The following is a 56,159-nucleotide window of genomic DNA, read 5'->3' as shown; positions in this document are numbered from 1 at the left end:
CGCAAACAGGACCCGGACCGGCCTCGTCCGTACCGGCTGCGCGGGGGCATGTTCTGGGCGCCCGTGGCCTTCATCGTCTCGAATCTGATCATCTACTGGGCGGGCTGGGACACCCTGTGGCGGCTCGGTGTGGCCATCGTGCTCGGCTATCTGCTGCTGGGCGGCTCCGCCCTGCTCAAGCTCAACCCGAGGGTTCCGCACATGGACTGGCGGTCCGCGCAGTGGCTGCCGGTCTACCTCGTGGGCATGGGTCTGATCTCCTGGCAGGGCGGTTTCTGCAGCACGGGCCCGGCATCGTCCGCTTCCTGCGGTGCGACCGACGCGCTTCCGCTGTGGTGGGACATCGTCCTCATCGCCGCCTTCAGTCTGGTGATCTACTTCTGGGCCCAGGCCGTCCGTCTCCCGGCCGAGGAGACCCAGGAATACATCGGCTCCGTCGAGGTGGTACCCGGCGGGTGACCCGGCCCCGCCGGTCTTCCGGCCGCGGCGCCGTCGCGGCCGGGCGGGGTCGCGACGCGGGGGCGTGTCAGGCGCTTTCGAAGACGCAGTCGCCGCACAGACCGCCCGCCGGGCAGCGGTAGTACAGGCAGCAACTGCGGCGGCGGAACGCCGTGTCGTGCGGGCCGCCGGTGTTCCGCAGGTCCGGGTGGTCGAACAGTTCGGCGACCAGCGCACGGGCCCGGCCCGACACGTCGGGACGGCCATGCTCACGGGCCCAGGCGACCAGTTCCCGCAGGGACCCTGCCAGCGCCGACCCGGCGTTGCCCCAGAGCAGCCGGTCCGACAGGGGGCCGTCCCGGTGGATCGCTTCGGCGAGGGGAACGAGATGGCCGTACTGAACCGCTTCCCGGATGTTCCCGGCCGTGGCGCGCAGCGTCGCGGCCGAGCTCAGCCACAGGTCGTCGGGAAAGGTGTGCCGCGGGTCCCAGAGCAGGGCATCGGGAGAAAGGGCGGGGAAGCGCCCGGTCAGGGCCGCCGGGCCGAGTGCGACGGACCAGAGGCGGGCGGCCAGCCCCAGGTGCGCGACGGAGACGGCGACCCTGCGCTCGGAGGTACCGAGCCGGTCTTCGACGGCGTCGATACGAGCCCTCAGCTGCGTGGACTCCCCCGCGTACAAGACGGCCAGCGGCCGATGCGCCCCGTCGGGCGGCGCGGACGTCCGGAGTGCGAAGAATCCGGCCGGCGAATCCGCCGCGGGCTCGTCCATCACGCTGCTCCTTCCCGGCTCCCCGCCGCCACCCCGATAACATCGCGGGCACCCGGATCGCCGCGCCCCGGCCCTCACCGTAACCCGTCGGGATGATCGCTCCGGGTCCCTCGGAGGGACGACTACCGTCGGGAGGAGGACACTGGGAGTGATTCCGTACTACCAAGGCAGTACGCCGGATCGCCGCCTCAAGGACGACGACGCAGCCACTTTGAAGAGACATCGTGGTGTACATGAGTTCCCTTGCGCTGTCCGTGCTTCTGTCATTGGTCTCCGCGGTCGCCTACGCGGCCGGGGCGATCGTCCAGGAGCACGTGGCCACGGCTGGAGACGGCCGCTCGTTCGCACCCCTGCGCAACCCCGTCTGGTGGGCCGCCGTGGCACTGAACGGCGTGGGGGCGGTGCTGCATGTCGTGGCGCTGGCCTACGGTCCGCTCAGCCTGGTCCAGCCGCTCGGTGCGCTGACCATCGTCTTCGCCCTGCCGATGGCGGCGCTCTTCGTACGCCGCCGGGCGGGGGCCACCGCCTGGCGCGGCGCGATCATGGCGGCCGTCGGTCTGGCGGGACTGCTCGCACTCACCGGGAACGCCGAGTCGCACACCCTGAACGGCACGGATCAGCTGATGCTCGCCGGAGTCACACTCGGTGTGGTCGCGGCGCTCTGCCTGATCGCCAAGGGCTCGCACCGACCGGTGGTGAGGAGCGTGATCCTGGCAGGTGGCGCGGGTGTGGCCTTCGGTATCGCCTCCGTGTTCACGAAGACGGTGGCGGTGCAGTGGGCCGCCGGTGCCGCGGGAGCCGGGATGCCGGCGTTGCTGGCGATCGGCGTGTTCGCGTCCGCCGGGCTGCTGCTCTCCCAGGCCGCGTACCGGGGTGCCGGGCTGACCGCGCCGCTGGCCACCGTGACCGTGGTGAACCCGGTGATAGCCGCGGCTGTCGGCATCACCCTGTTCGACGAGCGGTTCCGGCACGGTACGACGGGCACGATGCTCGCCCTCGCCTGCGGGGTGGTCGCCGCGGGTGGGCTGATACTGCTGACGACGGAACGGCTGGGCGCGGAGCAGCGCGCCGGGCGGCAGGCCGGGAGTGCGCACCCGGTCGCCCCGTGCGACCTGGCGGGCCTCGTCCCGGGCGACGTGACGTACCCGGAGGACTCGGGCGCGGCCCCCGGCACGAAGGGCGTCGTAGAGCCGACGGTTGGTCGGTCTCAGCCTGACCGGACGGTCGTGGCTCGTCATGAGCCCGCGCTGTCGACGCCCGCCTCGACCCTAGAAGTCGTCACCGAAAAGTCCTCGGCAGCCCCGGCCCTGCAGCTGACGATGCCGCTGAAGCATCGGCTCGGGCAGGTGGAGTTCACGACCGGCCGCACTTCGCGTTCCCGCTCCGCACGGCGGGCTGGCACGTCCGCGGGGTCCACCGCGCAGGTTGATCCGGACGGGCCCCGGAGCGCCGTTCAGACGCTGACGCCGCCCGCTCTGAGGTAGGCCAGCGGGTCGACGTCCGAGCCGTAGCCGGGACCGTTGCGGATTTCGAAGTGCAGGTGCGGACCGGTGACGTTCCCGGTGGAGCCCGAGCGCGCGATCCGCTGTCCGGCGGAGACGTGCCGGCCCTCACGGACGTGAAGCGCGGACAGATGCGCGTACTGGCTGTACTTGCCGTCGCTGTGCCGGATCACGATCTGGTACCCGTACGCCCCCGCCCAGCCTGCCGAGACGACTGTGCCGGAACCCACCGCCTTCACCGAGGTACCGGTCGGGACGGGGAAGTCCACACCGGTGTGGTAGCCGCTGGCCCAGGAACCGGATCGGTGGTACGGGGTGCCGATCCCCGCCGCGACCGGTGCGACGAGGCCGGAGTGCTTCTCCGCCCGCGCCGGTCCATGGACCTCGGCCCTCTTCGGCTTCGCGGTCTGGTGGTGCGGCTTCGCGGGCTCGTGCCGGGGCGTGGTCGCTTGCTGCTTCGGTGAGGCCGTCCGGCGCTGCGGCTTCGCCTTCTCGTGCGGTGCGGTCGTCGCCTGCTTCTTCGCTTTCGGCTTCGGGTTCGGCTTTGCCGCCGAGGCCGAACCCGCCTGGGAACCCTTCCTCGGTGCCCGGGACTCGTCCAGGCTCAGGCGCTGCCCTGGAAGGATGAGATCCGGATCGTCACCGACGACCTCCCGGTTCTTCGCGTACAGATGCAGCCAGCCGCCCCGGACGTGCTCGGTCTCCGCGATGACGGAGAGCGAGTCGCCACGGGCCACGGTGTACATCTCACGCTTGCCGGGCACGGTGGTCGGCGTGGCGGTCGTGGAGGTCCGCTTCGTCTCCGGCTTTCCGGCGGTGGCCTTGCCGGGCACCTTGGCGTGACCGGTCCGCTCCGACTGCGGGCTGATGTCGGGGGCATCCCCGCCGCTGGTCAGCCCCGCCCGGGTCGAGCAGCGCGGCCAGGCACCCGGCCCCTGCCCTTCGAGCACCTTCTCGGCGACCGCTATCTGCTGCCCCTTGGTGGCCAGATCGGCGCGCGGCGCGTAGACCGTGCCTCCGTAGGCCGCCCACGTCGACCGGGTGAACTGCAGGCCGCCGAAGTAGCCGTTGCCACTGTTGATGTGCCAGTCGCCGGTGGACTCGCAGGCGGCGACCTTCTCCCAGACGTCCGCCGAGGCGGCGCCTGCCGAGGCGGCCGCGATGAGTGGGAGCGCGATGCCCGCACCTCCGGCGGTTACCGTGAGCGAGGCACGGTTGAGCCGGCCGGGCTGGTATCTGCGGTGCCGTCCGTTCGCGGCCATGACTTGGCTCCCCCACTGGCAGTAGGACACGTCGCAAGCGCCCAACTTATGGGCAGACAAAGGCCGGTGACAAGGGAGCGAGGACAGTCCGTCCGTCACGGACGGCTCGTCCGAGGACGCGACGGGTGGGACGAGGGCTCCCGCCCCCGCCCCGCCGGTCGCGTCTCGGTGCTCCCCGGCTTCGCGTACGGCTCCGGGGCCGGCGCGAAGTCGCGACGAACCCGGGGCGGTCCCGCGCAGCCGAAGGCCGACCAGGCCTGACATCAAGTCAACTCAGTTCCGTCAAAGGTCAGTCGAGGACGGCGAGGCGGAGCCGTCGGAGGCGCACCGGGTCGGCGATCACCTCGTACGCGGCGATCCTGTCGTTCTCGACGGTGAAGGTGAGCGCGAACAAAAGCCGTCCGCGCGGGGCCACGACGACACCCACCGCACCGTCGACCAGCGCGAGTTCCGCGAGCCGGGACCGTTGCGCCAGTGCGGCGGTGCCCTCCGCCACGGCCCGTGCGCCGCGGACCACGGTCGCTCCGCCCGGCGGCAGGGCGGCGGGATCGGCGCGGCGCACCACGTCGGGGTCCAGCACGGCGAGGATCGCGCCGAGATCACCGGCCCGCGCGGCGGCGAGGAACGCCGAGACGACCTGCCGGTTCCGGGCGAGCTCGGACGCCGGGACCACCGGCCTGCCCCGCACCTTGTGGCGCGCGCGGCTGGCGAGCTTCTTCGTGGCGACCGGTGTGCGCTCCACGATCGGCGCGATCTCGTCGAACGGCACGGCGTACATGTCGTGGAGCACGAACGCGACCCGTTCGGCGGGGCCGAGTGCGTCCAGCACGACGAGCAGGGCTCGGCTCACCGAGTCGGTCAGCACTGCCTCGTCCTCCGGATCTTCCCGGGGGTTCGCCCGCGCGGGGTTCGCGACGTGGTCGAGCGTCTCCTGCGCGGTCAGGTCCTCCCGCCGCGAGCTGCGGGAGCGCAGCATGTCGAGGCAGATGCGGGTCACCACGGTCCGGAGCCAGCCGCCCAGGTTGTCCACTTCGCCGGCGTCGATCCGACCGAGCCGCAGCCATGCCTCCTGCACGGCGTCATCGGCCTCGTCCAACGATCCGAGCATCCGGTGGGCGACTGCGCGCAGTCTGCCGCGCTGCGTCTCGAATCGTTCCGCCAGCCCGTCGCGCTCGTCCACCGGTCACCTTTCTCCGTCCCGCCCCGTCAGCTCCCATGACGAACGCAACGTAGCCGAAGTGACAGGAGAAGTGATGACGTCCTTGCTGCACCTGGATTCCAGCGCCAATCGTTCCGGTGAGTCCCTCAGCAGACAGCTGACCTCGCTGTTCGCGGACACTTGGCGGTCCGTGCACGGCACGGCCGGCTACCGGTACCGGGATCTGACCGTCGACCCGGTGCCGCCGCTGGGCACCGCCTACTGCTCGCTCGGGCGACGCGTGGAGCGACACGGCCTCGTCCCGCCGCCGGAAGTCGACGCCCTGGTCGAGGGCCCGGCCGAGAAACGGGAGTGGGCACTGACCCGACCGCTCGTCTCCGAACTGCTGGCGGCCGACACCCTGCTGGTCGGTGCCCCGATGTACAACTACTCGGTGGCCGCCTCGCTGAAGGCGTGGATCGACCGGGTGGGCTTTCCCGGGGCCTTCACCGACCCGGACACCGGGGAGAGCCTGCTACGCGCTACGCAGGTGGTGGTGATCACCACGCAGGGCGGTTCCTACGGTCCGGGCACCCCACGCGAGGCATGGGACTTCCAAACGCCCTACCTGCGGACGTACTTCTGCGCGCGGGGCGTGGCGGACGAGAACCTGAGCTTCGTCGGCGTCGAGATGACCATGGCCGGACTCGTCCCGCACCTGGCCCGTTTCCGGCCGCTGGCGGAGAGTTCGCTGGCCGCGGCGCGGGCCGAGGTGACCGCACTGGCCACGGCCGCGCCCCGGCCGGCGATGGACGCGGTCGAGGGGACCACGCCGATGGCCGCAACCCGACCCGGGGCTCCGGGCTGATCCGGTCCGGCCGGCCCGCTCCGGCGCGACCCCGCCCGCGTCCGCGCCGCTCGCAGGCCGGAGCGTGCGGGAGCCCGCGGCCCCGGCACGTCCATACGGCCCATCCCTGGCAGGCCGTCGCCACGCCCCGTATCCATACTGGAGAACCCGGCATTCCCGACACAGATTGCAGAGCAGACAGATGAGCGGCACTGCACAGATCGGCGTCACAGGCCTCGCGGTCATGGGCCGCAACCTCGCTCGAAACTTCGCACGCAACGGCTTCACGGTCGCCGTGCACAACCGGACGACCGCGAAGACGGACGCACTGGTCGAGGAGTTCGGCGATGAGGGCTCCTTCGTGGCCGCGCGTACACCGGAGGAGTTCGTCGCGGCGCTGGAACGTCCGCGCCGGCTCGTCATCATGGTCAAGGCGGGCGGTCCGACGGACGCCGTGATCCAGGAGTTCGCCCCGCTCCTGGAGAAGGGCGACGTCATCATCGACGGTGGCAACGCGCACTTCGAGGACACCCGCCGCCGCGAGAAGCAGTTGCGCGGGCGCGGCATCCATTTCGTGGGCGTCGGCATCTCGGGCGGCGAGGAGGGTGCGCTGAACGGGCCGAGCATCATGCCGGGCGGCTCGGCCGAGTCGTACGCATCGCTGGGGCCGCTGCTGGAGAAGATCGCCGCCAAGGCGAAGGACGGCACCCCGTGCACCACCCACATCGGTCCCGACGGGGCCGGGCACTTCGTGAAGATGGTCCACAACGGCATCGAGTACGCGGACATGCAGCTGATCGCGGAGGCGTACGACCTGCTGCGCACCGTCGCCGGCTACTCCCCCGCGAAGATCGCCGAGACCTTCCGCGGTTGGAACACCGGCCGCCTCGACTCGTATCTGATCGAGATCACGGCGGAGGTCCTGGCCCATACCGACGCGGCCACCGGTCAGCCCTTCGTCGACATCGTGCAGGACCGGGCGGAGCAGAAGGGCACGGGCCGCTGGACGGTGCAGATCGCGCTGGACCTGGGAGTGCCCGTCTCCGGTATCGCGGAGGCCGTCTTCGCCCGCTCGCTGTCCGGCCACGCGGATCTGCGCGAGGCGGCGAAAGGTCTGGCGGGCCCGTCGGCCACGCCGCTCGGGGAGGCCGAGGCCGCCGCCTTCGCCGACCGGGTGGAGCAGGCGCTGTACGCGTCCAAGATCGTCTCGTACACGCAGGGGTTCCATCAGATCCGAGCGGGCAGCGAAGCGTACGACTGGAACATCGATCTCGGCGCGGTGGCGGCGATCTGGCGGGCCGGGTGCATCATCCGGGCTGCGTTCCTGGACCGGATCCGCGCGGCCTACGCCGCCCGCCCCGACCTGCTCAGCCTGCTCTCCGACGAGCAGTTCGCGGCGGAGATCGGTGCGGCGCAGGACGACTGGCGGACGGTGGTCGTCGAGGCCGTGCGGCAGGGCGTGCCGACACCCGGTTTCGCGGCCGCGCTCTCGTACTACGACGGACTGCGCGCGGACCGGCTGCCCGCGGCGCTCACCCAGGGGCAGCGCGACTTCTTCGGCGCGCACACGTATCGGCGCACCGACCGCGAGGGCTCCTTCCACACGCTCTGGGGCGGTGACCGCTCCGAGGTCGGGGCGGGCTGAGGCACGGGGCGCCGGCGCGCGCACGTCGGGTCCGGCCCGGTGCGCGACGGCCCTCCGAGTCCCTCCCCGTCCACGGGCCGGGGCATGAGCTGTCCCAGCGACGGGAGAGGGCGAGCGGCGTCACGCCCGCGCGCGCTTCCCGGACGCCGGAATCGCGGGCGCCGGAATCGCGGGTCGTCGGAATCGCGGGTCGTCGGGCTTCCGGGTGTCCGGGCTCGGGACTCGGGACCTTGACAGACCCGGCCGGGAGGTCGCCCGGTCGGGTCTCCCGGGGTGCGGCGTTGCCGTACGTGTGCGTAAGTGGCAACGGGGGCCTGTTGTCGCCCCCGCACCGCTCGCCGTTGTCGTTCCGTACCGCTCACGCCCCATGGAGCCCCCGTATGCCCGACGCCACGCCGGAGCCGGTCACGGCGCAGCCCGTCGTCACGCCGCTGACCAGTGCGGCCTTGATCCTGGTCGCCACGATCGAGCCCGGTGGCGAGGCCGTCGTGCGCGGGGTGTTGCCGGATCTTCCGGCGATCGCCCGCTCCATCGGATTCCGGTTCCCGGGCACCGAGCTGGTTTCCGTGACCGGTTTCGGCTCCCACGCCTGGGACCGGCTGTTCGCGGGCCCCCGGCCTGCGGGGCTCCACCCGTTCCAGGAACTGCACGGTGCCCGCCACCATGCTCCGGCGACCCCGGGAGACCTGCTGTTCCACATCCGGGCCGAGCGGATGGACGTGTGCTACGAGTGGGCGTCCCAGTTGCTCGACCGGCTGGGCGGGTCGGTGAAGGTCGTCGACGAGACGCAGGGGTTCCGCTACTTCGACCACCGGGATCTGCTCGGCTTCGTGGACGGCACCGAGAACCCCGTCGGGGCGGACGCGCGGTCGGCGGCCCTGATCGGCCCGGAGGATCCGCAGTTCGCGGGCGGCAGTTACGTCGTCGTGCAGAAGTATCTGCACGATCTCGCGTCCTGGAACGCGCTGAGCACCGAGGCACAGGAACGCGTCATCGGCCGTACGAAGTTCACCGACATCGAACTCGCCGACGACGTCAAGCCCGCCGACTCGCATGTCGCCCTCAACACCATCACCGACCCCGACGGCACGGAACGCGAGATCCTGCGGGCCAACATGCCGTTCGGCAGCTTCGAACAGGGCGAGTTCGGCACCTACTTCATCGGCTACGCCGCCGACCCGGGCGTGACCGAGCAGATGCTCCGCAACATGTTCCTCGGCGATCCGCCCGGCACGCACGACCGCATCCTCGACTTCTCGACAGCGGTCACCGGCACGCTCTTCTATGTCCCCGGCGCCGACTTCTTCGACGCCCCGCCGCCGTCGCCCGCGGTGACCGCCACCGAGACCCTGCCGGAGCCGGCGTCCGCCCCGGTGGCACGGCCCCCGGTCCCGGTCCGTTCGGACGACGGTTCGCTGCGCATCGGCAGCCTGCAAGGAAGCGCCCAGTGATGAACAACCTCCACCGCGAGCTCGCCCCTGTCACGGAAGCCGCCTGGGACCAGATCGAAGAAGAGGCCCGGCGCACCTTCAGCCGCCATCTGGCAAGCCGCCGTGTCGTCGACGTCACCGGTCCGGACGGCCCGGAACTGGCGGCCGTCGGCGACGGTCATCTGCGGGACATCGATCCTCCCACGCCGGATGTGCTCGCCAGGGCTCGTACCTCGATGCCCGTCATCGACTGGCGGGTGCCGTTCACCGTGACCCGGTCGGCCGTGGACGACGTCGAACGCGGTTCCGACGACAGCGACTGGCAGCCCGTCAAGGACGCGGCCCGTACCTGCGCGTTCGCCGAGGACATGGCGATCATCGACGGGTACGCGTCGGCGGGCATCACCGGACTCCGGGACGGCTCCTCGCACGCACCGCTGCCGTTGCCGGCCGACGCCCGCGACTACCCGGCCGCCGTCAGCCAGGCGCTGACCCAGCTGCGGCTGGCCGGTGTCGACGGGCCGTACCGGTTGTTGCTCGGTGCGGACGCCTTCACCGAGGCGACCGAGACCTCCGACCACGGGTACCCGGTGGCCACGCATCTGACCAGGCTGCTCGACGACCAGATCCTGTGGGCCCCTGCCGTCACGGGCGGTGTGCTGCTGTCCACCCGTGGCGGCGACTTCGAGCTGCGCCTGGGCCAGGACCTGTCGATCGGCTACCTGGACCACGACGCGACCAGCATCCGGCTCTACTTCCATCAGGCGTTCACGTTCCGGATGCTGACGCCCGAGGCCGTCATCCCGATCATCGCCTGAGCACCTGCTACCGGTGCCCGGTCGCCGCCACGCGCCAGGTGAGGGTCTCGGTGGCCAGGGCACGGACCGCGGGGTCGCGAATGGCGTCGGTGCGGTCCACCACCTCTGCGGTCACCTTGTGGCCGCGGCCGTCCGCGCGGACACCGAGCGAGGCCGGGGTGACGGAGGTACGGCCCCGGGCGACGACTCTTTCGACGCCGTCGACGTACCAGCGCAGATCGGTCCTGGCGAGTCCGGCGGCGTCGGGCCGGTGCGCGTGGGGCTTGGTACCGACAGCCCCGAGGTTCGCGAGGGTCACCGTGATACCGCGGCCCCGGCCCACGGCCGCCTCCGTGTCGACGGTGCTGCTCAGCGCGTTGCCCGCGCGGTAGAACCCCGCGATCATCGCCTCACGTCCGGGCAGGTTGAACTCGGTGTTGCTCAGCTCACGCATGATCGATGAGGCGGTCGGGCGCTGGATGCCGAACGGGTAGTAGGCGCTTCCCTCGTACGTGCCGACCGTGCCGCCGGACGGGTCGGTCCGCCCCAGCCAGCGGTACCACTTGGCGCGCTTCTCGATGAGCTGCGCCGGCGTGTACGTGGTGGAGTTGATGCCGCCCGGCTCGCCTCCGGTCCAGGTGCCGTACGCGTCGTACGTGTACTCGTCGTCGAGCAGACCCACCGAGTGCCCGATCTCATGAGCGGCGATCAGGCTCGACGAGGCGTGGTCGGAGGAGAGTGTGGAGACCCCGTCGAAGGGGTACCCCTCGGCCTGCAGTCCGGAGTATCCCGCGCCTCCGTACTTGGTGGAGTTGGCGATCACCACCACGAGGTCGGCCGCCGGGGCCTTCGCGGCGTACGCGGCCACCTTGTCGATGTCGGTGCAGATCAGTCGCTCGGTGTCCGCGCACCAGAAGTAGCTGCCGAGTGCGGTGTCCCGGGCGGTGTCCGTTCCGGGATCGCCGCTGATACCGGATTCACGCGAGACGGCGTCGACGGTCCAGACGTTGAACAGGCCCTGGTAGCTCCTGTACGGCTCCAGGGCGGTGATGTCGGCCCATTTGGCGGTGGCGTCCGCGTGGAAGTCGTCCTGCTGGTCCGCCGTGTAGCCGTCCCCGATGATCACGACGTCCAGTCGGTCGTCGGTGGGGCCGGTCACGGCCTGCCGGCCCACCGTGCCGTCGGCGGCGGCTCCGGCAGCGCTCAGCGGGGCGGCGGTACCGCCGCCCCGCTGGGCGGAGGTGGTCGTGGGGACCTCCACGGTCCTGCCCGGACCGCCGGGATCGGGGAAGTACTCGGCCTGGACGCGTCGGCCGCCGTCGCGGTCCGCGGCGGTGACCGACGCCGAGGCGGGTGCGGCGGCCACGGCCAGGAGGCCGACGAGAACGAATCCCGCCACCGTTCCCGTCGCTCGGCGCGCGTGGGTGCGTATGCGCATGGACAACTCCTCCAGGTCCTGGGGCACTTCGGACTACCCGTCGTCACGTAACCCATAAGTTAAGTCGAATTAAGTCGACGCTTAACATAGAAGCGCGCGGCGTTCCCAACAAGAGCGGAGAGCCTGTCGGTTGAGCCATCCAACCGGGCATTTACGATGCATGGGCCACATTTCGAGGCCGGGCGAGGCGGAAGGACGGGGCGCGATGAACGAGAAGCGCACAGCGGGACGAGGAGCCGGCACGTTCCCCGGAGACGGACCGCACGACGCCCACGCCCCGAACTCCTCGCACGGATCCGACAGCGATGCCGAAGCCATCGGGCGGCGCGTGCAACGACTTCGCGCCGAACGCGGCTTGACGCAACGTCAGCTCGCCGAGCCCGCGTACACCCCGGCCTACGTCTCCACTCTGGAGGCGGGCCGGGTACGCCCGTCGGAAGCGGCCGTGCGCCATCTCGCCGACCGGCTCGGCGTGACGTACGAGGAGCTGGCGACGGGGCGCCCCGCCCATCTCGCCACCGATCTGCGACTGAGACTCGTGGAAGCACAGCGGGCGCTGGCCACCGGCGCCGCCGAGGACGCCGCCGCCACCTACGCCCGACTGCTCGCCGAGGCCGAGGGGCTCGGTCTCGGCGAGGAACGCGCCACGGCACTCCTCGGGCTCGGCCAGTGCGCGCTGGAGACGGGTGATCTGCCCGTGGCCCGTGAGCACTTCGAGAGCGCGGAGCAATTCCTCCGGGACGCGCCACTCCCCCGGCGCGCCCCGGCCGTTCGCGGCCGGGCGGTCGCCCATCTCCTGGCGGGCGAACTCCGGTACGCCTGCTACCTGCTGGAGAGCGCCATCGACGAGCTGAACTCCTCCGGACTGCAGGACCCCGGCGCGCTGCTGCTGTTGTACACGGCCTCGATCGCCCCGTACATGGACATGGGCGCCCACGCCCGCGCCGCACAGGCAGGTGAGTCGGCCCTGGCTCTCGCACCGCAGGTGTCCGATCCCGAGCTGGTCGCCGGACTGCACCGAAGCGTCGCCCGCACACTGATCGCGGCGGGCCGCACCACGGAGGCCGACGCCTCCCTCGCGAAGGCTGCCGAGATCTACCAGCAGCTCCAGATCCGTACGGAGATGGCGCACTGCCACTGGATGCGTGGTTACGTGCGCGCACAGGACGGCGACCTGTCCGGCGCCGAGGCCGAACTGCGCGCCGCCCGCGACATGCTGGCGTCGAAGCGGGCCGCGCTGTACACGGCACAGGTCGAGGTGGAACTGGCGGACGTCCTGCGCCGAAGCGGCAGGACGGCCGAGGCCCGGGAACTGCTGCACCGACTCCTGGGCGAGCTGCACCCCGAACGGGGGTCGGTCCACGCCGGAGGCGCGCACCGGCTGCTCGGCCTCGTCCACGAGGACGAGGGGGACCTCGAAGCCGCCGAGGAACACTACGTCACGGCGCTGGCCCTGCTGGAACGGGCGGGCGCGGCGGGCGATCTCGCGGACACCTGCCGGCTGCTGGGAGATCTGTTGCGCCGCCTCGGCCGTACCGAGGCGGCGATGGACGCCTACCGGACCGGACTCGGGCACCGTGCCTCCCCCGGCAGCACCACGCTGGGACCGGCGCCGGTACGTCCGCCCACGGCCCGGGTTCCGTCCGACGGGGCCGGACCGTCGGCCCGCCACGCCCCCGCACCGGGCACGCCCCGACGGCCCGGGTGAGCGGACGGCGCCCGTAACACCGGAGGCGAGGGGCCACGTCCGGCCGGGCGGCCGGTCCGGATCCCTGGAACAGCAACGACGGCAAGGGCCGACAGCCCCGGAGGGCTTCAGCCGAATTTAATAGCCATGTACATAGTATCCATGTACATTAATTCTCATGAGCAGCACATCTGAGGGACCGACCCCCGGCTTCCTGGTCTGGCGCCTGTCCATGAAGTGGCGGGTGGCCGTGGACCGGGCGATCGGGCCGCTCGGCCTGACACACGCGCAGTACTCCCTACTGGGATCCCTGCTCGGCATGCAGCAGTCGGGGCTGCGGCCCAGTCAGCGCCGACTGGCGGACCACACCGGCCTCGAACCGCTCTACGTGTCGAAGCTCGCCCGTACCCTGGAGGCCGCCGGCCTCATCGAGCGCACGACCGACCCCGGCGACACCAGGGCGGTCCAGCTCTCGCTGACCGATGCGGGGTGCACGGTCACGCTCCGCGCGGTCGATGTCGTGCGCGACCTCCTCGATCGGCAACTGGCCCCGCTGGGCGGTCTGGACGGTGCGGACACCGAGGTGTTCATCCGCACCGTGACAGCTCTTCTCGACGTTCCGATTCCCTCAGTCCCGAGTCCATCGACCAAAGAGACCAAGGAGTAGTCATGTCTGCCGCACCGACCGTCAACGGCCAGATCATCGGCCAGGCCCATTACGCCACCCGGGCCGTCCTCGAACGACGGCTGGCCGCCACCGGAACCACGTTCCACCAGTCGGTGGCGCTGAACGCCACCGCGGACCACGGCGCGCCGACGGAGCGGGCAGGGCTCGTCGACCGTATGACCTTCACGCTGAAGACAGACGCGGAAGTCGCCGAGACGGTGCTGGCCGAACTGGCCGCCGCAGGGTTGATGGAAGAGGTCCCGGGTGACACTCCGCGCGTCGTGCTCACGGCCGCGGGTCGTGCCCGGCAGGAGGCGAACCGGGCCGGAATCGCCGAGATCACGGCCCGGCTGTACGGGGATCTGCCGGCCGAGGACCTGGCCGTGGCCGGCCGCGTGCTCGCCGAGGTCACCGCGCGGGCGAACGCGGCCCTGGCCGGGGTCTGAGACGCACCACTGGGGCGCGCCGGACCGGTTGGGCACACCCGGGCAGGTCATCCGGCCGGCTGGGGTGACGGCTGCGGCTCCGGTGTGGGCGGCTGCGGAATCGGATCCGGCGAGGGGCCGGGCGGAACGGGTCCGGGCGGCGGTGGCGGCGGCTCCGGAAGCGGTGACGGCGGCCCGGGCATCGGTCCGGGGGTGGGAGCCGGGGGTACGGGGTCGGGGTACGGATCGGACATCAGGGGCCTCCGAACGGTTCGGGGTGGATCTCCTTCCACCGTCTCCCGGAGCGGCTGCCCGCGCCCGGTGAGTCCATGCGTACGGGTTCGGGATGCTCCGCCCGGGTCTTTCCGCGCCCCGTTCGGCGCCTCAGCGCGCCGCCGCGACCGCCGCGGTCAGGCCCGGCCGGGGGCTGGAGAGCACCGGGATCCGGGTGACCGTCCGCGAAACCGCATCAGCCATGGACGCCTGCGCCAGCACGATCACATCGGCCTCCGTCACCGTGTCGGCCGCGGCCGCGACCAGGTCCAGATAGCCGTCGCGGTCACCGGCCTCGAAGCACGCCCAGGCCCCGTCGACCACAACGGTACGGGCCTCGACCGACCGCTCCCCCGCTTCCTCGGCCAGCAGTGCGAGCGTCGGTGCCAGAGTGCCGGTGATCGCGGCGAGAACCACCACGCGCCCCCGCCGCACGGCAGCAGCCGCCATCGGACGGTCGACACGCAGCACGGGCACGCCGATCACCGCCGAGGTCGACTCGGCGACCGCGCCGATCGTCGAACACGTGCAGAGCACGGCGGAGGCCCCCTCGGCGACAACGCCCGCGAGCAGCGCCCGGATCTTGCCCGACACCGCTTCGGGACCGGACTCCCTGGCCCGGAGCAGCAGGTCCTCGTCCACGAGATGGCGCAGGGCGAGTCCGGGATGGTCCGCGTCCCGAAGAGCGTCGAAGACGGGGACGTGGACAGGGGAGGTGTGCAGCAGCGCGAGTATCACGGCCCGAACGGTACAGCCCCCGCCCGCCGCCGATCAGTACAGCTCGGGCCGGGACGTGAGCCGCCTCTTCGCCTGCTCCACCAGTTCCGTCGGCGCCGCGGGAGCCTTGCCGGGGTGCCGCTCCGCCCACTTCGCGGCGTACGAGCAGAGCGGGACGACGGGCACGCCCTCACGTCCCGCCATGGCGTAGAACTCCTGGACGAGAGCGCCCGCGATGCCCTTGCCCTCGTGGCCTGGTTCGACGACGGTGTGCACGGCGACCAGCGCGGCCGGCTCACCGTCCATCACGAAGTACGCGATGATTCCGGCGGCCTTGCCGCTCTCGTAGGCGAGCAGATTTCCGCTCGCCCGGTCGTCGCGGATGTCGAGTTCGATCCGGCCGGTCCGTTCTGCCATGGCGGGTGCTCCCTCAGCGATCGAGCCGGGTCAGCGCGCCGGGACGACAGCGCGCGGGCTCCGTTCGGTGGCGGTGCCGGGCACGGGTTCGGACGCGTCGGCGCCGACCCCGACCATACGGTTGCCGGCGTCGACGTGCACGACGCGCGGGGTCAGCCGACGGGCCTCGGCGTCCTCGACCTGGGCGTAACTAATCAAAATAACCAGGTCACCGGGGTGGACGAGGTGGGCGGCGGCGCCGTTGATACCGATGACGCCGGAGCCGCGTTCCCCCTCGATGACGTACGTCTCCAGACGGGCACCGTTGTCGATGTCGACGATGTGCACCAGCTCGCCGGGCAGCAGATCCGCGGCCTCCATCAGCTCGGCATCGACGGTCACAGAACCGACGTAGTGCAGGTCGGCCTGGGTGACGGTGGCACGGTGGATCTTGGATTTGAACATGGTACGCAACATCGGGGCACTCCCACAAGTAGGCTCCCTGCCTGCATTTTTGCAGGTCAAGGGCTGTTTCTGCACCCTACAACGAGTCGCATGTCCGGGCAGCTCTCCCCAGGTTTTTCAGGACTCATGCTGACCACTTGCTGACTTTCTGACGCACTGTCAGACAATTGCAGGGGGCTTCGCCCGCTCTCCTGGACCCCATCGCAATGGCTTCACAAGCCTCCTCAGCACCGTTCGAAGGATGTCCGTGATCACCGTCGCTCCGGCGGTCTGGGCAGCTGTCAGGCGCGAAGGCGGTGGACCGGGAGTCGAGCCGCGCACCGTCAGGGGCCAGTCGACCCAGACCCTTCTGTTCCGCCTCAAAGGCGGAGGCGCCCATAGTTCAACAAGGAAACCGAGGGGCCGAAGCGGCTCGCCAACATAGCAGCGGATCGCCGGTTGGCGAACGACCGGCGCCCCGGCCTGGTGATGGCAGTCCGCGCCCCGTTGTTGCTCGTCGGCCGGCCGGCTCTGGCCCTGCTGGCCGACAAGCCGATCGCGCTGCTCTTCCTCGTGTTCGCGCAAGGTGCGCTGTTCGTTCGCGCCGGGCAGCGCGCTGATCACGCGAGTTCTGTACGAGGCGGCAGGAGCCCCTACCATGGGCGGCTCCTATGCGACTTGCCGCACTCGACGTCGGCAGGTCACCCAGACACCGACCCCGACCGGCCCCTCGTCCCCTTCCCTCTGGGCACACAGCAGTTCGGCCTCGCGCCGGACCGGACGAGGCCAAACCCTCAAACGTTTTCCGTGATCTTCTAGGCAGTGCAGGCGCGGGCGGTGTGGACGGTGGTGGCGGTGAGGTAGAAGGCGTCCGGGCGCCAGAGGATGCTGGTAGGGGCGTCGTCGTGCAGGAGGGCCTCCACGTCCCGCGGTCCTCGTCGTTCAGATGCTCACCGAAGTGATCGCGCTGCCGGGCGAGACGGGTGCGCAGGTACTCGCGAGCCGGGAGTCCGAGCGGGGCCGGCAAGTCCGTGAGAAAGGTGCGCGTGCCGGTGGGGACGAGACCGGCACGGGCCAGCATGGCGGGCCAGTCCTCAACCTCATCCACGCCCGGGAGTTCGGTGCGCATGGCGGTGAAGCCGTCCTCGTTGCCGGCGTCCAGGCGGGCCTGGAGTCCTGGGCGGCCCAGGCCGATGTCACGGGGAAGGAAGCGCACGGGCAGGCCCCTATCGGCCACGGCGAGCAGACCGCCGGGGCGCAGGGAGGCGGCGAGGGCGGTCAACGCTGCCTGCTGGTCCGGGAGATGATGGACGGCGTTGGCGGTCCAGATCAGATCGGCCGTGCCGAGCCGGCCGAACTTGTCCGGAAGATCGGCCTGTTGAGTGGCGATGCGGCCGGACGAGCGTGTACGGGCGCGTTCCAACAGGGCGGGCGACTGGTCGACGGCGACCACCTCGGCGCCCGGGAAGGCGTCCGCGAGCAGGCCGGCGACCACGCCCGGCCCACTGCCGACATCGAGTGCACGCCCCACGCCGGCGCCGCCCAGCAGATCGCGCAGCCAGGCCGTGGCCTGGGTGAGCGCGGGCGTATGCAGTTCGGCCTCGCGTTCCAGATGGGAGCAGAGGGCGCCCCAGTCGATGTCGTGGACGTGCCGCGCGTTCTGCCGGGCGTCGAACCGTGCGCCCTCGAGGGCGGCCGCGACGGCGCCGGCGTCCATGCCCTTCGCCCGGCGCCGTCCGACGCGGCGGCCGATGCGGGCGGGGTCGACCGGTTCCTGGGGGGGCGGCGTCCGGGCGGCCGGTGTCCCCGTCGAAGCCCACGGCCTGGACCCGCCCGGCGGGCTCGGGCGCGGCCACGGTGAGATGCCGTCCCACCGAGCGAGGACGCTGCCGTCGGCGGACCCCTCGAAGGGGCGATGAGGACGGCGTGGTCCCCGGCGGAAACGCCCTCTCGCGGAAACGACGAAGGGCCCGGCCTGCCGGGCTTGGGTTCTCTCGCTACCGCGCGCTGCGGGACTACTTCACGTCGACGAAGTCACCGGTGGCGTTGGCTGCGGGAGTCGAGGCCGTACCGGCGAAGCTCCAGCGCCAGTAGCCGTCCTCCACCGCCTTGACCGTGGTCTTCAGCGTGCCGGTGTTGGATCCCTTCACCGTTTTGACGGTGGTGTACGTGCTGCTGTTCTTCTTCCGGAACTGGAGTTTGACCGACTGGGACGCGTAGCCCGCGTACTTACGGGTGTCCCAGTTGGCCCGGTCCAGCTTGCCCGTGACCGTGATGGTGCTGCCTTTCTTCACGGGCTCCGGGGAGGCGTTGGCCGTCAGCCGTGACAGCCGCTGGAACCTGACCGAGGAGAACGTGTCGTTCTCGGTGAAGTTCCCGTCCTTGCCCCATGCGCCGGCGTAGACCCGCCAGGTCGTAGCGTTGGTGTTCCACAGGTATCCGGGATCGACCGTGATGGTGAGGGTGCAGGTCGAGGTTGTGGCGTTCGCGGCCTTGCACTTGGCCCTTTCCCCGTCCGGGTGGAACCCGAAGCCGTACAGGTTCGGGTTGCTGTCGCGACCCCTCCAGATGTAGGAGAGAGCGTCGTCGATGCCCGAGGAGTGGGACGCGGTGACGGAGACCGTCACCTTCTTGGTGGCGGTGGTACCGAGCACGATCGGCTTTCCACTGTTCACAACGACCTTGCTGATCACCGGGGCGGCGTCCGCCCGCGTCAGCGCGAACGAAGGGCTGCTCGCCTGAGAGGCCGGCACGGCGAGGGCGGACAGGGCCAGGGTGCCGGAGAGAGCGGCCACAGTGGCACGAATACGCATGTGTTCCCCAAGTCTGGTCTGTGGATCTACTGACCCGACAGACCAGACCTGGGGCGAACGTGAAAGGTTGTACACAAAGATGAAATCTTCGCGAAGATCGATTCGAGGCGGCCAACACCCGCTCCGCCCCGTCAGTCGAACCAGCGGTCCCTGGCCAGCTCCGCCGTCCGCGACGAATCTGCCGAGTGCTTGCCGTACCGCTCGATGTGGTCGTGGAGGACCCGGTGGTCGTCGGCGGCTCGGTTACGCCAGTCCAGGACCTGCTCCCGAGTGAGGTCCTGGAGGACCGACTCCTGGTCGCCGTCGACGGGCTCCGGCCCCGGCCCCGGTGCCGCGGCGGGGGCGGCCGGGCGCGACGGTCGACCTGCCGCGGTTGCGGACTTCACGTACAGGTGGTCGGAGGAGGCCACGCCCCGGGCGCGGCCTCCGCACTCGTGCGCCGGCCCGTCCGGGTCTCGGTGGTGAGCGAAGTGGCAGACCCGGTGCAGAGCTTCGTCGTCAGCCGGCCACCGCAGCCTCCGAGTAGCAGCCCGCACCAGAACGTGTCGCCTTCGTGCCGGTGGCGGAAGGCGTCCAACTCGATCGCCTCCAGGGGAAGCATCAGCGACTCCTCCGAGCCCGCGTCGCCGAGGACCGCCGTCCGAATCTGCCGCCAGTCACCCCGCGAAACAGCCCCCTCTTCGCTACCAGCGGCGCAACACGTCGTCCTGATCCAGCCGGACCACACACGCATGACACTCCTGGAGCGCCTCACGCAAAAGCTGATGCTCCTGAGCCAACTCACGCCCGGTACTGCTCACCGAAATTCCCCCTACGTGCGTGGCCTGGCACGACACTGCCCAGTCCCGCGTGGGGTGAAGCCATAAGTGGACCGAAGCTACTCGCCGCCACCAGGTCACGGCCGGATCTTCAGGGACGGTGGCCAGAAGCGACCGGGCACCTGGCTTTGTCGTGGTCTGCTGGGTGTCGCCGCCTCCACGGCCACTACGGGCGCAAGGCGGACGTCGTGCCGGTCGATTCCTGCACCGGGCGACACCGGACGGCGTTTCTACGGTGCAGAAGTCAGTACGCGACCCGTTGGTGAGCCGTCGCTCAGCTTGCCGCTGGGCGACGGCCGACAAGTCCGAGCAGCCGCTCCAGGGCGGGAGAGTCCGCGGAGATCTCGACCGCCGGGGCGAACGGAGTCCTTGCCCGGTCCTCGGACGGTGCTCCGGTCGGGATCTGCGCCGCGACCTTGAGTGAGTAGCGGACGAGGTCGGCGCCGGGATCGTAGGCAACGCCGATGGTCTGAGCGACGTCCCAACCGTGGACTACGCAGTCGAGCACGTGCATACCGAGCGCGACCCGGCCGGGAAAGAACCCGAACTCCCTGATCTGGAGCGAATGGTCCAGGACATCCTCGGCGAACGCCCTCGTCATGGCGTCGGCCGAGTCGAGGTACGCCTGGTAGGGATCCCCACCCAGGTGGCCCTGGTCCCAGGCCCAAAGGTCACCGGTGACGCCTGCTGCGGCGGCTGCGAAGCCGAGGTTCTCGCTCACTTGGTGGCGGAGCAGGCCGTGCAGTGTCCAGTCGGCACACGGCGTTGGAAGACGAAGCTGGTCCGGGCCAATCTGCGCGATCAGCGCTCCCAAGGTGGCGAGAGCACGGCTGTCCAGTTCCCTGATATCCACGGCCGCGACGTTAGCCGTGCCCCCGTCTTCGGGCCACTCGTTTCCGGAGGCGCCTCAGCCTGCCCCGATGCCTGTCGGGGGCGAACGTTGCCTGAAGCGCACCAAGTTGTGGCTAGTCGAGCACGGCAGCGACGGCTCCGGTCTCTACGGGCTGGTCGTCGCAGCCGAGCACGGTCACTCCGATCAGGGTGCTGGGGACGTCGTGGTTTCCGAACGACCGGCAACACCTGGACGGGTACGACCTGGTTCATCGAAGGTGATGTCTCCGACTGCTTCGGATCGATCGACCATCAAGTCGTCATCGAGACCCTGGCGGAGAGAATTCACGATGGCCGGTTTCTTCGGCTGGTGCGAAACATGTTTGAGGCCGGGTACATGGAGGACTTGCGGTGGCCGAGAGAGCCGGCGATGTTTCGTCGTCCATGGCCCCACCCTCGCCCACGGACCATGGACGGGGCATCCACCCGATGGCTGGTTCGCGTGCGGGAGACGACAGCCGTCTCATCCTTTCGGCGGATCGGCCGACCGGGACGTGCGCGGGCCCTGCGTGCTTCCGGGCCACGAATGACGAGCGCGGCCCGGACCCCTGCCACGACGCCTGATGCCGGCACATCACCCCGTCCATGACCTCACTCGCCGCACTGACCGCCATCCGTGCCCAGGAACTGTCAAAGGGGGCAGCAATCTTGAACGAACCCACCTGACCCCCCGGTCCGTCGCGGAGATCTGCCGCCTGATCGGACTGCTCCTCCATCCGCAGCTGTGCCATGGCCCCAACACGCTTGTTCCTCACCGGAATCCAGTGGATTTGTACTGGCTTCCACGGTCCGAGTGCACAATGCAGCCGGGTTCCGGACCACCTCGGCAGTGGGCCATCTGCAACGCGTCGACGACCGGACTCGCACAGTGCTGGTCGGCCATCGCCTGTGGGACGCGACGGTCATCGACCAGAAGTACCCGCACAAGCCCGACGTCGAGATCGACGCGGACATGCTGGCGTCCGACGGCAGGAACCGCCAGCAGTCCTTCGCGGAGGCTGTCGTAGAAGTCGATGGATTCTGATCGCATCGCTCAACTCGACGCGTGGGTTCAGGTCTGGCAGGCGCCCTCGCGGCTGGTCGCGGTCGCTTCCGACCGCTGAGGACCCACGGCACGGCGGCCACTCCCCGGCGCACACCGGACCGGTACGGGCCGGCCCCGCTGCAGTTCTCGAAGTACCGGCCGGCCACGCCTTCGACCGACGGCGAGCGGCGACCACGCGATGCGCCGCGGGTTGCTGCCAGGGCACCGTGCGGGCCGGTGCGAGGGCCTCGTACCCGGCCCCGAGCACCGCCAGGAGATCCTCATCCTGGACGGGGCGGCATGCTGGTCGAAGTCGCGCGGCCCGTCGGCCGGTAGTTAGCATGAAATCAAACGGTGTCACCGATGAGTCGCCTGTCGCGATGCGCGTGGCGGGTCGGCCGGGCGGTGTTCTTGTGAGCGACCGCGCACACCAACCGCCGGCTTCACGCCGTCGTGTGCCGTCGGGCCCTGGAGCCACTTCGACCTTCACAGGCTTCGACCTTCACAGGTTTCGATCGAGGTCGTACTCCCGCTGACCGTTGCGGCGATGTGCGTGGCTGCTGACTGCGTGGTGGGCAGGGCACGACTGCATCCCCGGCACCCTTCGACTTGCCTGTGCCGTGTCATCGAGCGAGCCCACGACGTCACCCCGGCCGGAACGGCATTCGCACACAGGGAGATTCTCATGACCGAGAGCCACGCACGCACCCCGGCAACCCCCAGCGCCCTCGTGGATCCGCTGCGTAACCGTGGGGTGGCCTTCACACAGGAGGAACGGGAGGCCCTCGGCCTGGCGGGACGCCTGCCCTCAGCGGTGCTGACACTTGAGGAGCAGTGCAGGCGGGCCTACCAGCAGACACAGGCTCAGGGGAGCGACCTGGCCAAGAACGTCTACCTGGAACAGCTGCACGACCGCAACGAAACCCTGTACTTCAAGGTTCTCGCCGAGCACCTCGCCGAGATGCTGCCGATCGTCTACGACCCCACCGTGGGCGAGGCGATCGAGCAGTACTCCCACGAGTACCGGCGCCCGCGCGGCGTCTTCCTGTCCATCGACCGGCCCGACGACATGGAAAAGGCGTTCGCCACGCTTCAACTCGGCCCCGAGGACGTCGACCTGATCGTGTGCACAGACGCGGAGGAGATTCTGGGCATCGGCGACTGGGGCGTGGGAGGAATCCAGATCTCGGTCGGCAAGCTCGCGGTGTACACGGCAGCCGCCGGCATCGACCCGCATCGCGTGGTTCCCGTGTCGCTGGACGTGGGCACGGACCGCGAGTCACTGCTGGAGGACCCTCTGTACCTGGGCAACCGGCACCCCCGCGTCCGCGGCGCGGAGTACGACGAGTTCATCGAGAGGTACCTGGAGACGGCATCGTCCACGTTCCCCGATGCGCTCCTGCACTTCGAGGACTTCGGCCCCAGCAACGCACGACGGATCCTGGAGCAGTACGGCGGCCGCTACCGGATCTTCAATGACGACATGCAGGGCACCGGAGCCATCACGCTGGCCGCCACGCTGTCCGCCGTCAAAGTCAGCGGAATGCGGATGCGGGACCAGAAGCTGATCGTCTTCGGCGCCGGGACCGCCGGGGTGGGCATCGCCGACCAGTTGCGCGGTGCGATGATCCGCGACGGCGCGGATCCGGAGCGGGCCACCGCCCAGGTATGGCTCGTGGACAAACAGGGACTGCTCACTCGGGACATGACCGACCTGCGCGACTTCCAGCACCCCTACACCCGCGATCCGGCCGAGGTCGCGGGCTGGGCGAGGGACGGCGGCGGGGCGATCCCGCTGCTGGAAGCGGTACGCCGGGCCGAGCCGACGATCCTGCTGGGTACCTCCACAGCGCATGGTGCGTTCACTCGCGAGGTCGTCGAAGCCATGTCGGAGGGCACCGAGCGGCCGATCATCCTCCCGATCTCCAACCCCACTTCCCGGATCGAGGCCATGCCCGCCGACGTCATCACGTGGTCAAGGGGAAAGGCGCTCGTCGCAACCGGCATCCCCGTCCCGCCCGTGGGGTACAACGGCGTGACCTACGAGATCGGGCAGGCCAACAACGCGCTGCTCTACCCGGGACTGGGCCTGGGCACGATCGTCTCCGGGGCGTCCCAGGTGACCCCTGGCATGCTGCTCGCGGCCGCACAGGCGGTCGCGGACCAGGTCGACCCGTCGGGGCCCGGCGCCTCTCTGCTGCCACGCGTGGAAGACCTTCGGAAGTCCTCCGCGATCACCGCGACCGCGGTGGTCGAGGCGGCGCTCGACGACGGCGTGGCCACCTCCAAGCCGGTCGACATCGGCGAGGCCGTCCGGGAGGCCATGTGGCAGCCGGTCTACACCGATGGAGCCGCAGCATGAACACGCGACACACCGTCGGCGGTCAGGACGAGGCCCCGAGGATCCGAGACATCCCCATCGGCCTGCACGCGACCGGCACCCGGCGGGAGACCGACTCCATGGGCGCCATCGACGTGCCCGCCGACCGCTACTGGGGTGCACAGACCCAACGGTCCCTGATCCACTTCTCCATCGGGGACGACCGGATGCCCAAGGCGGTCTACCACGCCTACGGCCACGTCAAGAAGGCCGCCGCCCTCGTCAACGGGCGCGCCGGACGGCTGCCGGCCTGGGCGGCCCACCTGATCCAGCGTGTGGCCGACGAGGTCGTCGCAGGCGAGCTGGACGACCACTTCCCCCTGTACGTGTGGCAGACGGGGTCCGGCACGCAGTCCAACATGAACACCAATGAGGTGATCAGCAACCGTGCCATCCAGCTGGTCGGCGGCGAGCTGGGCAGCAAGTCCCCGATCCATCCCAACGACCACGTCAACATGGGGCAGTCTTCCAACGACACCTTCCCCACCGCCATGCACATCGCCTCGGTCGAGGAGATCCACGAGCACCTGCTGCCAAGCGTGCGGGCGCTGCAGCACGCCATCGAGGCCAAGGCGCGGCAGTGGCAGGACGTGGTGAAGATCGGCCGCACCCATCTGGAGGACGCCGTCCCGCTCACTGTGGGGCAGGAATGGTCCGGCTACGCCCACCAGTTGCATCAAGCCGTCGACCGGGTCACCAGGTCTGCCGAGGACCTGTACGAGCTCGCGATGGGCGGCACCGCGGTGGGCACGGGTCTCAACGCCCCACCCGGATTCGGCGAGCAGGTGGCAGCCGAGATCGCCACCGCGACCGGCTACCCGTTCACCACCGCGCAGAACAAATTCGCCGCGCAGGGCGGCCTGGACGCCATGACCGGCGCCTCCGCCGGGCTGCGGGCCCTGGCTGTACCGCTGATGAAGATCGCCAACGACATCCGCTGGCTGGCCTCCGGGCCCCGCTGCGGCCTCGATGAACTCGTCCTCCCGGCGAACGAGCCCGGCTCGTCGATCATGCCCGGCAAGGTCAACCCGACCCAGTGCGAGGCGATGGTCATGGTCTGCATCCAGGTGCTGTCCGAGGGCGAAGCCATCGCCTTCGCCGGCACGCAGGGCAACTTCGAGCTCAACGCCATGCGCCCGGTCGTCATCAACGACTTCCTGCACTCGGCGACCATCCTCGCCGACGCCTGCACCAAGATGCGCGAGTACTGCATCGAGGGCGCCCAGCTGAACCGGGACCGGATCGACGACTACGTCGACCGGTCCCTGATGCTGGTCACCGCGCTCTCACCGGTGATCGGCTATGACAAGGCCTCCGCGATCGCCCACAAGGCCGACGACGAGGACACCACCCTGCGCGAGGCCGCGTTGGCGTCCGGCTACATAGGCGCCGAGGACTTCGACCGCATCGTCAGACCCGCCGACATGGTCGGCCGGACGTAGAGAACACAGCCGGGCCAGGACGGTCCGCGTGACGGGCGGCAGCGGTCGGAAGTCGGACGAGCGCGGGCAAGGAACTCCGTACTCGGCGGGGAGCCGTCGTCAGCCGCTGAAGACGTCAGGTGCTGGCGAAGCCGTGTGCCCTGAACCCCCGGGCGTCTGTGTCCCGGTCGCCGCTGCGGCAGTCACCAGGTCAGCTACGGGACAGCCCTTAGTCGGCCGATCAGGTGCCGATACCGCGATTATGCGTAGTCCTTCGAGTAATGAGTCACCCGTAAAGGACGAACCATGACAATGAGGGGCGGAGACGGAAGGAAGATCGACGGGAGAGTGGTGCATGCCTCTGCGGAGACGTAAGGCGCAGCTGACGGCCCGGGCCGGGCCGGCGGCGGTCAGTGGATACGGCGCGGTGGACGGGCGCCTGCCCGTCAGCGAGCTGGCCAGGCCATTGCTGCGCAAGGCCTTTCCCGACCACTGGTCCTTTCTCCTCGGCGAGATCGCCCTCTACTCCTTTGTGGTCCTGCTCCTTACCGGCGTGTATCTCACGTTGTTCTTCGACCCGAGCATGACGGAGAGCGTCTACACCGGTTCCTATGTGCCCTTACAGGGCGAGAGGATGACGCAGGCCTACACCAGCACCCTCGACATCAGCTTCGCCGTGCGCGGAGGCCTGCTGATGCGTCAGATCCACCACTGGGCGGCCCTGGTGTTCGTCGCCGCGATCGCCGCCCACATGCTGCGGATCTTCTTCACCGGTGCCTTCCGCAAGCCGCGGGAGGTCAACTGGATCGTGGGCGTGACACTGTTCGTACTCGCGCTCCTCGAAGGATTCGCGGGTTACTCGCTGCCCGACGACCTGTTGTCCGGTACGGGCCTGCGGACGGCGGCCACCATTGTGGGGTCGATCCCTGTCGTGGGAACGTATCTGGAGCTGTTCGTCTTCGGGGGACAGTTCCCGGGCCATGCCGTGATCCCCCGTCTGTACCCTGTGCATGTCCTGCTCGTACCCGGCCTGATTGTCGCGCTGATCACCGCTCATCTCATCCTGGTGGTTCATCTCAAACACACCCACTGGGCGGGTCAGGGGAGGACCAACGAAAACGCCGTCGGCTCACCGGCTTTTCCTCACTTCACCGCGAAGACCACAGGGTTCTTCCTCATGGTGTTCGGCGCACTGACCCTGCTGGGCGCGCTCGCTCAGATCAACCCCGTATGGAACTACGGCCCCTACCGCGCCAGCCAGGTCTCCGGTGACGCACAGCCGGACTGGTATGTCGGGTTCCTGGAGGGCGCGCTCCGGCTGATGCCGCCATGGGAAACGGACATCGCAGGCCGCACCATCATGTGGAATGTGTTCATTCCGGCGATCGTGCTGCCGGGCGTGGTCTTCACCATGCTGTTCCTCTATCCCTTCTTCGAGAAATGGGTGACGGGCGACCGCAGGGAACTCCATCTGTGCGACCGGCCACGCAACCGGCCGACCCGCACGGGCCTCGGCGTGGCGGCCATCGTCTTCTACGCCGTTCTCCTGGTCGCCGGTGGTAACGACGTGGTCGCCTACTCGTTCAGGGTTTCGGTCGAGGCCATGATCTGGATCCTCAGAACCGCGCTGATCGCCGCCCCACTCCTGGCCTTCGCGCTGACCAAACGCCTCTGCCTGGCCCTCCAGATGCGGGACCGCCGCCGACTGAACGAGGGCGAGGAGACCGGCCAGGTGACGCAGTCGGTGAACGGCGATCTCTCGGAGAGCCGCCGTGGCCTGAGCCCGACAGCCCGCTACCGCATCCTGATGCGTGATGTCCCGACGCCCCTGGAGTCCCCCGCGCAGGGCCCGATCTCGAGTCGGCGAAGGCTTCGGACCGTACTGAGCGGCTGGTACTACAGGGACGTCGTGGAACTGCCCGTCACGGAGGAGCAGCGGTCCCGGATCGCGGAGCGGATGACACCGCCGGAGCCGGTCCGCGAACGCGAGGACTGAGAACCGCCCTCAGTCCTGGACACGCACGTACTGGAAGACCATTCCGAACACCCCCGCCAGGACCAGGCCCAGCCCGATCAGGAACAGCCACAGACCGAACACCACACCGAGGACGAGCAGGGCCATCCCCGCGGCTGTCAGTGGCGGCCAGATGCTGTGCGGAGGAAAGAAGTCCACCGGGCCGGACCGCTCATGGATGTGCCCGTCCCCGCGGTCCTCGGGGCGCAGGCCCTTCCTCCGGTAGTTGGTGGCGAAGAAGAACGTGACCAGCGACGCCATGAGGAACGAGACGGTGAGAGCCGCCGTACCTGTCGGATCACGGGACCACACGGCGTAGAGGACATCGGTCACGAGGAAGAACCCCGCGACCCCGGCGAAGAGAATGGCCTCGGTCTTCATTCGCCCGACTCCTCTTCGGCGCCCGATGCGGAGCGCGACCCGCCTCGACCGAGGCTCGGCCTCTGCTTCTCGGTCGTGAGGGGGTGATGCAGGTCGAAGGCCGGCGAGTCGGAACGTACGCGGGGCAAAGCCCGGAAATTGTGCCTCGGGGGCGGACAGGAGGTCGCCCACTCCAAGGAACGGCCGAACCCCCACGGGTCGTCCACATCCACCTTGGGCGCGTAACGGTTGGTGTGCCACACGTTGTACAGGAACGGCAGTGTCGACAGGCCCAGCAGAAAGGAGCCGATGGACGCGATCGTGTTGAGCGAGGTGAAGCCGTCCGCCGCGAGATAGTCGGCGTAACGCCGGGGCATTCCGGCCTCCCCCAGCCAGTGCTGGACCAGGAAGGTCAGCTGAAATCCGATGAACAAGGTCCAGAAATGTATACGCCCGACGCGTTCGTCCAGCATGCGTCCGGTCAATTTGGGCCACCAGAAGTAGAAGCCGCCGAACATCGCGAAGACCACTGTTCCGAAGAGCACGTAATGGAGGTGGGCGACGATGAAGTACGAATCGGTGAGGTGGAAGTCCAGAGGGGGTGAGGCGATCAGCACTCCACTGAGGCCGCCGAGGAGAAAAGTCACGAGGAAGCCGATTGCCCAGAGCATGGGTGTCTCGAACGAGATACTGCCGTGCCACATGGTGCCGATCCAGTTGAAGAACTTGACACCGGTGGGCACGGCGATGATGAACGACATGGCGGAGAAGAAGGGCAGGAGAACGGCTCCTGTCGCGAACATGTGGTGGGCCCAGACAACCGCCGAGAGCATGGTGATGCTGATCGTGGCCATCACCATTCCGAAATACCCGAACATCGGCTTCCGGCTGAACGCGGGAATGATCTCGCTCACCACTCCGAAGAAGGGCAGCGCGACAATATAGACCTCGGGATGACCGAAGAACCAGAACAGGTGCTGCCACAGCAGCGCACCGCCGTTCGCGGCGTCGTAAACATGGGCCCCGAACTTCCGGTCGGCTTCGAGAGCGAGCAGTGCGGCGGCGAGCACCGGAAACGCGAGCAGCGCGAGGATCGAGGTGAACAGTACGTTCCAGGTGAAGATTGGCATCCGGAACATGGTCATTCCCGGCGCACGCAGACAGACGATCGTAGTGATGAAGTTGACCGATGCCAGGGTCGTACTGATCCCCGACAGCACGAGGCCCATGGTCCAGAGGTCTCCGCCTGCGCCGGGTGAGAAGACGGCACTGTTCAGCGGCGCGTAGGCGAACCAGCCGAAGTGCGCCGCGCCGCCGGGCACCACGAATCCGGACACCACGATGATTCCACCGAAGAGGAAGAGCCAGTAGGTGAGTGCGTTGAGGCGGGGGAAGGCGACGTCGGGCGCGCCGATCTGAAGCGGCATGATGGCGTTCGCGAAGCCGCCGAACATCGGCGTGGCGAACAGCAGCATCATGATGGTGCCGTGGATGGTGAACAGCTGGTTGTACTGTTCCGCGCTGACGATCTGCAGTCCTGGCCGGGCCAGCTCCGCTCGCATGAGCATGGCCAACACGCCGGCCAGCAGGAAGAACCCGAACGCGGTGACCATGTAGAGATTGCCGATGACCTTGTGGTCGGTGGTCGTCAGCCAGCCCATGAGTCTCACACCGGCGTTGATGCGCTTGTTGTCCACCGGCTCGGCCGGCGCGGCTTCCTGCAGGTCCTGCGCCATCGGTTCTCCGTCCCTCCCGGTTGACTCGATGGTGGAGCCTGCCACCGCGTACGGTCCGTACGACTGGCGGTGACACCTCGAAGTTCACCGGTTCACCGGTGCTCCGATCGGGTGTCCCAGAGGCCCGCCGTGTCCAGGATGCCCTGGGGGTCATGAGTCGGACAGCTGTCAGTTCTAGGGTTGGCGACCGGGACGACCGGTTGGGAGCGGGTCTGTTCGGGCGGGAACGCGCGACTTCGCTCCGGCCGCGGACCAGCCCTTACGGGGCCGCGGAAGCCGTACCGGCCAAGGGCACGGGCGTGAGCGTGGCCCTCCTCGCGGGGCAAGGCCCGAAGGCCCTCGTGGCTGATGTCGTCTACCACGCCCTCGGCGACCAGGAAGTCAGCCGGCTCGGCCAGGCTCCAGGTCGAGAAGGGCAGGCCGTGCTCGGCCGGCTTGGACTTGGCGACCTTCTTGATCTCGCGGCGTCCAGGCGCCGTGAAGGTCCTCGGACGGCCGCCCCGGTACTTCGGGGAGAGCGAGTCGAAACCGCCGTCGGTGAATTTGTGGAGCACATCTCGGACCCGGTCAGCGCTGGTGAACGTGACCTTGGCGATCTTCGCCACGGGCATACCCTGCGCGGACAACAGCACCATCTGAGCCCGCCGCCAGATCCACCGACCCGGTGCCCCTACGGACGATCCGCAGCAGCCACTGCCCCTCGCCGTCATCAATCTCCCGGACCCGCACCCGTTCAGCCACGTGATCATTCCGGACGTCCGGTCCCACCCAGCGCGCGACCGGACGACACGTCACAACAGGGCGGAAGTTGCCCGACGCGGCACTACCGCGTTGTCAGCCGCCGCGGCCTCCACTGCCAAAAGCCCCACCGCTGTCATCCTTGCGTGCGTCCCTTGGCGAAGAGGGCCGGTTGAGCTCATATGGGGTGAGACCTTCCCCGAAATCGTCTGCATCCCTCAGAGTCCGCCGGCTTCGGGAGGCACGCTCCACCCGTGGTCCCTGCTGTCGTGCGCGAGCCCGACGGCGCGTGTCCCACCACAGGAGGCCGATCAGAACAGCGACTACGACCACTATTATGCCGACGGGGAAAATCCAGCGCACCGCCGAGGCGGCCGCTGTGATGTCGCTGATGGGCACCTGGCTCACAAGGTGGCTCATCTGGCCCACGTCCTTCCGGAGGGGATTCCACCGCTCACGAAGCGAGGCAGGGGCTTCCGCTCATTGGAGAGAGCCCGCGATGGCCGGAACCGTGGGAAACACCAATCCCGCCGCCCTTGGCGGAATCAACCTCGCGGCACCCGCTTGAACTGGACATCTGGCAAGGCTCAAGCTCCCTGACAAGTCTACGGCGGGGAGCGTACGGAGGCCGCTCCCCGCCCGCCCGGACGGAGCCTCACGGTGACACACGCCCCCAAAAGTGCTCTGACTCAAAAAGTCATCCGGGCACCCGCGCCCGGAAGGTGCGCCGGACCGCCGGTCGAGTACGCACTCGCGAGCCCGGTATCCCATGCCACTCAAACCTCGCTGGCACAAACCTGATGATCGTCAAGGTTCGGTGGCACAGGACAGCATCAGTCGATCCATCGCACCGTCTGATCTGCACGGATGTGACGTAGATCGAACAGGTGATGCAATAGTTGTCATGCGGCGGCCTGCTTCCCCGAGTACCTGATCGCCACGCAGTGTGCCTGGGTCCGTACCTATCGGACCCTCGCCGATCCGGCCGCAATAGCGCTGACCTTGCCAGACGGGCAGGTGTTCTCTGGGGGGAGACCGTGTGTCGCGAGGTAAAGAGGGCGGAACCTGTTCAGCTCAGCGCCGGATTTGACTTCCACAGCCGGTGCAACAGGTGTAGGGCCAACGCTGGTTCGGGTGAAGATCCCCTCCTGCCGGGCGGTCAGGGGGCGACGGTCAGATCGCGAGCCTGCTTGGCGGCGGGCACCAGGTGGGGAACGACGCGGACGTAGGCGACCATGCCGAGGACCTCGACCAGGGTCTGGGTGACCACGACGACCGCGGCCACCGCGAGCGCGTCAGGCAGGGCAAGGGCGAGAGGCAGCACGACCAGGGAGTTCCGGGTCGCGCCGGTGAAGACGATCGCCCGCCCGGCGCCGGTGTCCAGGCGGAACAGACGGGCCACGGCCTTCCCGGCGTAGGCCATCACCAGCAGGAACACGGCGTGGAACGGGACGACTGCGGCGACGTCGGTGAGGCTGTCGCCGAGCTTGGGCACCTGGGAGGCGACGACCGTGAGCAGGGTCGCGGCCATCAGCGGCACCATCGTGGTGGTCGCCGTGTCGGAGACCGCCTCCCCGGCCGGGCGGCGTGCGGCCCACGCCTGCAGCGCCCAGGCGAGGGCGAGCGGGATGACGATCAGGAACGCGAAGGCTTCAAGGAATGGGCCGACCTCCACGATGTCGGCAAGCTCCGAGCCCATGAACAGGTACAGGAACAGCGGCAGCAACAGCATCTGGACGACAAGGAGCAGCGGAGTGGCGGCGAGCAGGCGGCGGCTGGAGCCGCCGGCCAGGCCGGAGAAGACGATCACGTAGTCCACGCACGGGCACAGCAGCACCAGCAGCACTCCGACCCGCACGGCCTGGTCGACGGGCAGGAACATGAACATCGCCGCGACCACCAGCGGCACCACCAGGAAGTTCACCACCAGAGCGGCGGCGAGGAACCGGCCGTCGCGCAGCGAGCGCACCAGCTCGGCGGCGGGGACCTGGAGGAAGGTGACGAACAGCAGGGCGCCGAGCACCGGGTTGATCGCGTGCTCCAACCCCGGCCCGGCTGCCGGGGCCAGCCGGCCCAGCACTGCGCCGACTCCCATCGCCGCGAGATAGATCGCGACCTGGTGGTGTTCCATCCGCTCGACCAGGCCCCGCGGTCCCTGCTGCGACACCCCGGCTGCTCCCTCATGATCGTACCGGCCGCCCGGCGGCGGCCGACTCCCCATCCTCGCAGGTCACGCGACCAGCCCGGACACCGCAGCGGGCTGTCTCAGCGCGACGACCCGCTGTCCTTCGGCGCCGGCCGGACGGTGGGCATGCCGAGATCGGCGCGCGCCGGGGTGGTGCGGCAGGCGGCTGCCCGGCGGCGCCGGGCCCGACAGCTGGTCGTGAACTCCGGCCAGGTGGGCGGAGAAGGCGCGCAGCTCGGCGATCCGGCCGTCGGTCTCCGCGATCCGGCCCGCGACCGGCGGCACCATCCGGTCCCGCACCGAGGCACAGACGCCTTCCTCACGGACGTCCAGCAGGTCGCGCTGGAGTTCGTCGATGTCGGCGGGGGCACCCAGGCCGGACTCGCGCCAGACCTGCTCCCCCCAGCGCTGCGGACGAGCGTTTCTCCAGTTGCTGGATGCGCGCGACCAGGGCTTGTCGCGAAAGCTGGTGGCCGAACTTCTGGGTAGCGTGGAATGCCCGGGCACACACGCAAGTTGACCACTTCATGACTCTAGGTCCAGCACCCCGGTCCCTGTCCGACGATGCCCTCTCCGAACTGCTGAGCACTCAGCAGTTCGGCGCCCTCGCCACCAATAAGCGCAGTGGCCATCCTCATCTGACCACCATGCTCTACAGCTGGGACGCCGAAGAGCGCATCGTCCGGTTCTCCACAACTGCCGACCGCGTCAAGGCCAAGCAACTCCGGCGTGACCCGCGCGCGGCCGTTCATGTTGCGGGCGGCGACGTGTGGTCATTCGCCGTGGCCGAGGGCGAGGCCGAGGTCTCCGAGATCACGACCATCCCGGGGGACGCGACCGGGCGAGAGCTGCTCGCGATGATTCCGGAGGCTGCGAAGCCACAGGACGAGGGCGCGTTTCTGGAGCAGTTGGTCGCCGAGCGCCGCGTGGTCATCCGACTGAAGGTATCTCGGCTGTACGGGACAGCACTCGACATCAACGGCTGACTGATCTCGCCATGATGACCTCTGCCTGGGCGAGGGTGATCACGGTCACGCTCGACCGGGAGCCGTCCTTGAGGTCCACGAAGACGTCGACGTCGTCCACGGACTCCAGGTCCTCGTCGGCGTTCGGCAGGAATGCGGCGTCGAAGTGCTCCGCGTGGACGCGGCACCAGGACCCGTCCCCGTTGCCCGGCGGTGTGCTGTGACTCATCGGGCGAGTGTGCCGAGCTGAACGGATCAGCTTCCCGTGGTGCTCCATGTTGCGCTTGGTTCGCAGACGGGCGGCTGCTGGCCGTCAACCCCGGCCCGGCCCGCGCGCTGGTGGTCGAGTCGGTCGCCTGCCCGGCGATCCGCAAGGTACGGGCCGGGTACCTCAAGGCGTGGGCACAGCTGATGGAGGTGCTGGTGGCCGAGCGCCGCCCCGACCGGCCGGTACCGCCGATGGCCGGTACCGCCGCAATCGGGGCGGTTGTGCATCTGCCGGCCGCCGCCATCGAGGAGGGCCGGGGCCTGTCCTCGATGGCGGCGTCCTGGCCGCCACCGCCTAACGCCTGCCGCCGGCCTGAGGGCCCGGCCTCACTTCAGGTGCCGCCCGAAGAACCGGTCCCCGTCCTCCACCTCGAACCACGGGGTACCGGTGTGCCCGCCCAGATTGGCGTGCAGCGTCTTCTCCTTGGTGCCGAAGGCGTCGAACAGGTCCAGGGCCCGCTGTCGGGGGTTCCCCTCGTCGTCCCACTGCAGCAGGAACAGCAGCGGAATGGTGACCTGCCGGGCCTCCTCGCGCTGGGCGCGGGGCACGTAACCCCCGGCGAAGAAACCGGCGGCCGCGATGCGCGGCTCGACCGCCGCCAGCCGAATGCCGACGGCGGTCCACCCCGAGTACCCGACCGGGCCGCCGATCTCGGGCAGCGAAAGAAGGGCGTCCAGGGTGGTCCGCCATTCCGGGACCGCCTTTTCGACCAGCGGGCCGATGAAGGACTCGAAGATCTCATCGACCGGCTCGCCGGCGTGCATCGCCCGGCGGATGTCGGCACGGGCCTGCTCGTCGGCGGCGGAACGGGGCCGTTCACCGCACCCGGGGGCGTCGATGGCGGCCACCGCGTAGCCGTACGCCGCGGATTGCCGGGCCCGGGCCACCAGCCGGGGTTCCCTCTTGGGCAGGCCGTTGTTGTGGGCCATAAGGATCAGCGGGGCCGGTGTGGAACCAGGCGTCCACAGGGTCCCGGGGATCTCACCCAGGGTGAATTCGCGTTCGAGGACGCCGTCGTCGAGGCGCTGTTCGGAAGTGAATTGCATGGTCGTGCCGTTCGGGAGTGCTCATGAACGGCGCTCCCGGACGACCTATCGCCCGACCGTGACCCCGGAGGGGAGCACCCATGTCGCTACTGCGTTCACGGGTACCGCCTCCTCGTTCTCTCGCACGGCCTCCGGAAAAGTAGCAGTGATCGCCGTGGTCCGCCAACGGGTTTTTGCGGAGGCTCCGCGGCCGGATGCAACGGAGCGTCTCGTCCAAGGGCCAAGGCCGTGCAGCAAGGGATTCGGGCCTGATGGGTTGCTCTGGCATCAGGGCCTGGCGCCGCCGGGGGCGTATCGGCCGCCAAGCGACGAGCTTGCCACGTCGCGCGGGGCAAGTACCCAGCGTGTGAGCGGGAACCGGCCCCGATCTGCCGGCCGGCCAGGCTAAGGGTTGTCCCGTGATCCGTCGTGGATCAGTGCGCGGCGTCGGATGCGGTGCATCGCAAGGCGGAGGGACGTCCGCATACTGGATGTATGCGGACGTTCCGACCACGCGGCGAGGTGCCGTGGCTGTCGTCGCGCGCCCGCCAGGGATTGCGGGACAACCCTCAGGGGCGGACGACCGCCTACCCGCACTGCCCTGAACAACGCCCGCGGCTTCCACCGGCGGCGGGCCGCCGGACGGTCCAGGCGCGGGCCGGGCAGTCATGGAAGATCCAGCCCCAGACGGCGGGCCGGCCCGCGATGCTGCACGGCGGGGGCTGCGCCCTGTTCAAGAGCGCGCCCGGGTTCCTCAACCGCGAAGAGACGATCATCGCCTTGGCGGAGCCGGACATCGAGCCGTGTCAGATCTGCGCGCCGCGGACGGGGCTGGAGCAGGCGTAGGCCGTACTGACCGCCCGACGCGCTGTGCCGGCTCGGGGCTTGCTGGGTCGGTCTGTGGAGTTCGCGATCGAAGTGGCGCCGGCCCGCGCGGTCCCGGCCCTGCCCGACGGGCCTGGCTGGTGGTGCGAACCCGGATTCGACGGTTCTCCAGACGCTCAGATGTGTCTCGCGTCGTTAATCACTTGCCTGGTACGACCTCACCGGTGAGGATCAGCGGGTGCTTACATCTGTACCGGACGGGCGCGCGGGAATCGACGCCGCCCTGGTGAAGCGGTTGATCACCGCCCAGTTCCCTCAGTGGAGCCGTCTGCCCGTGGTCCCGGTGGCGGTGGACGGCTGGGACAACCGCACCTACCGCCTCGGTGACGACATGACGGTCCGCCTGCCCACCGCAGCCGGCTACGCCCCTGCGGTCGACAAGGAATGCGACTGGCTGCCTCGCCTGGCCCCCGCGCTGCCGGTGGCTGTCCCCACCGTCCTGGCCAAGGGGGCCCCCGGCCCGGGATATCCCTACCCCTGGTCCGTGCGCGGCTGGCTGCCCGGCGAGACGGCTTCTCCTGAACGCATCGGCGACATGACCCAGTTCGCCACCACTGTCGCCGGGTTCGTCCTCGCTCTTCAGCGCTGTGACTCCAAGGGCGGTCCTCTCGCCGGGGCACACAGCGGGTATCGCGGCGCGTCACCCGCCCACTACGACGACGAGACGCGTCGCTGCATCACTGCCCTGAGCAGCCGGATCGACACCGTGAGGGCCACCGAGACCTGGCAAGCGGCACTCGAGGCCCAATGGCGCGGAACACCGGTGTGGTTCCACGGCGACATCGGCGGCAACAACCTGCTTGTCACCGGCGGCAAGCTGTCGGCCGTCATCGACTTCGGCACCTCGGGCATCGGCGACCCCGCCTGCGATCTCGTGATCGCCTGGACGATGTTCCGCGGGGAGAACCGCGAGGCATTCCGGCGCGCGGTCGGCCAGGATGACGGCACCTGGGCCAGGGCCAGGGGCTGGGCGCTGTGGAAGTCCCTGCTGACGTTGACCCAGTGCTCCGATCCCGGGGACGGGCGAGTCGCCATCCATCTCGATGTGATCGACGCGGTGCTGGCCGACCACGAACGCTTCGCGTAACCCCGGACCGACGCCGGCGCGCTCCCCCACCGCCCAACGACACCAGTCAGGTCACTTCGGTCTCATGAGACTCACCGAAGTCTGGAGAACGACGGTCACAGGACTGTGCTGCGCCGTATCGACGACACCGTGTTCTTGCCCGCCCGGTCCGGTCGGATCGTCACCCGGCACTGGATGGACCCGTCCGTGGACGGAATGGGGCTCCGGCCCGGCACCGTGCTGGACGAGGAGGCCGTCCGCCCGGCACGACTGCGGCTCACCCCACCTGGGTGCCGGCGATATCGCGCACAAGACCCCGACGCCCGTCCTGGTGGGTTCGTTCACGTTCGACGGCAGCGAGTGTCGATGAGGTTGGGAAGCGGTCGCTGACCAACAGACCTGGGTGATGTTCACGAGGAATGACGTCGCTCCCGCGTCCGCGTCCCCGCATCGGCAAGGCCGGCTCGGAAAATCCGGTCCAGGTGGTGGTCCAGAACTGTGGCAGCCGACTCCGGGCTGCGCTGGCCGACAAGAATGCTGGTGCCGAGTCCCGCAGACATGGCGAGCAGGCTGACAGCTTCCAGCCGCGCATCCACGCCAGGCTGAACGAGGTCGCTTCCCTCTGCCTGCCGGAGGAGTTCGACGAGGGCGCTCTCAGCGGCGTCCGGGTTCTTGATGAAGGGCTGCGCAGCGAGGACTTGGTCGGTGACGGACAGAACGGCGTATGAGGTGTAGACGAGGTGGAAGATGCGGCTCTCCTCGTCGGTCGGCAATGCCGCCATCAGCATCGCCTCGATCATCGCGCGCGGTCCCGGATCGTCGCCGGCGGCCCGAATCCGGGTGGTGACCCGCTCCCCGAACCTCTCGGCCAGATGCTGCAGCCCATGGAGCAACAGCTTCTCTTTGGTCTCGAAGTAGTACTGCACCAACCGCAGCGAGACGCCCGCCTCCGCTGCCACATCGCGCATGCCCACGGCATGCAACCCGCGTCGCCCGGCCACTCGAAGAAGTGCCTCGGCGATCTCGGTACGCCGCTCCGCGTGGTCCACACGCTTGGGCATCGACCGCTCCTCCGCTCGCTGTTTCCACCGGCCGGGTTCATCCCACCCATCTTGATGATACGTCCGTACCACCAAGATGATACGTTCGTACCACGAAGAATCGATATCCGGAGGTGGCCGTGCCCCAGACCGAAATCCGCACCCAGGCCGATGTCGGCCGCTATGTGAGCGACAACTGGCGCGAGCGCTACTTCGCGGCCTGCGATGCGGTCTACGCGCTGGGAGCACCCGCTCACACGGAAACGGACGTGGAGACCTCCTTCGGCACCACGCACGTCTACAAGTACAGCCCCACGGACCCTGCTGCTCGGTCACGCACCCCCATCGTCCTGGTGCACGGAGCGGGCTCCTGCTCTGCCATGTGGTACCCGAACACCCCCGCCCTCAGCGCCGCCCGCCCGGTCTATGCGATCGACACTCCAGGCGATCCGGGACGCAGCATCCAGCGCGAACCCATCCATCGACCCGAACGCGCCGCACAGTGGCTCGACGAGACACTCGCCGGGCTCGGGCTCGAACACGTGCACCTGGTCGGCTCCTCCTACGGCGGATGGCTCGCTCTGAACCAGGCGCACCACAGGCCCGACCGCCTCGCCTCGGTCACACTCCTCGACCCCGGCGGCCTGGAGAAAGTAGGCCTGCGCTTCTTCGTATGGATCTTCGCCAGCCTGTTCGCGACCTTCGCTCCCAAGGCGCTACGCCCACGACTGGCAGCGTGGTTGCAACAGCCGGTCCTCATCGTGCCAGAGCTACGCACCATGATCAGGCTGGGCGTTCGCGCCTACCGCATACGCCGTCCCGCCCCACTGCCTTTGTCGGAGGACGAACTGGCCACCATCCACACCCCGCTCTACCTGGCACTCGGCAAACGAAGCCTGCTCGTGCACCCGCACAGGCAAGTCGAGCGCGTCCCACGCCTGATTCCAGGCGCCCGAGCCGAAATCATCGCCGACACCGGCCACGGCCCCCAGATCGACCACGCCGACGAGATCAACCGCCGGATGCTGACCTTCATGGACATCATCGACTGACAGCCCCCGCCTCCGGCGGCCTGGGGTTCGGCTGTCGGCTGCCCCCTGAGGATCTCCGAGCGGAGCTTCAGCCGACGACCTGCTGCGGGAAGAGCCCCATGACCAGGAGAGCCACGACCGCCACCAGCCCGATCACGTACCAGCCCGTCCTGCGCCGGTGCCGGGCCGGTGAGTACGTACGCCAGCCTTCCGGCTGCCCGGAGCGCTCCCGCAGCCGCCGTTCCACCTCACGGGCGCGCGCCGACGGCGCCACGGGTGCCCCGGCCGCACCCGTCACCGATTCACGGAGGAACCGCCCCCACTCCTCTTCGGACACGGACGATGCACCGGTCCACCGAGTGCCGCTCGCATGAGCAAGCCGCCAGCCCGCCGGGGCGGTGAGTCAAGTGTCAGGCCGCCGTGCTGTCCGCCGGCACGGGCGTGGGCGTTGGCGTGACCTCTCGGGCAGGGCGGCTCACCGCTCGTCCAGGCGGGCATCGGAGGTTTCGCTGCGCTGCCGGTCGAGGGCATCGTCCAAAGTAGTGGCGGCCATGATCAATGAGAGATGGGTGAACGCCTGCGGGAAATTGCCCAGTTGCTCACCGCTGGGGCCGATCTCCTCGGCAAACAGGCCGACATGGTTGGCGTAGGTCTGCATCTTCTCGAAGGCGTAGCGTGCGGGGCGCAGGCGCCCGGCGCGGGCGAGGGCGTCCACGTAGAGGAAGGTGCACAGGCTGAAGGTGCCTTCGGAGCCGCGCAGTCCGTCGGGAGACGCCTTTGGGTCGTAGCGGTAGACGAGGCTGTCCGACACGAGGGTGCGTTCCATGGCATCGAGCGTGGACAGCCAGCTCTCGGTCCTCGGAGTGAGGAAGCCGACCCGGGGGATGAGCAGCAGCGCGGCGTCGAGGACTTCGCCTCCGTAGTGCTGCACGAGAGCCTGTTGCTTCTCGTTCCAGCCGCGTTGCATCACCTGTTCGAGGATGGCGTCACGAGAGGCGGTCCATCGCGCGGTGTCGGCGGGGCGGCTGTACTCGGCCGCCAGACGCAGCCCCCGGTCGAGGGCCACCCAGGACATCACTCGGCTGAAGGTGAAGTCCTTGCGCCCGCCGCGGGTCTCCCACACTCCCTCGTCGGGCCGGTCCCAGGATTCGGCGAGCCAGTCCAGCGTCCGGGCGACGTTCTTCCAGCCGTGGTAGCCGGCCCGCATGGTGATCTCGCCGCCCTCGGCCAGGGCGTAGAGCGCCTCGCCGTAGATGTCCAGCTGGAGCTGATCGGCGGCGCCGTTCCCGACCCTCACCGGATACGAGCCGCGATAGCCCTCGAAGTGCGTGAGCTCCTCCTCCGGCAGTTGGTGGTCCCCGTCGACGCGGTACATGATCTGCAGCGGTTCACCTCCGACGGCCTCGTGGGCTCGGAAGCGGTCTCCCAGCCAACGGGTGAACTGCGCCGCCTCTTCGGTGTACCCGAGGTCGAGCAGGGCCCGCACCGACAGAGAACCGTCACGGATCCAGGTGTACCGGTAGTCCCAGTTGCGTTCCCCTCCGATCTGCTCGGGCAGGCCCATGGTGGCTGCGGCGACCGGAGCACCCGTCGGCGCGTAGGTGAGCAGCTTCAGAGTGATGGCCGATCGGTGCACCGCGCCCGGCCAGCGCCCGCGGTACCGGGAGGCGCGAATCCAGCGCTGCCAGAACTCCACCACGTCCCAGAACTGCCGGGTCACGCCGTCCGGTGTCGGGGGGTCCGGGGGCTGCTGTCCGTCCATGGTGTCGACGGTGAACACAGCGGCGGCCACCTCCCCCGCGTTCAAGGTGACGGCACCCCGCACGTCCCGGCCGTCCAACTGCAGGGGAATCGTGCTTTGCACATACGCGGTGACACCCGGGGCCCGGAACGTGGCGGTGCCGTCGCGGAGGTCGACCTCGTGGTCGGCCCGGCCGTAGTCGAACCGCGGCCTGCACTCCAGCACGAAGCGCACGCTGCCGCGTACCGCCCGCGCGCCGCGGATCAACGTATGGCGGTCGGTGACTCTGCCGGTCCGGTCCGGCGGCATGCAGTCGAATATCTCGCCGGCCCCGTCGGGCGACAGGAAACGGGTCACCAGGACCGCGGTGTCGGGATAGTACAGCTGCTTGCACGTGGCGCCCCTGTCCTGCGGGGCGAACAGAAAGTGGCCCCCGCGATCGTGATCGAGCAGGGCGGCGAAAATGCTGGGCGAGTCGAACCGGGGGGCTGCGAACCAATCGACGACTCCCTGGGAGGAGACCAGGGCAGCGGTCTGCAGGTCGCCGACGAGGCCGTGGTCGGCGATGGGTGGGTAGCGGTCCATCGTCCTGTCGCCTTCCTGGAACCCCTCTTCCACTGTCGTCCCGGTCTGCCGGGGACGCCAGAGGAGCACCGGAGAGAGCTCCCCGGCCAAGGGCCCTCGTCGCGCCGACCACTCACCCGATCGACGCCGATGCCGCGCGTGATGGGCACCGCCGCGCAACGATGGCCGTGGTCCCACGGTTCGGCAAGTGGACCGCTGCCTCGGTCCACCCGATCCCTTGCCTGTGAGGAGACCGCCTTGGGACACGCCGTAGGCGATGTACTCGGCCTCGCGGCCGGTGTCGCGATCAGCCCACTCCCCATCGTGGCGATCATCCTCATCCTCGCCACCCCGCAGGGGCGTCCGAACGGCACCCTGTTCCTGGTCGGCTGGATCCTGGGCCTGGCGCTCCTCGGGGCGATCATGCTCGCGGTGGGTGGCTCGGGCGGAGCGTCCACGAACAAGCACCCAGCCACCTGGGTGGGGATTTTGAAACTCGTCCTGGGCGTGTTGCTCGTCCTGTTCGCCGCACGTCAGTGGCGGCGCCGCCCCGCCGATCCCACAGAGGCGCAACTGCCGAAGTGGATGGCTGCGATCGACCGCTTCACTCCGCCCAAAGTCCTCGGGCTGGGGCTGCTGCTGTCAGCAGCCAACGCCAAGAACGCCCCCCTGACCATTGCCGCGGGCGCCTCGATCAGCGCAGCCGGAATCTCTGTTCCGCAACAGATCGGGGCACTTGCCGTCTTCGTGTGCATCGCCTCACTCGGAGTCCTCGCACCGCTGACCGTCTATCTGTTCATGGGTGAGCGCGCCAGAAGCATTCTCGGCACCTGGCGAAACTGGGCCGCCCGGCACAATGTGGCCGTCATGGCCGCCCTCTTCTTCGTCCTCGGACTCAAGCTGCTCGGCGACGGCGTCAGTATCCTCGTCACCTGACCGGGGGCCGTGTCGGGGCCGTCCCGGCCCCGACGGCTTCGCAGGGGGCACCTTCTCCATCTGCTCCTTCCGGTACGTCCAGGCCTTCACCCGCACCCGACGCCGGGACGAATCCGGCCCGGCCTTCGAGAAGATGGTCACCCGCGTCGGCCATCTCGGCCCGTACGCCGAGGAGACCAGCCGCACCGCAGAACAACTGGGCCTGTTCCCAAGGCGTTCACGCGCGTGAGTGCCGCCGCCGGATTCAGCCTCGACCTCGCACGGGCCGACGGCTGCCCCGGCAGCGCCCCGCAGGCGGTCGCCGTGCGAGCCTGCGGTGCTCGGCCCATGCTGGAGAAGAGGGGGGCGCGGCGACAGAGGAAGTGGTGGGGATGCGAACCGTTGTGGACCTCACGCGCTGCCAGGGCTATGCACAGTGCGTGTTCCTCGCACCCAAGATGTTCGAGCTGCACGGCACGGAGGGACTGCTGTATGCCACAGCCGTCCCGGACGACCAGGCCGAGCGCGTGCGCCAGGCTGCGGCGGCGTGTCCGGTCCAGGCCATCCTCGTCGGTGAGGAAGTGAATCCCGATGGCCGCCGGTGATCTCCGGGACGGCCGGATCGTGATCGTCGGTGCGTCGCTGGCCGGGCTGAGGGCCGCGGAGACGCTGCGCGAGGAGGGCTTCACAGGCTCCCTCACGGTGGTCGGGGACGAGCCCCATCCGCCCTACGACCGGCCGCCGCTGTCCAAGCAGGTACTGCTCGGCCGGGCGACGGCGGACACCACCGAACTGCCGATGCGCCGGGCCCCGGACGCCGAATGGCGGCTGGGAGTGGCCGCCACCGGTGTGAACCCGCTGGAGAAGCGGCTGCTGCTGGCCGACGGGGAGTCGCTGCCGTACGACCGCCTGCTGATCGCCACCGGGACCCGGGCCCGGCCCTGGCCCAACCCGGCGGAGGGGGCCCTGGACGGAGTGTTCACGCTGCGCACGCGTGAGGACGCTGCGGGGCTGGCCGAGCGACTGGACGCCGGGCCGAAGCGGGTGCTGGTGATCGGCGCCGGCTTCACCGGCTCGGAGATCGCCTCGGCCTGCCGCGAACGCGGCCTGGACGTCACGGTCGCCGAACGCGGCCCCGCGCCCCTGGTGGGAGCGCTCGGCGGCACCCTGTCGAAACTCGCGGCCGTCATGCACCGCAACCACGGCGTGGACCTGCGCACCGGGGTCACCGTCACTGCCCTGCGCGGCAACGGCGGCTTCGTCGGCGCGAACCTGTCCGACGGCACGCGTGTCGACGCGGACGTGTGCGTCGTGGCACTGGGGGCGGTCCGCAACGTCGAGTGGCTGGCCGACTCCGGACTGGCGGCGGGCCCGCGCGGGATCGCCTGCGACGCCGGGTGCCGCGCCTTCAACATGTACGGCATCGTCACCGACGACGTCTTCGTGGCCGGCGACGTCTCCCGGTTCCCCCACCCGCTCTTCGGTTATCAGATGCTCTCCCTGGAGCACTGGGGCAACGCGGTCGAACAGGCCGAGGTGGCAGCCCACAACATGATCAGCCCGGGGCCCATGAAGCGCCCGCACCTGGCCATCCCGACGTTCTGGTCGACCCAGTTCGGGCTCAACATCAAGTCCGTCGGCGTACCCACCTACTCCGACCACGTGGTCATCGCCCAGGGCTCCCTGGAGGCCCGCCGTCTGGCAATGGTCTACGGCTACCAGGGGCGGATCACCGCCGCGGTCACCGTCGACATGGCCAAGTCGCTCGACTACTACCGGCACCTGATCGAGACCGCGGCCCCGTTCCCGCCCCCGCCCGGCGCGCAGGACCGTGCGCTCGCGGCCGACGTCCCGGTTCCGTCCGACGTGCCGGATCCGAAGGGGCTGTCCCACGGCCCCACCGTGGCGCTCACCGGATACCTGCCCGACCGTCGACTGAGCGTGGTGCAGCCCACGCATTGACCCACGCCCGTCCCACGACGAGGAGCCACCATGGACTCCGAGACCCTGCTGGCCCGGATCACCGACTACGCCAGCCGCCCCAACCCCTACCCGCTGTACGCGGAACTGCGCGCGGCCGGTCCCGTGGTCCGGCAGGCGGACGGCAGCTACCTGATCGGCACGTACCACGAGATCGCCGCACTGCTTCACGACCCACGGATGAGTGCCGACCCGCGTACCCGTGGCGAAGTGACCCGCAAGCCGCCCTTCCTGCGGCTCGACGACCCGGAGCACGACAGGCTGCGCAGGCTGGCCATGCGGCCGTTCGGGCCACCGCACAGCCCGGGGCGGGTCGACGCCATGCGCGGCGAGATCGACCGGATCACCAAGGAACTGCTGACGTCCTTCGAGGCAGGCCGGCAGATCGACATCGTCGACGACTTCGCCTACCCGCTGCCCGTCACGGTGATCTGCCGCCTGCTCGGCGTCCCCCACGAGGACGAGCCGATGTTCCGGGCCTGGTCCGACGCTCTGGTCACAGCCGCCGACGTCCGGCCCGGCAAGGCCACCACCGGGACGGACGAGGCCGGCGACCGGGCACGGATCGAGATGGGCGGATACCTGGTCGGCCTCGCCGAACAGCGCCGTGGCCATCCGAACGACGACATGCTCTCCGCCTTCGTCAACGAGCCGGACCCGGCCCTGCGGCTCACTCAGGAAGAACTCGCGGAAACCGCCGTACTGCTGCTCATCGCGGGACACGAGACCACCGTCAACCTGATCACCAACGGGGTGCTCACCCTGCTGCGCCAGCCCGAGCACCTGGACCACCTGCGCCGTGACCCCGACCTGCTGCCGCGAGCGGTGGAGGAACTGCTGCGCTACGAACCCCCCGTCCACATGCGTGAACGCATCCCCCACGCGGACATCGACGTCTCCGGCACCACGATCCCCGCAGGCGCATCCGTGAACCTTGCGCTGGCCTCGGGCAGCCGCGACCCCATGAGGTTCCACGAGCCCGACCGGTTCGATCCCACCCGCCCGGACAACCAGCACCTCGGCTTCGGCAGCGGTATTCACCTGTGCTACGGCGGTCCCCTGGCGCGTGTGGAGGCCCAGGCCGCGCTCGGTGCGCTGGTCCCCCGCCTGAGCACGGCGCGCCTGGTCCAGGACCCGCCTCCCTACCGGCAGAGCGCCATGCTTCGCGGCCCCCGCCACCTGCCCGTTCGGCTCTGAGGTGATCGCCGGCTCTCTCGGGCACCGTCCCGACTTCCAAGACGCGACCCGAGCGTCCCCGGTCCCGCGGGACCGGGGACGCTCGGGTCGGCCGGCTCAGCACAGCGACGCCGTCGCCCGGGTGTTGCAGCGTTCGTCCGGTTCGCCGTTGCGGTCCTGGATCCCCGGCCCGCGGCGAAGCCTCATGTCGGACGCCGTCCAACTCACCGAAGCCGGTGGGTCGTTCCGGTGCGCGAGGAGCGGATCACCGCTCGTCCTCGGCGGTTCCCACCGGGCCGGCGGTCCGTACCGGGAAGAGCGCGGACCAGCGAGCTTCCTCCTCACGCTGCTCCCGGCCCCGTCGCCGCCACGCCTGGACGGTCAGGGACACCACGGCGGTGGTGCCCGCGACCGCAAGCAGCGCGACCACGCCCGGATCGACCGGCATGAGCAGCAGAAACATCGTGAGGGCCGCCGAACCCCAGCCGGTCAGCACAGCGGCAGCGGCCAGCCGCCGGGAGCGCGGCCGGTCCTGGCCCGCCCGCAGATCGATATAGGCAGGCAGGTACCAGACGTTGCCGGATGCGAGGAGCACGACGACACCGACCGCCAGAACACCGTGGGACATCGGGCAGCACTCTCCTGAGGGCGGGGCTTACGGAGGGAGGCGGAAGGGTCAGTTCGACACAGCGGGTTCGAGTTCGAGCGCGGCGATCTCCGGATGGTGCAGATCGAACGCCGGGGACTCGCTGCGGATGCGGGGCAGGGCGGTGAAGTTGTGCCGGGGCGGAGGACAGGACGTGGCCCATTCCAGGGAGCGGCCATAGCCCCAGGGGTCGTCGGCGGTGACCTTCCGGCCGTACTGGCTGCTCTTCCAGACGTTGTAGAAGAAGGGCAGGAACGACAGCCCGAGGAGGAATGAGCCGATGGTGGAAAGGGTGTTGAGAGCGGTGAAACCGTCGGCGGCGAGATAGTCCGCGTACCGGCGCGGCATTCCCTCGGCTCCGAGCCAGTGCTGCACGAGGAACGTGAGGTGGAAGCCGACCGTCAGTACCCAGAAAGTGATCTTGCCCAGGCGTTCGTCGAGCATCTTGCCGGTGAACTTCGGCCACCAGAAATGGAATCCGGCGAACATCGCGTACACGACCGTACCGAAGAGCGTGTAGTGGAAGTGGGCGACAACGAAGTACGAGTCGGAGACATGGAAGTCCAGTGGCGGTGCGGCCAGGATGACTCCGGTCAGTCCGCCGAAGACGAAGGTGATCAGAAATCCGGTGGTCCACAGCATCGGTGTCTCGAAGGACAGCGACCCCTTCCACATCGTTCCGATCCAGTTGAAGAACTTCACTCCGGTCGGCACGGCGATCAGGAAAGTCATGAAGGCGAAGAAGGGCAGCAGCACACCACCGGTCACATACATGTGGTGGGCCCAGACGGTGACGGACAGTCCGGCGATGGCGATCGTCGCGGCGACGAGACCGATGTAGCCGAACATCGGCTTCCGGGAGAAGACCGGAATGATCTCGGACACGATGCCGAAGAACGGCAGAGCCAGTACATAGACCTCCGGGTGGCCGAAGAACCAGAAGAGGTGCTGCCACAGAAGCGCGCCTCCGTTGGCGGGATCGAAGATGTGTGAACCGAATTTCCGATCCATCTCCAGCGCGAAGAGGGCCGCGGCCAGGACCGGGAAGACCAGGAGGATGAGTACGGCGGTCAGCAGTACGTTCCAGGTGAAGATGGACATCCGGAACATGGTCATTCCCGGGGCACGCATGCAGATGATGGTGGTGATGAAGTTCACCGCTCCGAGAATGGAACCGAAGCCGGAGAGCGCCACGCCCATGATCCACATGTCGGCACCGATGCCCGGTGAATGCGTGGCGTCGGACAACGGGGCATAGGCGAACCATCCGAAGTCGGCGGCACCCTGGGGAGTGAGAAACCCTGCGGCGGCGATCAGTGAACCGAAGAGGAACAACCAGTACGCCAGCATGTTCAACCGCGGAAACGCCACATCGGGCGCGCCTATCTGAAGCGGCATGAGCCAATTGGCGAATCCCGTGAACAGCGGCATCGCGAACAGCAGCAGCATCACCGACCCATGCATGGTGAAAGCCTGATTGAACTGCTCGTTGGAAACGATCTGCGTCCCGGGACGGGCGAGTTCGGCGCGCATCACGAGTGCCATCGCGCCGCCGATCAGAAAGAAGACGAACGCGGTGACGAGATAGAGCGTACCGATCTGCTTGTGGTCGGTCGTCGTGAGCCACGAGACGACGATCCGCCCGCGGGACGAACGGCCCGGCAGATCGGTGCCGGAGTGCACCGCCGGCTCCTTCGTGTCGGTCCGGGTGGCCCCGCGGCCGTTCGTGGTGGAGTGCGCGTCGGCAGTGGCGGCACCGGGGTCGGGGGGCATGGGCCCCTGTGCGGGGGCGGTCTGACTGCCCTGCGATTCCATTGCGTCCACCGGACCGTGTCCTCCAGCTGTTGCGGTTCTTCGAGCGCTCCCCCGGCCGGACGGGGCGGAGGGGAGCGGTCGGAAAGGTCCGGCGGATCACGAGGGGACGGACCGGACCTTCCCGGCCGCACCATCCTGGCCATGCCCCTCGAAGCCCTCCAGGGACCGACAGGTACCTTCCACCGGGGCCGACCGGCCCTGCTGCGGATCCGTCAGGCAGCCGACCGGCCTCACCCGGGCCGGTCTCGGCGACGGTGCACCGCCGGGCTTCCGGCCCCGTGGCTGTCGTAGGCTGACCGTCCGTGGACCGGTACCAGCCCTGCGGTGATCCGGTGAGCGATTTCCCGGCATACGGCACACGGAACCAGAGAGCGGCGCCCCGATGACAGACACAGCACCTACCGCGCCCGACTCCCCCTCCGGAGTCCCTTCTCCCGGCTCCGACTCCCCCGCCCTCGACGCGCCGGGAGCCTCCTGCCCCGGCCCGGCGACCTGGCCCAAGCCCAGCCGGCCGGACAGGATGCGCAGTCTGCTGGATGCCGTGATGAGTCTGGGGCGGGGCCTGGAACTGCCCGAGGTGCTCCGCGGGATCGTGGAAGCCGCCGTGACCCTGACCGACGCGCAGTACGGAGCGCTCGGCATCGTCGGGGACGGGCAGAAGCTGCTGGAGTTCCTTCCGGTCGGCATATCGGAGCAGCTCGCCGCCGTGATCGGCCAGTCACCGTGCGGGCGCGGCATCCTCGGTGAACTGATCCATCACCCGCAGCCGCTGCGGCTCACCGATCTGAGCAGCCATCCGCGCAGCTTCGGATTTCCGCCCCATCATCCCCCGATGCGCACCTTCCTCGGAGTGCCGGTGCGCGTTCGCGACGAGGTGTTCGGCAACCTCTACCTCACCGAGAAGCAGGGCGGGGTGAGCTTCGACGCCGACGACGAGGCGGTGCTGACCACCTTGTCGATCGCGGCCGGGGTCGCCATCGACAACGCCCGCATGTACGAGGAGAGCCGTCGCCGCGAACGGCGTCTGGAGGCACTGGGCGAGATCACCCGCACCCTGCTCTCGGGGACGGACGCCGACGAGGTGCTGCATCTGATCGCCGAGCGGGCGATGGAGGTGGCGGGGGCCGACCGGGCCGCGATTCTGCTGCCGACGCCCCCCGCGCCCCTCTCCGCAGCTTCGGAGGCCTCCGGGGCCGAGGCACGCCTCACCGTTGCCGTCGCCCACGGCATGGACTCCGAACGCGTGACGGGACTGTCCGTACCCGCGTGGGGATCACTGGCCGGACTGGCCGCCCGTACCGGGACACCGGTGCACTGCGCCGATGTCCGTACCGATCCCAGGGCCCACCCGTTCGGCGACGGTGCCGAGGAGGGTCTGGGTCCGGTGGTGACGGTGCCTCTGCGGGTCGACACGGGGGCAAGGGGCGCACTGCGCCTGGGGCGGCCCGTGGACCGTCCACCGTTCGACGACACCGAGGTCGCGCTCGTCTCGGGCTTCGCCGACCAGGCGGCCATCGCTCTTGAACTGGCCCGTCGGCGGGCCGAGTCCGAGGAACTCGCCGTCATGCACGACCGGGACCGGATCGCCCGCGATCTGCACGATCTGGCGATCCAGCGTCTCTTCGCGACCGGGATGACTCTCCAGAGCACCACGCGTGCCATCGCGGACCGGCCGGACGCGGCCGAGCGGGTCAGCCGGGCGGTGGATGATCTGGACACCACGATCCGGATCATCCGGTCCACCATCTTCGATCTGCGGACGGCGGACGGTTCGGGCCGTGGCGGGCTCCGGCACCGGATGACGGAGACCGCTCGCACGGCGGCACACGCCCTTGGCTTCCGGCCCTCGGTGCGGATCGACGGGCCGGTGGACACCACGGTGCCGGACGAACTGGCCGAACACGTGGTGGCGGTCGCCGCCGAGGCGGTGTCCAATGCCTCTCGCCATGCGCGCGCCACTCGTATCGACATCGTGCTGTCCGCCGACGACGCGGTGACCCTGACCGTCACCGACAACGGCATCGGAATCCCGGACGGTGTCACGACCGCGCCCGGGACAGGGGCAGCGGTCGATGCCGACGAACCGGCGACCGGGCGCCTCGGAGGGCTGGCCAATATGCGTACGCGGGCGCAGCTGTGCGGCGGCGCACTGACCATCGAACGGCCGGCGGACGGCGGCACCCGGATCGTCTGGCGCGTGCCGCTCCACGACTGACGCCCGAGTGCCTGTCAGCTCCCCCGGGCCGTGGGTCAGCCCTGGCGGTCCTTGATCCGGCCTACGAGCATCGCGGCCTGGATCCGGCGGCCCACGCCCAGTTTGGCGAGGATCGAGGAGATGCGGTTCTTGACGGTCTTCTCGGCCAGGAAGAGACGTTCCGCGATCTCCCGGTTGGTGAGGCCCTCGCCGATGAGATCCAGGATCTGCCTTTCCCTGGGCGTGAGTCCGTCCAGCTCCGATGCCTGCGACGCCTCGGCAGGGGCTTGCTCGTTGCCCCGCAGCCGTGCCATCACGCGGGCGGTCGTCCGCGGATCGAGCATCGAGGTCCCTGACGCGACCGTGCGTACGGCGGCGATCAGATCGGCTCCGTTGATCTGCTTCAGCACGTACCCCGCGGCGCCCGCCATGATGGCGTCGAAGAGCGCCTCGTCATCGTCGAACGATGTCAGCATCAGGCAGGCGAGTTCGGGCATCAGGGCGCGCAGTTCCCGGCACACCTCGATACCGGCGTGGTCACCGCCCCGGTCGTCGCCGAGGCGTACGTCCAGTACGGCGACCTGCGGTCTGCTGGCCGGAACGCGGGCCAGCGCCTCCCTGGCGTCGGACGCCTCGCCGACGACCTCGATGCCGTCCTCGGCTTCCAGCAGATCGCGTACACCGCGCCGTACGACCTCGTGGTCGTCGAGGATGAAGACGCGTACGGGGGCCGCGGACTGCGACGGGGGCGTGCTCAAGGGGGACTTCGCGGACTCGTTCACATCATGCTCGATCGGTTCGGGGAGAGGGCCAGAACCAGTATGTGCCCGTCCGGCGGCCTGCTCCCGCCGGGGTGCCACAGCATGGCAAACAGTGTTTGAACAGGGCCGAAAGGCCCTGTGGCCAGGGCCGGTCAGCGGGCTGGACGCGGTGCCATACTGACGCCGCCAAGATCGTCCGGGCACCACGGACATCTCCCGTTCCCGGCCACCCCACTGCGCTGCACCGAGGAGTCACCGGCCCATGAACACTTCGAGCGAGGACTACCACGCACTGCTCGCACGGCACGACGCGATGCGGCTGCGACGACGCATCCTGGCCCCGGCCGACACCCGCCCCGAACCGTGGAGGGGCGAGGCCCCGCAGACGTACGACGGAACGGCCGACCAGATGCTGATCAGTGACTCCCTGTCGCTGGTGAGCCCCTTGGAGGAGCTGATCGCCGAACTGTACCGGCTGCTGTTCGAGCGGCATCCGTATCTCCGGTCGTTGTTCCCCGAGTCGATGGCGTTCCAGCAGGTTCATCTCGTGGGGATCTTCCGCTATCTGATCGGCAATCTGCACCACGCGGACGAAATGATCAGCGTTTTCGAGCAGTTGGGGCGCGACCATCGCAAGCTCGGTGTGCGCCCCGCCCATTTCGAGGCCTTCGAGGCGGCGCTGATCGAGGCACTGCGCGTGCGCGCGGGCGCCCGGTGGACCAGCGCGCTGGAGCATGCCTGGCTGCGGATGCTGCGGCTCGCCGTCACGGCGATGGTCAGGGGCGCGGACGAGGCGATCGCCGAACCGCCCAGCTGGGAGGCGACGGTGACCTCGCACGAACTCCGCACGCCCGGTCTCGCGGTGCTGCGGGTACGGCCCCATCAGCCCTACGCCTTCGAGGCCGGACAGTACGCGTCCTTGGAGTCGCCGCTGTTGGAACAGGCATGGCGTCCCTACTATCTGGCCCGCGCGCCGCATCCGGACGGTGAGCTGGAATTCCATGTACGGGCCCGGGGCGCCGACGGGGTGAGCGATGCGCTGGTGCACGGCACCCGGGAGGGCGGCGTCGTCCGTCTCAGCGCCCCGCGCGGCGCGCTGGCGCTGCCCGATCACACTCCGTCCGCGGACCTGCTGCTGATCGCCTCCGGAACGGGCTGGGCTCCGATGAAGGCGCTGCTCCAGCGCATCGACGCCGACCGGTCCCGTGCGCACCGGGTACGGCTGCTGCTGGGTCGCGCCGCGCCGGAGGCGGGGGTTTCGGCCGAGGGGATGTACGACGCGGCTTATCTGGAGGCGTTCCGGCGCGGACGCCCCTGGCTGACCGTCATCGCGGCCGATGCGACGGATGCCCGCTTCGCGGGTGCCGGACTGCGGGCCCTGAACGGAATTCTGACCCCGCGTCCCGGGGCCGCCGCCCGGCAGCACGCCTTTCTGGCCCTGGCCCCCGAGGCCTCCACGACGGAGCCGGCGCGGGCCGTCGCCGAGCGGCTCGTCGCCGCCGGAGTACCGGCCGCGCACATCCATCACGAGACCACCGGCATCGTCGCGGTCACAGAAACGTCCGCCAGTACGACCAGAACCGGGTTGCTATCAGCATGACGATGGCCAGGCACCAGGTCACCGGCACGACGAGCGGGAACTCCAGCACCGCCGCGACCAGGGCGCGTGGGGCGGGCAGGACACCATGGCGCAGATTGTGCACCGTGGTGTGCCAGAACATGAAGATGGTGGCCACCCACACGAGCACGCACCACAGGCAGAGGGCGCCGATGTCGTACAACGCCTGCGTCATCAGCCACATGCAGAAGCCGACGCCGAACAGCATGCCGAGATTCAGCCCCAACCAGTACCAGCGCCTGTAGCGTGCGCCCGCGAGCAGGCCCGCACCGGCCCCCATCACCACCCCGAAGGCGACCAGCCCGATGAGCGGGTTGGGAAAGCCGAACAGCGACGCCTGCTCGCTGCGCATCACATTCGTGCAGGACACCACGGGGCTCAGCGAGCAGGCGGGCACGAAGCCGGGGTCGGCGAGCAGTTCGAACTTGTCGATCGTGATGACGAACGAGCCGAGCAGCCCGAGCGCGGCCGTGATCACCAACAGCCACCCGAACCCCCGCCTCGCCCCGGCGCAGTCCCGGTCGTCGCCCGCCCCGGGCGCACTGGCACATTCCCGTTCGTCGCCCGCCCCGGACGCGCCGACGCACTCCCGGTCGTCGGTGTCGGGCCCTTCCGCCGTCTTCCCGGTCCCACGTTCCGACAGTTTCATGTCCGCCCCCGTACAGAACCGTCCGGCCAGACGACCTCCACCCGGATTCCCCGCGCACGGGCGAAGGCGACCAGATGGGCGGTGGCGTCCCGGCCGTCCGACGGCGATCCGTCCCACACGGCGAGCACGGTCCGGCACGTCTCCACCAGACGTTCATCGGCACTGACACACGCGTTGCGGTCGGCCGGATCGAAAGCCAGCAGCCGTACGTGTTCGGCCAGGACCAGCAGTTCGCCTGCGGCCGACCGGTCCCGTTCGGGCAGCACGGCGGGAACAGCACCCTGGGCCGGCAGCAGCACCGTCAGCTTCCGCCCTGCCTCCCGGGCGGCCCGCCCGAACACCAACGGCAGCCCCGCCCCGACCCGTACCAGGGCGGCCGCACCTTCCGCCAAGCGGTCCAGCCGCGCTCTCAGTTCGGCTTCCACCAGTTCCAGGGTTCTGCTGCTGAGGTCTCTGTGCCCGACAACTGCGATCACCACGTTTCCTTCCTGCGCGCACGGCGCCGTCCGAACGATTCCGCACACCGCGCCACGGCCCGGTCCGGTCCGGGAGCCGATGCCGGACCGGCCCGCGCAGCAAGCGATGCCCCGCAGTGAACCCATCGGAAGTCCGACGCCGCTAGGGCCGTTCGGCCCTGGGGCCGTTCGGCCCTGGCGTGGGGGCGCCGCCGCACGATGTACTCGTGCGGCAGGTGAGCAGACCAGGAGACGAGGCAGCCCCGTGAGCCACTCATGCCATCAGGCGCCCCAGCCGTCCGCGCGCACGGCTGTGACCACACCATCAAAGACGGCGCCCTTCCCGGGTTCGGCGGCCACCGGCCCACGCCGCACGGTCGAGTTGACAGGTGCCCAGGCACTGGGCCTGCTCGGCAGGGCATCGCTCGGGCGCATCGTCTTCACCCAGCGTGCGCTGCCCGCCATCCGGCCGGTGAACCATCTGCTGGACCACGGTCGGATCGTCATCCTGACCCATGAGGACTCGGATCTGTACGCCCAGGCCCGCGACCATGGCGATCGGGGAGTCGTGGTCGCCTACCAGGCCGACGACATCGATCCGCTGACCCATCTGGGCTGGAGTGTCGTCGTCACGGGGTACTGCCGCCCGGTCACGGATCCGGACGCGCTGACGCGCTACCAGCGGCTGCTCCGCCCCTGGTCGGGCCCGGTGATGAACTGTGCGGTACGCATCCGTCCGCATCTGATCACCGGAATCCGGCTGACCGTCTGACACCGCACACAGAACTCCTGGCCATCCGTCAGCCGAGCCGCCGGCCCAGGGCATTGCTCCGGCACCGGACGACCGACGACCTCGTATCGGGAACCGAGTCGGCGGCCGGACAGGTCCTGACGCAGCATCCGCCCAAGGTGGAGCGTGCGGCGGCTTCGCCACCCGCTACGGCAAGGCAATCGCCCACGAAGAAGCCACCGTCACACTCGCATCACCCCTCATGCGGGCATGACTGTTGGACGACACCCCCTGGCAGCACCCGCTCGCCCAGCAGCACCACACAGGCCGCGACGGTCAGCAGCCCGCCCACAAGGAAGGTGCCGCGCACGTCGGCACGTGGCAGGACCAGTCCGCCGACGGCGGCGCCCGCCGCGATACCGGCGTTGTAGGCACCGGAGTTGGCCGCGAGTGCGATATCCGTGCGACCCGGTGCGCAGCGCAGCATCTCGTTCTGGGTGGCCATGAAAACCGGCCCGAGCGCACCGCCCATCAGCACCAGGAACACCACGGCCGCCGGCGGTTCGGTGCCGGTCGCGTACAGGCCGAGCATGCCCACCGCCTGCGCGGCCACGGCAGTGGTCAGCGTGGATTGCGGGAAGCGGTCCAGCAGCGCCCCGGTGACGCTCACCCCGGCCAGACACGCGACGCCGAAAGCCACGAACAGGGCGCTGACCGCGTTCGGGGAGAACCCGCTCACGTCGCCCAGGAACTTCACGATGTAGGTGTACCCCGCGAACGCCCCGGCGGCGGACAAGGCCCCTGCCGCCAGCACCGTCCCGAACCGGCGGGCGTCGGGACGCGTTCCGTAGGCGGCGTGCCCTTCTTCCGGGCGGGAGGTCGGCAGCAGGACGGCAATCGTCACGAGGGAGACGAGCCCGAGACCGGCCAGCACCGCGAGTGGCACCGGCCAGTCGCTCTGCCGGCCCAGCCAGGTCCCGGCGGGGACGCCGAGCACGAGGGCGAGCGAACCGGCGACGGACAGCGCTGCGACGACACGCCCGCGGACCTCGGGCGGGAACAGACCCACCGCGACCGGCCCCATCACGGCCCAGAACAACGCCTGTGCGAGCGCGGTCAGCAGCCGTGCCGCGAGCAGCAGCCAGTAGGAGGTGGCCAGCGCCGCGACCAGACTGGACGTGATGAGCGCGGCCAGCAGTCCCGTGAGGACATGACGTCGGGGCATGGACCGCGTGACGTGGGCCAGCGGCAGGGACGTCACGGCAACCGTCACACCGTAGCCGGTGACCAGGTAACCGACCGCCGACAGCGACACCCGCAGGTCGTCGGAGATGAGTTCCAGGAGGCCGATCGGCAGGTTCTCCGCGGTGTTGAAGGTGAAGGCGGCCAGCATCAGGGCCGCGAGCACCGCCAGCCTGCGCCATGGAGCCGGTTGTGCCGTGACCATACGGCCTCTTCCTCTCCTCGCCCGTCACACCCGTGCCGTCCCCCACGGCCCAGCCGCGGTCAACCTACACACGATCGCGCCGGTACGGCCCGTCGCCCTGCGGCCGGCCACCTTGCGCGGCTGGGAGCGGAGGGCTGTCGGCCCGGCCTGTTCGTGGACGACGCCTCGGCCGGTCGCCGGTGACACGGGCCTCGCAGAAGAGGCCGACGTCTGCGTCCGCCGCTCGGTTCACGTCGACTGTGTCCCGGCCCGTCGGACCGGTCGTCGGCAACCTCGGCACCGGTACTGCTCGGACCGGCGCCGCTCCGGCCACTCTTTCCGGTGATCAACCCGGGGAACCGTCTTCCGGGGCCGACCGCCACGCTATCCAGGAAGCGACGGATCACCGGTCGGACCCTCCGGAAGGAAACTGTATGAAGCTCCGCCGTTCACTGTCCGCCGCTGCTGCGGCCCTTGCCGCCGCCATGCTGTGCGTTGCGGCAGCCCACGCGCCCGCGGACGCCGCGTCCCACTGCAAGGGAAATGCCTGTACCGGGGAGAACCCGCGGACGCAGGGGTGTGGTGCGGACGCGCACGACGTGCCCAAGAGCACCGTCAGGGCACCGGGCGGCGGCCCCTCCGTCCGGCTGCGGGTCTCGAACCGGTGCAGCGCGACGTGGGCCAGGGCGGACAAGGCCGACCACGGTTGGCTCTTCAAGATCGAGATCAAGGAAGGGAAGTCGTATCACGGCAATCCCTCCCCGAGGGCGGAGACCTACACCGCCATGGTCGGGACGAGCCACGCCTACCGGGCCTGCATCCAGGACATCGACAAGCAGTGGGAATGCAGCCGGTGGTTCTAGTAGTGCTTGGTCATGTTGGTGCGGGGTCTGGCATGTTGCGGTGACAGGTGGGGCAGGCGCCGGTCCAGATCGCGAGGAGTATCTGCAGCTC

The 56,159-nt window shown here is 69.5% G+C and carries 51 protein-coding genes and 5 pseudogenes (1 of these 56 running past the window's edge); 27 read left to right on the top strand and 29 right to left on the bottom strand.

What is annotated here, in order from left to right; translation table 11 throughout:
• Nucleotides 1-459, top strand: the final stretch of a protein-coding gene (locus tag ACIOHC_RS16240; protein WP_351081433.1) for an APC family permease. 1,188 nt of this gene lie to the left of the window's left edge; only the last 459 of its 1,647 coding nucleotides appear in the window; its start codon lies beyond the left edge, outside the window; its stop codon occupies nt 457-459.
• A 67-nt stretch (nt 460-526) separates the two neighbouring features.
• Here the strand turns inward: ACIOHC_RS16240 and ACIOHC_RS16235 are convergent, their stop codons facing one another.
• Nucleotides 527-1,207, bottom strand: a complete 681-nt coding sequence (locus ACIOHC_RS16235; RefSeq protein WP_401843013.1) for a (2Fe-2S)-binding protein — start codon at nt 1,205-1,207, stop codon at nt 527-529.
• Nucleotides 1,208-1,440: 233 nt separating this feature from the next.
• On the opposite strand from ACIOHC_RS16235, the gene ACIOHC_RS16230 reads away from it, so the two are divergent.
• Nucleotides 1,441-2,691, top strand: a complete 1,251-nt coding sequence (locus ACIOHC_RS16230; RefSeq protein WP_401843011.1) for a DMT family transporter — start codon at nt 1,441-1,443, stop codon at nt 2,689-2,691.
• On the opposite strand, the gene ACIOHC_RS16225 is transcribed toward ACIOHC_RS16230, so the two are convergent.
• Nucleotides 2,661-3,971: a peptidoglycan DD-metalloendopeptidase family protein gene (locus ACIOHC_RS16225; RefSeq protein ID WP_401843010.1), complete on the bottom strand. Its 1,311-nt coding sequence runs from the start codon at nt 3,969-3,971 to the stop codon at nt 2,661-2,663. The genes ACIOHC_RS16230 and ACIOHC_RS16225 overlap by 31 nt on opposite strands.
• Nucleotides 3,972-4,260: 289 nt before the next feature.
• On the bottom strand, nt 4,261-5,151 hold the full coding sequence (locus ACIOHC_RS16220) for a sigma-70 family RNA polymerase sigma factor (RefSeq protein ID WP_351087081.1): 891 nt from the start codon (nt 5,149-5,151) through the stop codon (nt 4,261-4,263).
• A 73-nt stretch (nt 5,152-5,224) separates the two neighbouring features.
• Between ACIOHC_RS16220 and ACIOHC_RS16215 the strand changes: the two genes are divergently transcribed.
• The 4 genes from ACIOHC_RS16215 (at nt 5,225) to ACIOHC_RS16200 (ending at nt 9,849) form a co-directional block, all read left to right on the top strand.
• A complete protein-coding gene (locus tag ACIOHC_RS16215; protein WP_351087079.1) occupies nt 5,225-5,977 on the top strand; it encodes an NAD(P)H-dependent oxidoreductase in 753 nt (250 codons plus the stop codon).
• A gap of 181 nt (nt 5,978-6,158) precedes the next feature.
• Complete coding sequence (gndA, locus tag ACIOHC_RS16210; protein WP_401843008.1) at nt 6,159-7,601, top strand: NADP-dependent phosphogluconate dehydrogenase; 1,443 nt, start codon at nt 6,159-6,161, stop codon at nt 7,599-7,601.
• A 380-nt stretch (nt 7,602-7,981) separates the two neighbouring features.
• Complete coding sequence (locus tag ACIOHC_RS16205) at nt 7,982-9,052, top strand: Dyp-type peroxidase (protein WP_351087075.1); 1,071 nt, start codon at nt 7,982-7,984, stop codon at nt 9,050-9,052.
• Nucleotides 9,052-9,849, top strand: coding sequence for a family 1 encapsulin nanocompartment shell protein (locus ACIOHC_RS16200; RefSeq protein WP_351087073.1), 798 nt, complete (start codon nt 9,052-9,054; stop codon nt 9,847-9,849). The genes ACIOHC_RS16205 and ACIOHC_RS16200 overlap by 1 nt, the downstream gene beginning before the upstream one ends.
• Nucleotides 9,850-9,856: 7 nt before the next feature.
• Here the strand turns inward: ACIOHC_RS16200 and ACIOHC_RS16195 are convergent, their stop codons facing one another.
• Nucleotides 9,857-11,266, bottom strand: coding sequence for a M64 family metallopeptidase (locus tag ACIOHC_RS16195; protein ID WP_365691637.1), 1,410 nt, complete (start codon nt 11,264-11,266; stop codon nt 9,857-9,859).
• Nucleotides 11,267-11,471: 205 nt separating this feature from the next.
• On the opposite strand from ACIOHC_RS16195, the gene ACIOHC_RS16190 reads away from it, so the two are divergent.
• The 3 genes from ACIOHC_RS16190 (at nt 11,472) to ACIOHC_RS16180 (ending at nt 14,066) form a co-directional block, all read left to right on the top strand.
• Nucleotides 11,472-12,974 (top strand): tetratricopeptide repeat protein, encoded by a 1,503-nt coding sequence (locus tag ACIOHC_RS16190; RefSeq protein WP_401843007.1) that lies wholly within the window; start codon nt 11,472-11,474, stop codon nt 12,972-12,974.
• A gap of 157 nt (nt 12,975-13,131) precedes the next feature.
• Nucleotides 13,132-13,620 carry a MarR family winged helix-turn-helix transcriptional regulator gene (locus tag ACIOHC_RS16185; RefSeq protein ID WP_351087158.1) on the top strand — a complete coding sequence of 163 codons (489 nt, stop codon included), beginning with the start codon at nt 13,132-13,134 and terminating at the stop codon, nt 13,618-13,620.
• Nucleotides 13,621-13,622: 2 nt separating this feature from the next.
• The gene (locus tag ACIOHC_RS16180; RefSeq protein WP_351087160.1) at nt 13,623-14,066 is read left to right on the top strand and encodes a hypothetical protein; all 444 of its coding nucleotides are present in this window, start codon (nt 13,623-13,625) and stop codon (nt 14,064-14,066) included.
• 363 nt (nt 14,067-14,429) lie between these two features.
• Here the strand turns inward: ACIOHC_RS16180 and ACIOHC_RS16175 are convergent, their stop codons facing one another.
• From ACIOHC_RS16175 to panD, 3 genes are read right to left on the bottom strand one after another with little or no spacing between them, the layout of a single operon-like run.
• Nucleotides 14,430-15,056 carry an aspartate/glutamate racemase family protein gene (locus ACIOHC_RS16175; RefSeq protein ID WP_351087161.1) on the bottom strand — a complete coding sequence of 209 codons (627 nt, stop codon included), beginning with the start codon at nt 15,054-15,056 and terminating at the stop codon, nt 14,430-14,432.
• Nucleotides 15,057-15,089: 33 nt separating this feature from the next.
• The gene (locus tag ACIOHC_RS16170; RefSeq protein WP_351087163.1) at nt 15,090-15,452 is read right to left on the bottom strand and encodes a GNAT family N-acetyltransferase; all 363 of its coding nucleotides are present in this window, start codon (nt 15,450-15,452) and stop codon (nt 15,090-15,092) included.
• 30 nt (nt 15,453-15,482) lie between these two features.
• Nucleotides 15,483-15,908 (bottom strand): aspartate 1-decarboxylase, encoded by a 426-nt coding sequence (gene panD / locus ACIOHC_RS16165; protein ID WP_351087165.1) that lies wholly within the window; start codon nt 15,906-15,908, stop codon nt 15,483-15,485.
• A gap of 432 nt (nt 15,909-16,340) precedes the next feature.
• Here panD and ACIOHC_RS16160 point away from each other — a divergent pair.
• A pseudogene (locus ACIOHC_RS16160) lies at nt 16,341-16,554 on the top strand (hypothetical protein); the annotation flags it as partial.
• Nucleotides 16,555-17,160: 606 nt separating this feature from the next.
• Here ACIOHC_RS16160 and ACIOHC_RS16155 read toward each other — a convergent pair.
• The 6 genes and pseudogenes from ACIOHC_RS16155 to ACIOHC_RS16130 form a co-directional block, all read right to left on the bottom strand.
• Nucleotides 17,161-17,592 (bottom strand): annotated as a pseudogene (locus tag ACIOHC_RS16155) (class I SAM-dependent methyltransferase); the annotation flags it as partial.
• A 298-nt stretch (nt 17,593-17,890) separates the two neighbouring features.
• Nucleotides 17,891-18,688, bottom strand: coding sequence for a DUF5707 domain-containing protein (locus tag ACIOHC_RS16150; RefSeq protein ID WP_351081444.1), 798 nt, complete (start codon nt 18,686-18,688; stop codon nt 17,891-17,893).
• A gap of 131 nt (nt 18,689-18,819) precedes the next feature.
• Nucleotides 18,820-19,074 (bottom strand): hypothetical protein, encoded by a 255-nt coding sequence (locus tag ACIOHC_RS16145; RefSeq protein ID WP_365691632.1) that lies wholly within the window; start codon nt 19,072-19,074, stop codon nt 18,820-18,822.
• Entirely contained in the window at nt 19,071-19,289 is a 219-nt protein-coding gene (locus tag ACIOHC_RS16140) for a hypothetical protein (RefSeq protein WP_351081448.1), read from the bottom strand. The genes ACIOHC_RS16145 and ACIOHC_RS16140 overlap by 4 nt, the downstream gene beginning before the upstream one ends.
• A gap of 491 nt (nt 19,290-19,780) precedes the next feature.
• Nucleotides 19,781-20,359, bottom strand: coding sequence for a TIGR03086 family metal-binding protein (locus ACIOHC_RS16135; RefSeq protein ID WP_351081450.1), 579 nt, complete (start codon nt 20,357-20,359; stop codon nt 19,781-19,783).
• A 112-nt stretch (nt 20,360-20,471) separates the two neighbouring features.
• Nucleotides 20,472-20,576, bottom strand: a pseudogene (locus ACIOHC_RS16130) (RidA family protein); the annotation flags it as partial.
• Here ACIOHC_RS16130 and ACIOHC_RS16125 point away from each other — a divergent pair.
• The 5 genes and pseudogenes from ACIOHC_RS16125 to ACIOHC_RS16105 form a co-directional block, all read left to right on the top strand.
• Nucleotides 20,576-20,752, top strand: a pseudogene (locus ACIOHC_RS16125) (RNA-directed DNA polymerase); the annotation flags it as partial. The pseudogenes ACIOHC_RS16130 and ACIOHC_RS16125 overlap by 1 nt on opposite strands.
• A gap of 438 nt (nt 20,753-21,190) precedes the next feature.
• On the top strand, nt 21,191-21,421 hold the full coding sequence (locus ACIOHC_RS16120) for a hypothetical protein (protein WP_351081535.1): 231 nt from the start codon (nt 21,191-21,193) through the stop codon (nt 21,419-21,421).
• 685 nt (nt 21,422-22,106) lie between these two features.
• A complete protein-coding gene (locus tag ACIOHC_RS16115; protein ID WP_351081452.1) occupies nt 22,107-23,783 on the top strand; it encodes an NAD-dependent malic enzyme in 1,677 nt (558 codons plus the stop codon).
• On the top strand, nt 23,780-25,243 hold the full coding sequence (gene fumC / locus ACIOHC_RS16110; RefSeq protein WP_351081454.1) for a class II fumarate hydratase: 1,464 nt from the start codon (nt 23,780-23,782) through the stop codon (nt 25,241-25,243). The genes ACIOHC_RS16115 and fumC overlap by 4 nt, the downstream gene beginning before the upstream one ends.
• 334 nt (nt 25,244-25,577) lie before the next feature.
• Nucleotides 25,578-27,218, top strand: coding sequence for a ubiquinol-cytochrome c reductase cytochrome b subunit (locus tag ACIOHC_RS16105; RefSeq protein WP_351081456.1), 1,641 nt, complete (start codon nt 25,578-25,580; stop codon nt 27,216-27,218).
• A gap of 9 nt (nt 27,219-27,227) precedes the next feature.
• Here ACIOHC_RS16105 and ACIOHC_RS16100 read toward each other — a convergent pair whose 3' ends face one another.
• The 5 genes and pseudogenes from ACIOHC_RS16100 to ACIOHC_RS16080 all read right to left on the bottom strand — a co-directional run bounded on the left by ACIOHC_RS16100 (nt 27,228) and on the right by ACIOHC_RS16080 (nt 32,762).
• Nucleotides 27,228-27,617, bottom strand: a complete 390-nt coding sequence (locus tag ACIOHC_RS16100; protein ID WP_351081458.1) for a cytochrome c oxidase subunit 4 — start codon at nt 27,615-27,617, stop codon at nt 27,228-27,230.
• Nucleotides 27,614-29,257: a cytochrome c oxidase subunit I gene (ctaD, locus tag ACIOHC_RS16095; RefSeq protein ID WP_351081529.1), complete on the bottom strand. Its 1,644-nt coding sequence runs from the start codon at nt 29,255-29,257 to the stop codon at nt 27,614-27,616. Before ctaD (ACIOHC_RS16095) ends, ACIOHC_RS16100 begins: the two co-directional genes overlap by 4 nt.
• 368 nt (nt 29,258-29,625) lie before the next feature.
• A pseudogene (locus ACIOHC_RS16090) lies at nt 29,626-30,073 on the bottom strand (helix-turn-helix domain-containing protein); the annotation flags it as partial.
• Nucleotides 30,074-31,229: 1,156 nt separating this feature from the next.
• Entirely contained in the window at nt 31,230-32,201 is a 972-nt protein-coding gene (locus ACIOHC_RS16085) for a bile acid:sodium symporter (protein WP_351081531.1), read from the bottom strand.
• 99 nt (nt 32,202-32,300) lie between these two features.
• Nucleotides 32,301-32,762 (bottom strand): hypothetical protein, encoded by a 462-nt coding sequence (locus tag ACIOHC_RS16080; protein WP_351081459.1) that lies wholly within the window; start codon nt 32,760-32,762, stop codon nt 32,301-32,303.
• 20 nt (nt 32,763-32,782) lie between these two features.
• Here ACIOHC_RS16080 and ACIOHC_RS16075 point away from each other — a divergent pair, with 20 nt between their 5' ends.
• A complete protein-coding gene (locus ACIOHC_RS16075) occupies nt 32,783-33,241 on the top strand; it encodes a TIGR03618 family F420-dependent PPOX class oxidoreductase (protein WP_351081461.1) in 459 nt (152 codons plus the stop codon).
• Here the strand turns inward: ACIOHC_RS16075 and ACIOHC_RS16070 are convergent.
• Nucleotides 33,231-33,449 carry a hypothetical protein gene (locus ACIOHC_RS16070; RefSeq protein WP_351081462.1) on the bottom strand — a complete coding sequence of 73 codons (219 nt, stop codon included), beginning with the start codon at nt 33,447-33,449 and terminating at the stop codon, nt 33,231-33,233. The two genes, ACIOHC_RS16075 and ACIOHC_RS16070, sit on opposite strands and share 11 nt — an antisense overlap.
• 365 nt (nt 33,450-33,814) lie before the next feature.
• A complete protein-coding gene (locus ACIOHC_RS16065; RefSeq protein WP_351081464.1) occupies nt 33,815-34,534 on the bottom strand; it encodes an alpha/beta hydrolase in 720 nt (239 codons plus the stop codon).
• Between the two features lie 474 nt (nt 34,535-35,008).
• On the opposite strand from ACIOHC_RS16065, the gene ACIOHC_RS16060 reads away from it, so the two are divergent.
• Both ACIOHC_RS16060 and ACIOHC_RS16055 read left to right on the top strand, forming a co-directional pair.
• The gene (locus ACIOHC_RS16060; protein ID WP_351081466.1) at nt 35,009-35,359 is read left to right on the top strand and encodes a DUF6233 domain-containing protein; all 351 of its coding nucleotides are present in this window, start codon (nt 35,009-35,011) and stop codon (nt 35,357-35,359) included.
• 217 nt (nt 35,360-35,576) lie between these two features.
• On the top strand, nt 35,577-36,485 hold the full coding sequence (locus ACIOHC_RS16055) for an aminoglycoside phosphotransferase family protein (RefSeq protein ID WP_351081468.1): 909 nt from the start codon (nt 35,577-35,579) through the stop codon (nt 36,483-36,485).
• 389 nt (nt 36,486-36,874) lie between these two features.
• Here ACIOHC_RS16055 and ACIOHC_RS16050 read toward each other — a convergent pair whose 3' ends face one another.
• Nucleotides 36,875-37,525: a TetR/AcrR family transcriptional regulator gene (locus ACIOHC_RS16050; protein WP_351081470.1), complete on the bottom strand. Its 651-nt coding sequence runs from the start codon at nt 37,523-37,525 to the stop codon at nt 36,875-36,877.
• Between the two features lie 119 nt (nt 37,526-37,644).
• Between ACIOHC_RS16050 and ACIOHC_RS16045 the strand changes: the two genes are divergently transcribed.
• Nucleotides 37,645-38,556: an alpha/beta fold hydrolase gene (locus ACIOHC_RS16045; RefSeq protein ID WP_351081472.1), complete on the top strand. Its 912-nt coding sequence runs from the start codon at nt 37,645-37,647 to the stop codon at nt 38,554-38,556.
• Between the two features lie 67 nt (nt 38,557-38,623).
• Here the strand turns inward: ACIOHC_RS16045 and ACIOHC_RS16040 are convergent, their stop codons facing one another.
• The gene (locus ACIOHC_RS16040; protein WP_389637345.1) at nt 38,624-38,872 is read right to left on the bottom strand and encodes a hypothetical protein; all 249 of its coding nucleotides are present in this window, start codon (nt 38,870-38,872) and stop codon (nt 38,624-38,626) included.
• A 138-nt stretch (nt 38,873-39,010) separates the two neighbouring features.
• Nucleotides 39,011-40,861, bottom strand: a complete 1,851-nt coding sequence (locus ACIOHC_RS16035) for a glycoside hydrolase family 15 protein (protein ID WP_351081474.1) — start codon at nt 40,859-40,861, stop codon at nt 39,011-39,013.
• Between the two features lie 237 nt (nt 40,862-41,098).
• Here ACIOHC_RS16035 and ACIOHC_RS16030 point away from each other — a divergent pair, with 237 nt between their 5' ends.
• From ACIOHC_RS16030 to ACIOHC_RS16015, 4 genes are all read left to right on the top strand, one after another.
• On the top strand, nt 41,099-41,776 hold the full coding sequence (locus tag ACIOHC_RS16030) for a GAP family protein (RefSeq protein WP_351081476.1): 678 nt from the start codon (nt 41,099-41,101) through the stop codon (nt 41,774-41,776).
• Nucleotides 41,777-42,147: 371 nt separating this feature from the next.
• Entirely contained in the window at nt 42,148-42,360 is a 213-nt protein-coding gene (locus ACIOHC_RS16025; protein ID WP_351081478.1) for a ferredoxin, read from the top strand.
• The gene (locus ACIOHC_RS16020; protein ID WP_351081480.1) at nt 42,347-43,717 is read left to right on the top strand and encodes an FAD-dependent oxidoreductase; all 1,371 of its coding nucleotides are present in this window, start codon (nt 42,347-42,349) and stop codon (nt 43,715-43,717) included. Before ACIOHC_RS16025 ends, ACIOHC_RS16020 begins: the two co-directional genes overlap by 14 nt.
• 30 nt (nt 43,718-43,747) lie before the next feature.
• Nucleotides 43,748-44,932, top strand: coding sequence for a cytochrome P450 (locus ACIOHC_RS16015; protein WP_351081482.1), 1,185 nt, complete (start codon nt 43,748-43,750; stop codon nt 44,930-44,932).
• A 244-nt stretch (nt 44,933-45,176) separates the two neighbouring features.
• Here the strand turns inward: ACIOHC_RS16015 and ACIOHC_RS16010 are convergent, their stop codons facing one another.
• Both ACIOHC_RS16010 and ctaD (ACIOHC_RS16005) read right to left on the bottom strand, forming a co-directional pair.
• Nucleotides 45,177-45,539 (bottom strand): hypothetical protein, encoded by a 363-nt coding sequence (locus ACIOHC_RS16010; RefSeq protein WP_351081484.1) that lies wholly within the window; start codon nt 45,537-45,539, stop codon nt 45,177-45,179.
• A 48-nt stretch (nt 45,540-45,587) separates the two neighbouring features.
• A complete protein-coding gene (gene ctaD / locus ACIOHC_RS16005) occupies nt 45,588-47,372 on the bottom strand; it encodes a cytochrome c oxidase subunit I (protein WP_389637386.1) in 1,785 nt (594 codons plus the stop codon).
• A gap of 520 nt (nt 47,373-47,892) precedes the next feature.
• Between ctaD (ACIOHC_RS16005) and ACIOHC_RS16000 the strand changes: the two genes are divergently transcribed.
• On the top strand, nt 47,893-49,587 hold the full coding sequence (locus tag ACIOHC_RS16000) for a GAF domain-containing protein (protein ID WP_351081533.1): 1,695 nt from the start codon (nt 47,893-47,895) through the stop codon (nt 49,585-49,587).
• Between the two features lie 35 nt (nt 49,588-49,622).
• Here the strand turns inward: ACIOHC_RS16000 and ACIOHC_RS15995 are convergent, their stop codons facing one another.
• Nucleotides 49,623-50,324 (bottom strand): response regulator, encoded by a 702-nt coding sequence (locus ACIOHC_RS15995; protein WP_401843000.1) that lies wholly within the window; start codon nt 50,322-50,324, stop codon nt 49,623-49,625.
• Between the two features lie 265 nt (nt 50,325-50,589).
• Between ACIOHC_RS15995 and ACIOHC_RS15990 the strand changes: the two genes are divergently transcribed.
• Nucleotides 50,590-51,927: a globin domain-containing protein gene (locus ACIOHC_RS15990; RefSeq protein WP_351081490.1), complete on the top strand. Its 1,338-nt coding sequence runs from the start codon at nt 50,590-50,592 to the stop codon at nt 51,925-51,927.
• Here ACIOHC_RS15990 and ACIOHC_RS15985 read toward each other — a convergent pair.
• Together ACIOHC_RS15985 and ACIOHC_RS15980 are read right to left on the bottom strand one after the other, a co-directional pair.
• Nucleotides 51,878-52,594, bottom strand: coding sequence for a vitamin K epoxide reductase family protein (locus ACIOHC_RS15985; protein ID WP_351081492.1), 717 nt, complete (start codon nt 52,592-52,594; stop codon nt 51,878-51,880). The genes ACIOHC_RS15990 and ACIOHC_RS15985 overlap by 50 nt on opposite strands.
• Nucleotides 52,591-53,070: a hypothetical protein gene (locus tag ACIOHC_RS15980; RefSeq protein WP_351081494.1), complete on the bottom strand. Its 480-nt coding sequence runs from the start codon at nt 53,068-53,070 to the stop codon at nt 52,591-52,593. The genes ACIOHC_RS15985 and ACIOHC_RS15980 overlap by 4 nt, the downstream gene beginning before the upstream one ends.
• Nucleotides 53,071-53,362: 292 nt before the next feature.
• On the opposite strand from ACIOHC_RS15980, the gene ACIOHC_RS15975 reads away from it, so the two are divergent.
• Nucleotides 53,363-53,821 (top strand): pyridoxamine 5'-phosphate oxidase family protein, encoded by a 459-nt coding sequence (locus tag ACIOHC_RS15975; protein ID WP_351081496.1) that lies wholly within the window; start codon nt 53,363-53,365, stop codon nt 53,819-53,821.
• A 211-nt stretch (nt 53,822-54,032) separates the two neighbouring features.
• Here ACIOHC_RS15975 and ACIOHC_RS15970 read toward each other — a convergent pair whose 3' ends face one another.
• Nucleotides 54,033-55,226 (bottom strand): MFS transporter, encoded by a 1,194-nt coding sequence (locus ACIOHC_RS15970; RefSeq protein WP_351081498.1) that lies wholly within the window; start codon nt 55,224-55,226, stop codon nt 54,033-54,035.
• A 413-nt stretch (nt 55,227-55,639) separates the two neighbouring features.
• Between ACIOHC_RS15970 and ACIOHC_RS15965 the strand changes: the two genes are divergently transcribed.
• Nucleotides 55,640-56,068, top strand: coding sequence for a DUF2690 domain-containing protein (locus ACIOHC_RS15965; RefSeq protein WP_401842998.1), 429 nt, complete (start codon nt 55,640-55,642; stop codon nt 56,066-56,068).
• Nucleotides 56,069-56,159 lie beyond the last annotated feature (91 nt).

The organism is Streptomyces sp. NPDC088252 (assembly GCF_044740965.1).
GTDB lineage: Bacteria > Actinomycetota > Actinomycetes > Streptomycetales > Streptomycetaceae > Streptomyces.
This window is presented reverse-complemented; position numbering and strand designations above follow the sequence as displayed.

Bases quoted from the DNA above. Each gene is read 5' to 3' on its own strand.
- ACIOHC_RS16025 (WP_351081478.1), top strand. From the start codon at position 42,148: ATGCGAACCGTTGTGGACCTCACGCGCTGCCAGGGCTATGCACAGTGC.
- gndA (WP_401843008.1), top strand. From the start codon at position 6,159: ATGAGCGGCACTGCACAGATCGGCGTCACAGGCCTCGCGGTCATGGGC.
- ACIOHC_RS15970 (WP_351081498.1), bottom strand. From the start codon at position 55,226: ATGGTCACGGCACAACCGGCTCCATGGCGCAGGCTGGCGGTGCTCGCG.
- ACIOHC_RS16185 (WP_351087158.1), top strand. From the start codon at position 13,132: ATGAGCAGCACATCTGAGGGACCGACCCCCGGCTTCCTGGTCTGGCGC.
- ACIOHC_RS16140 (WP_351081448.1), bottom strand. From the start codon at position 19,289: ATGCTTCCCCTGGAGGCGATCGAGTTGGACGCCTTCCGCCACCGGCAC.
- ACIOHC_RS16035 (WP_351081474.1), bottom strand. From the start codon at position 40,861: ATGGACCGCTACCCACCCATCGCCGACCACGGCCTCGTCGGCGACCTG.
- ACIOHC_RS16065 (WP_351081464.1), bottom strand. From the start codon at position 34,534: ATGCAATTCACTTCCGAACAGCGCCTCGACGACGGCGTCCTCGAACGC.
- ACIOHC_RS16100 (WP_351081458.1), bottom strand. From the start codon at position 27,617: ATGAAGACCGAGGCCATTCTCTTCGCCGGGGTCGCGGGGTTCTTCCTC.
- ACIOHC_RS16200 (WP_351087073.1), top strand. From the start codon at position 9,052: ATGAACAACCTCCACCGCGAGCTCGCCCCTGTCACGGAAGCCGCCTGG.
- ACIOHC_RS16075 (WP_351081461.1), top strand. From the start codon at position 32,783: ATGACTCTAGGTCCAGCACCCCGGTCCCTGTCCGACGATGCCCTCTCC.
- ACIOHC_RS16205 (WP_351087075.1), top strand. From the start codon at position 7,982: ATGCCCGACGCCACGCCGGAGCCGGTCACGGCGCAGCCCGTCGTCACG.
- ACIOHC_RS16015 (WP_351081482.1), top strand. From the start codon at position 43,748: ATGGACTCCGAGACCCTGCTGGCCCGGATCACCGACTACGCCAGCCGC.
- ACIOHC_RS16150 (WP_351081444.1), bottom strand. From the start codon at position 18,688: ATGCGTATTCGTGCCACTGTGGCCGCTCTCTCCGGCACCCTGGCCCTG.
- ctaD (WP_389637386.1), bottom strand. From the start codon at position 47,372: ATGGAATCGCAGGGCAGTCAGACCGCCCCCGCACAGGGGCCCATGCCC.
- ACIOHC_RS16230 (WP_401843011.1), top strand. From the start codon at position 1,441: ATGAGTTCCCTTGCGCTGTCCGTGCTTCTGTCATTGGTCTCCGCGGTC.
- ACIOHC_RS16050 (WP_351081470.1), bottom strand. From the start codon at position 37,525: ATGCCCAAGCGTGTGGACCACGCGGAGCGGCGTACCGAGATCGCCGAG.
- ACIOHC_RS16235 (WP_401843013.1), bottom strand. From the start codon at position 1,207: ATGGACGAGCCCGCGGCGGATTCGCCGGCCGGATTCTTCGCACTCCGG.
- ACIOHC_RS16215 (WP_351087079.1), top strand. From the start codon at position 5,225: ATGACGTCCTTGCTGCACCTGGATTCCAGCGCCAATCGTTCCGGTGAG.
- ACIOHC_RS16115 (WP_351081452.1), top strand. From the start codon at position 22,107: ATGACCGAGAGCCACGCACGCACCCCGGCAACCCCCAGCGCCCTCGTG.
- ACIOHC_RS16010 (WP_351081484.1), bottom strand. From the start codon at position 45,539: ATGTCCCACGGTGTTCTGGCGGTCGGTGTCGTCGTGCTCCTCGCATCC.
- ACIOHC_RS15990 (WP_351081490.1), top strand. From the start codon at position 50,590: ATGAACACTTCGAGCGAGGACTACCACGCACTGCTCGCACGGCACGAC.
- fumC (WP_351081454.1), top strand. From the start codon at position 23,780: ATGAACACGCGACACACCGTCGGCGGTCAGGACGAGGCCCCGAGGATC.
- ACIOHC_RS16190 (WP_401843007.1), top strand. From the start codon at position 11,472: ATGAACGAGAAGCGCACAGCGGGACGAGGAGCCGGCACGTTCCCCGGA.
- ACIOHC_RS16180 (WP_351087160.1), top strand. From the start codon at position 13,623: ATGTCTGCCGCACCGACCGTCAACGGCCAGATCATCGGCCAGGCCCAT.
- ACIOHC_RS16060 (WP_351081466.1), top strand. From the start codon at position 35,009: ATGCGGACGTTCCGACCACGCGGCGAGGTGCCGTGGCTGTCGTCGCGC.
- ACIOHC_RS16170 (WP_351087163.1), bottom strand. From the start codon at position 15,452: ATGGCAGAACGGACCGGCCGGATCGAACTCGACATCCGCGACGACCGG.
- ACIOHC_RS16105 (WP_351081456.1), top strand. From the start codon at position 25,578: ATGCCTCTGCGGAGACGTAAGGCGCAGCTGACGGCCCGGGCCGGGCCG.
- ACIOHC_RS16000 (WP_351081533.1), top strand. From the start codon at position 47,893: ATGCGCAGTCTGCTGGATGCCGTGATGAGTCTGGGGCGGGGCCTGGAA.
- ACIOHC_RS16020 (WP_351081480.1), top strand. From the start codon at position 42,347: ATGGCCGCCGGTGATCTCCGGGACGGCCGGATCGTGATCGTCGGTGCG.
- panD (WP_351087165.1), bottom strand. From the start codon at position 15,908: ATGTTGCGTACCATGTTCAAATCCAAGATCCACCGTGCCACCGTCACC.
- ACIOHC_RS15965 (WP_401842998.1), top strand. From the start codon at position 55,640: ATGAAGCTCCGCCGTTCACTGTCCGCCGCTGCTGCGGCCCTTGCCGCC.
- ACIOHC_RS16085 (WP_351081531.1), bottom strand. From the start codon at position 32,201: ATGGAACACCACCAGGTCGCGATCTATCTCGCGGCGATGGGAGTCGGC.
- ACIOHC_RS16070 (WP_351081462.1), bottom strand. From the start codon at position 33,449: ATGAGTCACAGCACACCGCCGGGCAACGGGGACGGGTCCTGGTGCCGC.
- ACIOHC_RS16195 (WP_365691637.1), bottom strand. From the start codon at position 11,266: ATGCGCATACGCACCCACGCGCGCCGAGCGACGGGAACGGTGGCGGGA.
- ACIOHC_RS16225 (WP_401843010.1), bottom strand. From the start codon at position 3,971: ATGGCCGCGAACGGACGGCACCGCAGATACCAGCCCGGCCGGCTCAAC.
- ACIOHC_RS15985 (WP_351081492.1), bottom strand. From the start codon at position 52,594: ATGAAACTGTCGGAACGTGGGACCGGGAAGACGGCGGAAGGGCCCGAC.
- ctaD (WP_351081529.1), bottom strand. From the start codon at position 29,257: ATGGGCTGGCTGACGACCACCGACCACAAGGTCATCGGCAATCTCTAC.